At 38.4% G+C, this 57671-nt stretch carries 62 protein-coding genes and 1 riboswitch (2 of these 63 cut by a window edge); of the genes, 15 read left to right on the top strand and 47 right to left on the bottom strand.

The window, feature by feature from the left end:
• From EV282_RS06790 to gpr, 20 genes are all read right to left on the bottom strand, one after another.
• Positions 1-668, bottom strand: the 5' portion of a protein-coding gene (locus EV282_RS06790; protein WP_066291073.1) for a PhoH family protein. 295 nt of this gene lie to the left of the window's left edge; the window shows 668 of its 963 coding nt (coding positions 1-668); its start codon is at positions 666-668; its stop codon lies off the left edge, out of view.
• Positions 669-673: 5 nt separating this feature from the next.
• Positions 674-1867: a sporulation protein YqfD gene (gene yqfD, locus EV282_RS06785; RefSeq protein ID WP_130294857.1), complete on the bottom strand. Its 1194-nt coding sequence runs from the start codon at positions 1865-1867 to the stop codon at positions 674-676.
• Positions 1868-1893: 26 nt separating this feature from the next.
• Positions 1894-2175 (bottom strand): sporulation protein YqfC, encoded by a 282-nt coding sequence (gene yqfC / locus EV282_RS06780; protein WP_130294855.1) that lies wholly within the window; start codon positions 2173-2175, stop codon positions 1894-1896.
• Positions 2176-2245: 70 nt separating this feature from the next.
• A complete protein-coding gene (locus EV282_RS06775; RefSeq protein WP_130294853.1) occupies positions 2246-2668 on the bottom strand; it encodes a hypothetical protein in 423 nt (140 codons plus the stop codon).
• Positions 2669-2670: 2 nt separating this feature from the next.
• Complete coding sequence (gene floA, locus EV282_RS06770) at positions 2671-3678, bottom strand: flotillin-like protein FloA (RefSeq protein ID WP_130294851.1); 1008 nt, start codon at positions 3676-3678, stop codon at positions 2671-2673.
• 16 nt (positions 3679-3694) lie between these two features.
• On the bottom strand, positions 3695-5029 hold the full coding sequence (locus EV282_RS06765) for an NfeD family protein (RefSeq protein ID WP_425590202.1): 1335 nt from the start codon (positions 5027-5029) through the stop codon (positions 3695-3697).
• Between the two features lie 457 nt (positions 5030-5486).
• Positions 5487-5930 carry a GatB/YqeY domain-containing protein gene (locus tag EV282_RS06760; RefSeq protein ID WP_130294847.1) on the bottom strand — a complete coding sequence of 148 codons (444 nt, stop codon included), beginning with the start codon at positions 5928-5930 and terminating at the stop codon, positions 5487-5489.
• A gap of 14 nt (positions 5931-5944) precedes the next feature.
• Positions 5945-6118: a 30S ribosomal protein S21 gene (gene rpsU, locus EV282_RS06755; RefSeq protein WP_007202240.1), complete on the bottom strand. Its 174-nt coding sequence runs from the start codon at positions 6116-6118 to the stop codon at positions 5945-5947.
• A gap of 148 nt (positions 6119-6266) precedes the next feature.
• Entirely contained in the window at positions 6267-6941 is a 675-nt protein-coding gene (gene deoC / locus EV282_RS06750) for a deoxyribose-phosphate aldolase (protein WP_130294845.1), read from the bottom strand.
• A 121-nt stretch (positions 6942-7062) separates the two neighbouring features.
• Entirely contained in the window at positions 7063-8415 is a 1353-nt protein-coding gene (gene mtaB, locus EV282_RS06745) for a tRNA (N(6)-L-threonylcarbamoyladenosine(37)-C(2))-methylthiotransferase MtaB (protein WP_130294843.1), read from the bottom strand.
• Between the two features lie 5 nt (positions 8416-8420).
• On the bottom strand, positions 8421-9173 hold the full coding sequence (locus EV282_RS06740; RefSeq protein ID WP_130294841.1) for a 16S rRNA (uracil(1498)-N(3))-methyltransferase: 753 nt from the start codon (positions 9171-9173) through the stop codon (positions 8421-8423).
• Positions 9174-9191: 18 nt separating this feature from the next.
• Entirely contained in the window at positions 9192-10133 is a 942-nt protein-coding gene (prmA, locus tag EV282_RS06735; RefSeq protein ID WP_130294839.1) for a 50S ribosomal protein L11 methyltransferase, read from the bottom strand.
• Positions 10134-10170: 37 nt separating this feature from the next.
• Complete coding sequence (dnaJ, locus tag EV282_RS06730) at positions 10171-11283, bottom strand: molecular chaperone DnaJ (protein WP_077359107.1); 1113 nt, start codon at positions 11281-11283, stop codon at positions 10171-10173.
• A gap of 393 nt (positions 11284-11676) precedes the next feature.
• Positions 11677-13500, bottom strand: coding sequence for a molecular chaperone DnaK (gene dnaK, locus EV282_RS06725; protein ID WP_130294837.1), 1824 nt, complete (start codon positions 13498-13500; stop codon positions 11677-11679).
• Between the two features lie 29 nt (positions 13501-13529).
• Entirely contained in the window at positions 13530-14111 is a 582-nt protein-coding gene (gene grpE / locus EV282_RS06720; protein ID WP_130294835.1) for a nucleotide exchange factor GrpE, read from the bottom strand.
• Positions 14112-14133: 22 nt separating this feature from the next.
• Positions 14134-15159, bottom strand: a complete 1026-nt coding sequence (gene hrcA, locus EV282_RS06715) for a heat-inducible transcriptional repressor HrcA (RefSeq protein WP_130294833.1) — start codon at positions 15157-15159, stop codon at positions 14134-14136.
• An 80-nt stretch (positions 15160-15239) separates the two neighbouring features.
• On the bottom strand, positions 15240-16385 hold the full coding sequence (hemW, locus tag EV282_RS06710) for a radical SAM family heme chaperone HemW (RefSeq protein WP_130294831.1): 1146 nt from the start codon (positions 16383-16385) through the stop codon (positions 15240-15242).
• A gap of 68 nt (positions 16386-16453) precedes the next feature.
• On the bottom strand, positions 16454-18292 hold the full coding sequence (gene lepA / locus EV282_RS06705) for a translation elongation factor 4 (RefSeq protein WP_264191137.1): 1839 nt from the start codon (positions 18290-18292) through the stop codon (positions 16454-16456).
• Between the two features lie 138 nt (positions 18293-18430).
• A complete protein-coding gene (locus EV282_RS06700; protein WP_130294827.1) occupies positions 18431-18778 on the bottom strand; it encodes a DUF3679 domain-containing protein in 348 nt (115 codons plus the stop codon).
• A 156-nt stretch (positions 18779-18934) separates the two neighbouring features.
• Positions 18935-20044, bottom strand: coding sequence for a GPR endopeptidase (gene gpr, locus EV282_RS06695; protein ID WP_130294825.1), 1110 nt, complete (start codon positions 20042-20044; stop codon positions 18935-18937).
• Positions 20045-20203: 159 nt separating this feature from the next.
• On the opposite strand from gpr, the gene rpsT reads away from it, so the two are divergent.
• Positions 20204-20470 carry a 30S ribosomal protein S20 gene (gene rpsT, locus EV282_RS06690; protein ID WP_130294823.1) on the top strand — a complete coding sequence of 89 codons (267 nt, stop codon included), beginning with the start codon at positions 20204-20206 and terminating at the stop codon, positions 20468-20470.
• 299 nt (positions 20471-20769) lie between these two features.
• Here the strand turns inward: rpsT and holA are convergent, their stop codons facing one another.
• Positions 20770-21813 carry a DNA polymerase III subunit delta gene (gene holA, locus EV282_RS06685; protein WP_165389385.1) on the bottom strand — a complete coding sequence of 348 codons (1044 nt, stop codon included), beginning with the start codon at positions 21811-21813 and terminating at the stop codon, positions 20770-20772.
• Positions 21814-22096: 283 nt separating this feature from the next.
• Here holA and EV282_RS06680 point away from each other — a divergent pair, with 283 nt between their 5' ends.
• Entirely contained in the window at positions 22097-22228 is a 132-nt protein-coding gene (locus EV282_RS06680; RefSeq protein WP_077359116.1) for a YqzM family protein, read from the top strand.
• Positions 22229-22558: 330 nt separating this feature from the next.
• On the opposite strand, the gene EV282_RS06675 is transcribed toward EV282_RS06680, so the two are convergent.
• The 3 genes from EV282_RS06675 to EV282_RS06665 form a co-directional block, all read right to left on the bottom strand.
• Entirely contained in the window at positions 22559-24784 is a 2226-nt protein-coding gene (locus EV282_RS06675) for a DNA internalization-related competence protein ComEC/Rec2 (RefSeq protein WP_165389384.1), read from the bottom strand.
• 66 nt (positions 24785-24850) lie between these two features.
• The gene (locus EV282_RS06670; protein ID WP_066291133.1) at positions 24851-25306 is read right to left on the bottom strand and encodes a ComE operon protein 2; all 456 of its coding nucleotides are present in this window, start codon (positions 25304-25306) and stop codon (positions 24851-24853) included.
• A gap of 67 nt (positions 25307-25373) precedes the next feature.
• On the bottom strand, positions 25374-26000 hold the full coding sequence (locus EV282_RS06665; RefSeq protein ID WP_130294817.1) for a helix-hairpin-helix domain-containing protein: 627 nt from the start codon (positions 25998-26000) through the stop codon (positions 25374-25376).
• A gap of 97 nt (positions 26001-26097) precedes the next feature.
• Between EV282_RS06665 and comER the strand changes: the two genes are divergently transcribed.
• Positions 26098-26934: a late competence protein ComER gene (comER, locus tag EV282_RS06660; RefSeq protein WP_130294815.1), complete on the top strand. Its 837-nt coding sequence runs from the start codon at positions 26098-26100 to the stop codon at positions 26932-26934.
• Between the two features lie 62 nt (positions 26935-26996).
• Here the strand turns inward: comER and EV282_RS06655 are convergent, their stop codons facing one another.
• The 13 genes from EV282_RS06655 to EV282_RS06595 all read right to left on the bottom strand — a co-directional run bounded on the left by EV282_RS06655 (position 26997) and on the right by EV282_RS06595 (position 39829).
• Positions 26997-28049, bottom strand: coding sequence for a ribonucleotide-diphosphate reductase subunit beta (locus tag EV282_RS06655; RefSeq protein ID WP_242611840.1), 1053 nt, complete (start codon positions 28047-28049; stop codon positions 26997-26999).
• The gene (locus EV282_RS06650) at positions 28039-30261 is read right to left on the bottom strand and encodes a ribonucleoside-diphosphate reductase subunit alpha (RefSeq protein ID WP_130294813.1); all 2223 of its coding nucleotides are present in this window, start codon (positions 30259-30261) and stop codon (positions 28039-28041) included. The genes EV282_RS06655 and EV282_RS06650 overlap by 11 nt, the downstream gene beginning before the upstream one ends.
• A 290-nt stretch (positions 30262-30551) precedes the next feature.
• A riboswitch (cobalamin riboswitch) is annotated at positions 30552-30752 on the bottom strand.
• Between the two features lie 57 nt (positions 30753-30809).
• Positions 30810-31595, bottom strand: a complete 786-nt coding sequence (locus EV282_RS06645; RefSeq protein ID WP_130294811.1) for a 3-hydroxybutyrate dehydrogenase — start codon at positions 31593-31595, stop codon at positions 30810-30812.
• Between the two features lie 27 nt (positions 31596-31622).
• Complete coding sequence (locus EV282_RS06640) at positions 31623-33017, bottom strand: GntP family permease (protein ID WP_130294809.1); 1395 nt, start codon at positions 33015-33017, stop codon at positions 31623-31625.
• 308 nt (positions 33018-33325) lie between these two features.
• Entirely contained in the window at positions 33326-34690 is a 1365-nt protein-coding gene (locus tag EV282_RS06635; protein ID WP_130294807.1) for a sigma-54 interaction domain-containing protein, read from the bottom strand.
• Positions 34691-34795: 105 nt separating this feature from the next.
• Positions 34796-35539 (bottom strand): class I SAM-dependent DNA methyltransferase, encoded by a 744-nt coding sequence (locus EV282_RS06630; protein ID WP_130294806.1) that lies wholly within the window; start codon positions 35537-35539, stop codon positions 34796-34798.
• Positions 35539-35907, bottom strand: a complete 369-nt coding sequence (gene rsfS / locus EV282_RS06625) for a ribosome silencing factor (RefSeq protein WP_130294804.1) — start codon at positions 35905-35907, stop codon at positions 35539-35541. The genes EV282_RS06630 and rsfS overlap by 1 nt, the downstream gene beginning before the upstream one ends.
• A 14-nt stretch (positions 35908-35921) precedes the next feature.
• Positions 35922-36494: a bis(5'-nucleosyl)-tetraphosphatase (symmetrical) YqeK gene (yqeK, locus tag EV282_RS06620; protein WP_130294802.1), complete on the bottom strand. Its 573-nt coding sequence runs from the start codon at positions 36492-36494 to the stop codon at positions 35922-35924.
• Entirely contained in the window at positions 36487-37065 is a 579-nt protein-coding gene (locus EV282_RS06615) for a nicotinate-nucleotide adenylyltransferase (protein ID WP_130294800.1), read from the bottom strand. Before EV282_RS06615 ends, yqeK begins: the two co-directional genes overlap by 8 nt.
• Before the next feature lie 12 nt (positions 37066-37077).
• Positions 37078-37368, bottom strand: coding sequence for a ribosome assembly RNA-binding protein YhbY (gene yhbY, locus EV282_RS06610; protein ID WP_130294798.1), 291 nt, complete (start codon positions 37366-37368; stop codon positions 37078-37080).
• A gap of 2 nt (positions 37369-37370) precedes the next feature.
• Complete coding sequence (gene aroE / locus EV282_RS06605) at positions 37371-38198, bottom strand: shikimate dehydrogenase (RefSeq protein ID WP_130294796.1); 828 nt, start codon at positions 38196-38198, stop codon at positions 37371-37373.
• Positions 38199-38213: 15 nt separating this feature from the next.
• Positions 38214-39317, bottom strand: a complete 1104-nt coding sequence (gene yqeH, locus EV282_RS06600; RefSeq protein WP_130296919.1) for a ribosome biogenesis GTPase YqeH — start codon at positions 39315-39317, stop codon at positions 38214-38216.
• Complete coding sequence (locus EV282_RS06595) at positions 39314-39829, bottom strand: YqeG family HAD IIIA-type phosphatase (RefSeq protein WP_066291170.1); 516 nt, start codon at positions 39827-39829, stop codon at positions 39314-39316. Before EV282_RS06595 ends, yqeH begins: the two co-directional genes overlap by 4 nt.
• 406 nt (positions 39830-40235) lie before the next feature.
• Here EV282_RS06595 and EV282_RS06590 point away from each other — a divergent pair, with 406 nt between their 5' ends.
• Positions 40236-40379, top strand: a complete 144-nt coding sequence (locus EV282_RS06590; RefSeq protein WP_130294794.1) for a sporulation histidine kinase inhibitor Sda — start codon at positions 40236-40238, stop codon at positions 40377-40379.
• 19 nt (positions 40380-40398) lie between these two features.
• On the opposite strand, the gene EV282_RS06585 is transcribed toward EV282_RS06590, so the two are convergent.
• Positions 40399-40815: a hypothetical protein gene (locus EV282_RS06585; protein WP_130294792.1), complete on the bottom strand. Its 417-nt coding sequence runs from the start codon at positions 40813-40815 to the stop codon at positions 40399-40401.
• Between the two features lie 182 nt (positions 40816-40997).
• Between EV282_RS06585 and EV282_RS06580 the strand changes: the two genes are divergently transcribed.
• The 7 genes from EV282_RS06580 to pssA all read left to right on the top strand — a co-directional run bounded on the left by EV282_RS06580 (position 40998) and on the right by pssA (position 47151).
• Positions 40998-43340 (top strand): Na+/H+ antiporter subunit A, encoded by a 2343-nt coding sequence (locus EV282_RS06580; protein WP_425590190.1) that lies wholly within the window; start codon positions 40998-41000, stop codon positions 43338-43340.
• Complete coding sequence (locus EV282_RS06575; protein WP_066291178.1) at positions 43340-43678, top strand: Na(+)/H(+) antiporter subunit C; 339 nt, start codon at positions 43340-43342, stop codon at positions 43676-43678. The genes EV282_RS06580 and EV282_RS06575 overlap by 1 nt, the downstream gene beginning before the upstream one ends.
• Positions 43671-45146 (top strand): Na+/H+ antiporter subunit D, encoded by a 1476-nt coding sequence (locus tag EV282_RS06570; RefSeq protein WP_130294790.1) that lies wholly within the window; start codon positions 43671-43673, stop codon positions 45144-45146. Before EV282_RS06575 ends, EV282_RS06570 begins: the two co-directional genes overlap by 8 nt.
• 4 nt (positions 45147-45150) lie before the next feature.
• Complete coding sequence (locus EV282_RS06565) at positions 45151-45627, top strand: Na+/H+ antiporter subunit E (RefSeq protein WP_130294788.1); 477 nt, start codon at positions 45151-45153, stop codon at positions 45625-45627.
• Positions 45624-45914 (top strand): Na(+)/H(+) antiporter subunit F1, encoded by a 291-nt coding sequence (locus EV282_RS06560; RefSeq protein WP_066291186.1) that lies wholly within the window; start codon positions 45624-45626, stop codon positions 45912-45914. Before EV282_RS06565 ends, EV282_RS06560 begins: the two co-directional genes overlap by 4 nt.
• Positions 45886-46239 (top strand): monovalent cation/H(+) antiporter subunit G, encoded by a 354-nt coding sequence (mnhG, locus tag EV282_RS06555; RefSeq protein ID WP_347400182.1) that lies wholly within the window; start codon positions 45886-45888, stop codon positions 46237-46239. The genes EV282_RS06560 and mnhG overlap by 29 nt, the downstream gene beginning before the upstream one ends.
• Positions 46240-46605: 366 nt before the next feature.
• Entirely contained in the window at positions 46606-47151 is a 546-nt protein-coding gene (gene pssA, locus EV282_RS06550; protein ID WP_130294784.1) for a CDP-diacylglycerol--serine O-phosphatidyltransferase, read from the top strand.
• Positions 47152-47477: 326 nt separating this feature from the next.
• Here pssA and EV282_RS06545 read toward each other — a convergent pair whose 3' ends face one another.
• The 3 genes from EV282_RS06545 to sigK form a co-directional block, all read right to left on the bottom strand.
• Positions 47478-49259: a M3 family oligoendopeptidase gene (locus tag EV282_RS06545; protein WP_130294782.1), complete on the bottom strand. Its 1782-nt coding sequence runs from the start codon at positions 49257-49259 to the stop codon at positions 47478-47480.
• Between the two features lie 288 nt (positions 49260-49547).
• A complete protein-coding gene (locus EV282_RS06540; RefSeq protein WP_130294780.1) occupies positions 49548-49829 on the bottom strand; it encodes an alpha/beta-type small acid-soluble spore protein in 282 nt (93 codons plus the stop codon).
• Between the two features lie 84 nt (positions 49830-49913).
• Positions 49914-50621, bottom strand: a complete 708-nt coding sequence (gene sigK, locus EV282_RS06535; protein ID WP_130294778.1) for an RNA polymerase sporulation sigma factor SigK — start codon at positions 50619-50621, stop codon at positions 49914-49916.
• A 167-nt stretch (positions 50622-50788) separates the two neighbouring features.
• On the opposite strand from sigK, the gene EV282_RS06530 reads away from it, so the two are divergent.
• Both EV282_RS06530 and EV282_RS06525 read left to right on the top strand, forming a co-directional pair.
• Entirely contained in the window at positions 50789-51112 is a 324-nt protein-coding gene (locus EV282_RS06530) for an aminotransferase yhxA (protein ID WP_130294776.1), read from the top strand.
• 19 nt (positions 51113-51131) lie between these two features.
• Positions 51132-51527: a DUF350 domain-containing protein gene (locus tag EV282_RS06525; RefSeq protein WP_130294774.1), complete on the top strand. Its 396-nt coding sequence runs from the start codon at positions 51132-51134 to the stop codon at positions 51525-51527.
• 31 nt (positions 51528-51558) lie between these two features.
• Here EV282_RS06525 and EV282_RS06520 read toward each other — a convergent pair whose 3' ends face one another.
• Positions 51559-52005 carry an RNA helicase gene (locus EV282_RS06520; protein WP_226535243.1) on the bottom strand — a complete coding sequence of 149 codons (447 nt, stop codon included), beginning with the start codon at positions 52003-52005 and terminating at the stop codon, positions 51559-51561.
• Positions 52006-52082: 77 nt separating this feature from the next.
• On the opposite strand from EV282_RS06520, the gene EV282_RS06515 reads away from it, so the two are divergent.
• On the top strand, positions 52083-53321 hold the full coding sequence (locus EV282_RS06515; protein ID WP_130294772.1) for a glutathionylspermidine synthase family protein: 1239 nt from the start codon (positions 52083-52085) through the stop codon (positions 53319-53321).
• A 43-nt stretch (positions 53322-53364) separates the two neighbouring features.
• Here the strand turns inward: EV282_RS06515 and EV282_RS20675 are convergent, their stop codons facing one another.
• Positions 53365-53517, bottom strand: coding sequence for a YrzI family small protein (locus EV282_RS20675; protein ID WP_130294770.1), 153 nt, complete (start codon positions 53515-53517; stop codon positions 53365-53367).
• 508 nt (positions 53518-54025) lie between these two features.
• Between EV282_RS20675 and menA the strand changes: the two genes are divergently transcribed.
• Complete coding sequence (gene menA, locus EV282_RS06505) at positions 54026-54916, top strand: 1,4-dihydroxy-2-naphthoate octaprenyltransferase (RefSeq protein WP_165389383.1); 891 nt, start codon at positions 54026-54028, stop codon at positions 54914-54916.
• Positions 54917-55075: 159 nt separating this feature from the next.
• On the opposite strand, the gene EV282_RS06500 is transcribed toward menA, so the two are convergent.
• The 4 genes from EV282_RS06500 to EV282_RS06485 form a co-directional block, all read right to left on the bottom strand.
• On the bottom strand, positions 55076-55867 hold the full coding sequence (locus EV282_RS06500) for an SDR family oxidoreductase (RefSeq protein WP_130294766.1): 792 nt from the start codon (positions 55865-55867) through the stop codon (positions 55076-55078).
• Between the two features lie 17 nt (positions 55868-55884).
• On the bottom strand, positions 55885-56739 hold the full coding sequence (locus EV282_RS06495) for a GRP family sugar transporter (RefSeq protein ID WP_130294764.1): 855 nt from the start codon (positions 56737-56739) through the stop codon (positions 55885-55887).
• Positions 56740-56885: 146 nt separating this feature from the next.
• Positions 56886-57125 carry a YrhC family protein gene (locus EV282_RS06490; protein ID WP_130294762.1) on the bottom strand — a complete coding sequence of 80 codons (240 nt, stop codon included), beginning with the start codon at positions 57123-57125 and terminating at the stop codon, positions 56886-56888.
• A gap of 360 nt (positions 57126-57485) precedes the next feature.
• Positions 57486-57671: the 3' end of a bifunctional cystathionine gamma-lyase/homocysteine desulfhydrase gene (locus tag EV282_RS06485; RefSeq protein WP_130294760.1), read on the bottom strand. 951 nt of this gene lie beyond the right edge of the window; 186 of the gene's 1137 nt are visible here — the last part of the coding sequence; the start codon falls outside the window, past its right edge; its stop codon occupies positions 57486-57488.

The following is a 57671-nucleotide window of genomic DNA, read 5'->3' as shown; positions in this document are numbered from 1 at the left end:
TATGCTAAGGGTGCTATTTCAATCGTTCCCCGTTCGATGAGTCTCTCCGTATGTTCTGCCCCAAGAAGATCATGAAGCGCGTCATAGAGCGGGCGTAAGTAAGGATCGACTTTTTCTTTTAAATCTCCTGGTAAAAATCCTAAGCTTTCACCAGCTTCCACTGCAGGACGTGTAAGAACAATTTTTTTAATCCGGCCGTCTTTTAAGGCATTCACTGCCATGACGACTGCAAGATAGGTTTTACCCGTTCCGGCTGGTCCAATGCCAAATACCAGGTCACGTTTTCTCATGGATTGAACATAATGCCTCTGCCCAAGCGTTTTAACGCGAATCGGCTTACCTTTAGCCGTAACTGCTATATCTTCTTCATATAACTCACTTAATTCATCCAGCATGTTCTTTTCTGCGAGTTGAACGGCATAAACAATATCTCTCTCAGATATTTTTATGCCTTTGCGCACTAATTTCAATAACACAGAAAGCGTTTCCTCGACCATCTCAGCTTTCGCTAGCTCCCCTGTTACTAAAATTTCTTCTCCCCGGGTGACAATACCTACGTTGAGCTTATGTTCAATAACCTTTAAAAAGGCATCGTTCGGCCCAAAAAGTGATGCGGCTTCTGTTGTATTTTCAAGTTGTAATGAATTAAGTCTTTTCGTTTCTGACAAACTACTCATTCTCCTTGTTGGATAGGTATAGGTTGTTCAGATGCAATATTTTCAATTACTTGGTAGAGCATCGTTAATTTTACTTTACCATTCGAGACCTTTTGTTGCCAAACTTTTTCACCTTTAATTTTTGCATCTTCAGGCAGTTTTTTAAGTAATTCTTTTTTAGCCATCTCTTTTCCAACTTCTATCGCTTCTGCTTTCGTGTAAGATCGCTTTACCCCGTCGGTTTCTCGGATCTCTTTTTTTATATAAGAAACGGGCATCTTCCACTTAGCCAAATAAAGAGGGCTTTCGTTTAGTGTTTCCGTTTTATCCTGAAATTCTCCATCGGAAAATCCATAAATCGGAATATCTAAACCAAATAAAGAAACATAATGCCTATTTTCAAATTTGCCTGTGTATGTTTGAAACGAAGTATTTAAAGGGATCTCCACCTTGGTTTCATACCAGACTTCACCAAAAATCTCTCCTTTTGCACTTACTAATTCCGGTTTTTTTTCTTTTCCGATATATCCTGACACCAATAAAGTTCCCTTTTGAACATAATCATTTACAGTTACAACTGGTTGTCCTTTTTCAACGAATAAAGAATGGATAACGGCTTGCTTTGTAGCAACGAGATGTCTCGGACCTGTAATTTGTTTTTCCTTCGGTATCTCTTTTTCTACGACTTCAAATCGATAGGATGTTCCGTGTTGTGTCACACCGATCCAAGTGACGTTTCCCATTTTTTCCGTTAGCTGTCTTTGGATTTCTCTTACATTCGGCAGCAAAAAAATAAACTTACCTTTTTTAACACCTATTTCTAATGCAGCTTTTCTTAGTTCATATTCAGTTTTAGGATTTGCCCCGATGACATTAATATTCCAAATCATATTAGATAATAAAAACAGAATGAAAATAAATGAGACTATGCCCAGTATAAAACCATTTCTCTTCCACATTTTTTTAATCAGAAAAGGGGTCCCCTTTTTTTCCTTAATTCTAATTTTTAGCTTATTTTGTTTTAAAATAGCTTTTGCTCTCTGGACATCAGGAACGGATATTGAAACATGTACTCGATCACCATCGATAGGTTTGATGTCCCAAATTTGTATTCCTGACTGGATACAAGTGTTGATGAAAGAGCTGGACTCTTGTCCAATAATTTCAATTCGCACATATCCTTTTAAATTGTTGTTCCATTTGCTTTTCATTTTCTCCCTCCATATCCTTTATACTTTTAATCGTTTTCAAAATCCACTGAAGAGATCGTTCCTTCTAAAAGAATCTCTTCTGGAAGAATGGTTTTAATGACAAATTCTCTTCCGGAAATGACGAGAGTGCCCTGTTTCAATTTGAGCTTAAGCTGTTCATTAGAAAAAGCTTTTACGCCCCTATGATTTTCTATATAAATGTGTAGTTGTCCAATCATCGTGATCCGGGGTAAATCCATTACTACGTCTGCTGGTAACTCAAGATTCTGCATCATCCATTTGCTTACTTGCTGCCGCAATTTTCCCATAAAAAAACCCCCTCTCTCCATTTTTATGAGAGAAGGGGGTAAACTATCACTTTTCTTTGTATGCTTTTAGTTACAATCGTTTTTGCAATGCTTTTGGTTTTGAAAGAATTTCTGACCAGATTACTGCTTTTTGAAGTTCTTTTTGGTCTGCTTTAAAGCTGCCTAGAATAGCTTCTTCTTTATCCTGATAACGATTTGAGTTGTTTTTATGCTTTAAATCCTCATATCTCTTACTGATCGCTTCTTTTCTGTCGGGTTTCTTTTCCGGTGAGATCGCAACCTCTCTTTCAGGCTGACTAACAGATGCACTCGGAACTCCAAATGGAGAAGCCTGTTGTTTGGGCTGCTCATTCGTTCTCTTTACAGGAGCAGGTCTATTTGTATTCTTAGTATCATTCAATCTTTTAAAGAAGCTGTATAATCCGCCAGCGATAATAATGACAAAAGCGATATTTGCTATCAGAATATCAATAATCGCTTCAACGATATTCATGATTATAATTTCCGTCCTTTATCATCATTATCTTTTTCAGGATTTGATGATTTGCTGATGGATTCACGCATCGTTGTATCTGCCATGATATTTTTCATATTCATATAATCCATAAAGCCCATGTTACCCGAACGGAGTGCTTCTGCTAAAGCCATTGGTACTTCGGCTTCCGCTTCCACAACTTTGGCTCTCATCTCCTGAACTCTCGCCTTCATTTCTTGTTCGTTCGCTACTGCCATCGCGCGTCTTTCTTCTGCTTTTGCCTGCGCAATATTCTTATCTGCCATCGCTTGATCTGTTTGAAGTTCTGCACCAATATTCTTTCCGATATCAATATCCGCAATATCTATGGATAGAATCTCGAAAGCTGTTCCTGCATCTAAACCTTTAGAAAGAACCGTTTGTGAGATCAAATCTGGATTTTCAAGTACTTTCTTATGTGTTTCTGAAGAACCGATCGTACTAACAATACCTTCACCGACACGTGCGATGATTGTTTCTTCACCAGCACCACCTACAAGACGATCAATATTTGCTCTTACTGTGATTCTTGCTTTAGCTTTCACTTCAATACCATCCAAAGCTACACCCGCGATAAAAGGTGTTTCAATCACTTTTGGATTAACACTCATCTGTACGGCTTCAAGCACATCACGTCCAGCCAAATCGATCGCTGCTGCTCTTTCAAAGCTAAGTTCGATGTTAGCACGGTGTGCAGCAATCAACGCATTAACTACACGGTCAACGTTTCCTCCTGCAAGATAGTGGCTCTCAAGCTGATTCGTACTTAATCCCAATCCCGCTTTAACAGCTTTGATCAGGGGATTTACAACACGATTGGGAATAACTCTTCTTAATCTCATCCCCACCAAGGTAAAGATACCGACTCTTACTCCTGCAGCCAACGCAGATATCCAAAGCATAACAGGAACAAAAGTAAACAATACTGCTAGTGCAATAACAATTAGACCAATAATCACAATACTTGCAATCGAACTAAATTCTAGCATCAACAACACACTCCATTCATTCTTCATTTTCAGCCAGTCTCACTACAACACGGCCGCCGCTCACTTTTACAATCTTAACTTTTTCATCTTTTCCAATAAAAGACCCTTCAGATACAACATCAATATACTCGTCATCAATTCTTACACTGCCAGCTGGCCGTAACGGTGTAGCAGTTATTCCCGTTTTCCCGGTAAGATCAATACGCTCACTGTGTGAAAGGTACCCTTTTTCAGAACTTGTTGAATCAAAGAGCACTAAACGTTTTAGCGGACCATTATAGCCAAATGAGCGAATAAAGAAATACGAGCCAATGATGGTTACAATAATGGCTATAGCAATCGCGAACAGGATTCCTGATAAAGAACCTCCTGCAAGTATCAAACCAGTTAACATGGCGATCACCCCAATTATGCCCATAATACCTCCGGGCAAAAATATCTCCATTATGATTAATATAAATCCTATCACGAATAATATGATTGCTTCCCAGCCTGCTAAACCAGCTATCATATGACCATAGAAAAATAAAAATAATGACAGCGCTCCTATAGATCCTGCAATACCAAACCCAGGTGTGTATAATTCAAGTACAAGTCCTAAACTGCCTAAAGAAAGCAGTATCGGCACGATAACTGGATTTGTTACAAAACGGGCTATCTTATCAGCAAAAGTAGGTTCCGATTCTAAAACCTTGGCATCTTCCAGGTCTAAATGGGCTAAAAGTTCTTGCCGATCCTCTACAATCTTTTCAGCATACCCCACTTTTAATGCTTCGCTTGCAGTTAATGTCAGAAGATCACCTTTTTTTAAGTCAAGCTCTGGAATTTCAACATCAGGATCGACCATTGCCTCTGCATATAGTGGATCACGCTCGTTTAGTTCTGCGGCTGCCAGCATCTCTGCCTTCCATGCTGATTCTGCCTTTTGACCCGCTGTATTTCCCTGACTGTCTATAACAGCGGCTGAACCAATCGTAGTAGAAGGTTTCATAACGATTTCATCTGCATTAAGTGCTATATAAGCACCTGCAGAAAAGGCATTTTTCACAACGTACGCAGTAATAGGTATATCGGTTTCTCTCATCAATTTTGCTATATGTATAGCTGCGTCTACACGTCCGCCTGGAGTATAAATTTCGAGTACGATATGGTCAGTACCATCGTCTTCAGCTTTTTTTATATTTCTTTCTAAAAAAGCCTCAAGACCTCTCTCAACTTCATGCTCAACAGGAATAAATGTTACGGTTTTTCCTTGGCCAGCTGAAAAAACATGCTGAGTGGATAATAAACCGTAAAAACCCCATATAAAACATAAGGTATAGATCAGCAATCGGGTCCTTTTCACGAAAATCCCCCCTTCTTCTTCTATTTTACGTTAATTTGAGGAAAAAGTTTCAATAAAAGTGGTTTGACAGTACTTTATTGTTGTTTATCAAATGAAGTGGCTGATTTCCGCTTCAGATATTCGCACATTTTGTTGCGGTGGAGGTAATTTGAGCGAAAAGAGAAGTTTTTGAGCAAAACTAATGGCAGTTTGAGCGAAACAAGATGATCTTGAGCGTAAATCGGCGTTTTTGAGCGAAACTCAAATGAGTCTGAGCGAACGTGTAATAAATATAAAAACACGTACCGTGAAATTGTATCCAACTTACGAAGATATGCCGCACGTATTCCAGCCGCAGTCTCGCACCATTGGCTTTAATCAACTCGTTCACGAAGGTTTTTCAAATAAGGGCCATGAACAACAGGAACAAAGCCATACAATAAGAAAACGCCCTGTATAAATACAGAGCGTTTGTCAATTTCAATTATGATAATTGTTGCTGCACTATACGGTTAACGAGACCGCCATCGGCTTTCCCTTTAACTTTAGGCATAAGTGCACCCATAACTTTACCCATGTCAGCTTTAGAAGCAGCTCCAGTTTCTGAAATTGTTTGAGCAACAATTTCATGAAGTTCTTCTTCTGACAACTGTTTAGGAAGATATGGCGTAAGAACAGCAATTTCATCTTGAAGACCAGCGACTAAATCTTCGCGGCCAGCTTTTTCGAATTCTTGGAGGGAGTCTTTTCTTTGTTTCATCTCGCGTGCAAGCACAGTGAGCTCTTCTTCCTCATTTAATTCGCGTCCATGTTTGATGGCCTCATTTTGAAGAGATGCCTTCAACATACGAATTACAGAAAGCTTTTGCTTATCTTTGTTCTTCATCGCTTGCTTCATGTCTTGATTTAATGTATCAAGAAGACTCATATCTTACACCTCTCTTAGAACTTACGCTTTCTTGCTGCCTCAGCCTTCTTCTTTCGCTTTACGCTTGGCTTTTCATAATGCTTGCGCTTTTTAACTTCAGCCAATGTTCCATCTTTGGAAACGGATCTTTTAAAACGACGAAGAGCATCATCAATGGATTCGTTCTTGCGAACACGTGTTTCTGCCATTTGTATTTCCCTCCCTCCAGACCACCCTTACAAAAATCGTAAGAATGCGTCACATATCTTTTGCCATTATAATATATCCGCGTCATGCGGTCAACTTAATTTGAACAGGCTGTTTAGGAGAGTAAAAATAATTATTTTTAGTCTCGGCTTAATAATCAGAAGTAGATGTTCCGCCTTCAACAATCGCAATTCCTGCACTCGCTCCAATACGTGTAGCGCCTGCTTCAATCATTGCCAAGGCTGTTTCACGATCACGTACAGCACCTGAAGCTTTTACACCGATGTTAGGGCCAACAGTTTCACGCATTAATTTAATATCTTCTGCTGTAGCTCCTCCAGTTGAGAATCCAGTAGATGTTTTAACAAAATCAATCCCTGCTTTTACAGCGATCTCACACGCTTTAACTTTTTCTTCATCCGTTAAAAGAGCAGTTTCAATAATTGCCTTTGTTAACGCCTTGCCTTTTGCAGCTTCAACGACAGCACGAACGTCTTGTTCAACAAGCTCGTAGTTGCCATCTTTTAAAGCACCGATGTTAATTACCATATCAACTTCAGTTGCACCATTTTCGATAGCATTTTTCGTTTCGAATGCTTTTACTTCAGGAGTGTTTGCACCAAGAGGGAATCCGATTACTGTACAAACTGCTACTTCAGAATCTTTTAATTGTTCGAAAGCTGTATAAACCCAAGTAGGGTTAACACATACAGAAAAGAAATTATATTTTTTAGCTTCTTCACAAAGAGTCAAAATTTCTTTCTTTGTAGTTTCTGCTTTTAAAGCTGTGTGATCAATCATTCTTGCAACGTCTAAATTGCTCATAAAAACAATCCTTTCTGAACTTAAAAATTAAATACCGTAGTATCATACCAAAATATTTGAGATAAATCGAGCAGCTTTTATATGGCCCGATAAAAAACATCCTGAAATGAATTCCAGGATGTTAGCTTGATACAGCTTGCTTTAAGACTTCTTCCATTTCTTGTTTAACAAATATACCTTTATTATAAGGATACCCAGCTTGTGTGATTTTCACTTTCACTAATTTGCCAATCATGTCTTCATTACCTTCGAAGACTACCTTGAGGTAGTTTGGCGTGTATCCTACAAATAAATGCTTACCTGGTTCATCCTTAAACTCTTCTTCAGGAATGACTTCGACCACCGTATCTTCATAAGCAGATGCATACTCTTTAGCTAATTGATCAGATAGAGCAATCAATTTATGAACACGTTCGTTCTTTATGTCTTCAGGAACCTGATTTTCCATCTTAGCAGCAGGTGTACCCGTCCGTTTTGAATATGGGAACACATGAAGCTCCATAAATTTATGATTTTCAATGAAATGATATGTTTCCATAAATTCTTCTTCTGTTTCTCCAGGAAAACCTACAATGACATCAGAAGTAATGGCAAGTCCTGGCAAAGCTTCTTTTAGCCTGTCAAGACGTTCACCGAACATTTCCATAGAATATTTTCTTCTCATTCGCTGTAGAACCGTATTCGAACCTGATTGTAAAGGAATATGCAGGTGAGGAACAATTTTTTCAGAATTCCCCATCACTTCAATCACTTCGTCTGAGATCTGGCTCGCCTCAATTGATGAAATACGAATACGTTTGAGTCCTGCAATATTTTCATCGAGATCACGGAGCAATTTCGCAAAAGAATAATCTTTCATATCTTCGCCGTACCCTGCAGTGTGAATTCCCGTTAGAACGATCTCTTTATAGCCTGAATCCACTAATTGCTGGGCTTGAGACAGAACATCTTCTGGTTTTCTTGAACGCAGTAATCCTCTTGCCCACGGAATGATGCAGAAAGTACAGAAATTATTGCAGCCTTCCTGAATTTTTAAAGATGCTCTAGTTCTGTCCGTAAATGCTGGTACGTCTAATTCTTCATATACTCTGGCCTTCATGATGTTGGATACACCATTGATAGGCATTCTTTCCTCTTGATACTGCTGAATATACGAAAGCATCTTGGACCGATCTTGTGTACCGACAACAACATCTACTCCAGGTATAGCCATGATTTCAGCAGGTGAGGTTTGAGCATAGCATCCTGTAACACAAATGACTGCATCCGGATTTTTTCGTATAGCACGTCTAATTACCTGCCGGCTCTTTTTGTCTCCTGTATTCGTAACCGTACACGTATTTATCACATAAACATCCGCAGAACTGTCAAAGTCAGTTCGTTCATAGCCTTCTGACTGAAACAGCTGCCAGATTGCTTCTGTTTCGTAATGATTGACTTTACAGCCTAAAGTATGAAAAGCAACAGATGGCATTTTCGTCACCCCTTTAATTCAAAATGATAAGAAATAGCAGATAAAATATATAATGGGGCTGTTTCGGTCCTTAAAATTCTTGGACCCAGTCCGCATAATTCGAATCCATGTTCTTGAAGGACCATCGCTTCTTTTTCGCTTATCCCGCCTTCTGGACCTATAACACAAAGAAGATTATCACCTTTCTCAATCTTCTTTAAAGCGGAAGAAAAACGGCTGTATTCATACTGTTTAGCTTCCTCTTCATATGCAACGATTTTTATATTATACTGTTCAGCCAATTTTAGCAAATCAGAAAAAGACCCAGGGTTCAATATCTCTGGAATTTTGCTCCTGTGGGATTGTTCAGCTGCTTCTTTAGCGATTTTTTCTAGACGTTCCTTCTTTTTAACCGCTTTTTTTTCGTCCCATTTCACAACTGAACGGTCAGCAGAAAAAGGAAAGAAAGTTGATGCCCCAAGCTCTGTCCCTTTTTGAACGATGTATTCAAGCTTATCTGCTTTCGGAAGCCCTTGTGCAATGGTAACGGAAACCGGCATCTCAGAATCTGATTCCAGTTCATTTAAAACATGCGCTTCTACAACGTTTCCGCCAAGGTCAATTATTTCACAGACTGCTGACCTGCCATTGTTGTCACAGCATATAATGTTGTCTCCCGGCTGCATTCTCATAACCTTAGAAATATGTTTCGCATCTTCATCCTTTACGAAAATACGGTCACTTTCCCAGCTTGCAGCGGGAACAAAATACCTTTGCATTTCGAGCACTTCCTATTCTTATTTCTGATTTTGAGCGACGATCGCCACCCAATCTTCCATCTCTAAGATTTCAACAATTCGGAACCCTTGCTGTTCTAGCTTCGCTTTAACATCACGCTTCTTGCCTTGAATGATGCCTGAAGTAATGAAATAGCCACCTGGTTTTAAAACTTTGGCAGCATCATCAACGAATAAGAGAATAATTTCTGCAAGAAGATTGCCGACAATAAGATCAACAGGACCTGATATACCTTTCAGTAGATCATTTTGATCAACATGAACTTTATTATGCACTTTATTCAGCTTTACATTTAATCGGGCACTGTTTACTGCCACTTCATCCAGATCGTAAGCATCAACCTTGTCTGCACCGAGCATTGCAGATGCAATACTTAATACTCCAGATCCGGTTCCTACGTCGATTACCGAATCGTCTTCTTGTATATATTTTTCGATTGCTTGCAGACTCATGACAGTAGTGGGATGAGTCCCCGTTCCAAACGCCATTCCTGGATCCAATTCAATAATTAACTCGTCAGAATGGACAGGTACGTACTCCTCCCAAGTCGGAGTAATCGTAATCCTCTTAGATATCTTGACTGGCTTATAATATTTTTTCCAAGCAGTCGCCCATTCTTCTTCGTTCACTTCAGATATTGAAATGGTATTCGCACCAATATCGATATCGTATTTCACTAGGTTTGTAATGGCCTGCTTAATCTCTTCAACGGTTTCTCCTAAAAAACTATTTACAGGAAGGTATGCTTTTAAAATGACACCTTCAGAAGGATAGTCAGAAGGATTAAGCTGATAGATTTCACCAAATACGGATTGGCGCTCTTTTGAGAGGTCATCCACATCCTCGATCACAACTCCGCTTGCTCCTGCTTCATGCAAAATATTTGATACTGGTTCAACAGCTTCCTGAGTAGTGTGGATGCTAATCTCTGACCATTTCATCATATCAACTCCGTTTTTAAGATTAAGAAGGTTTCTTTTACTCACCTTTAAAAGCACGTTTTACTTTATCAAAAAATCCATCTTGCTGTTCATCTGGCAGACTGCCGCTTATTTCAGAGAAATCTCGAAGCAGCTGCTTTTGTTTTTCTGTTAAATTTTTAGGCGTAACAACTTTCACTTGAATATGCTGATCTCCCTGACCGCGTCCATGAACATTCTTCACGCCTTTTCCTCTCAGCCTAAAGTGTGTTCCAGTTTGAGTACCTGCAGGAATCTTCAGCTTAACTTTCCCGTACAGAGTAGGCACTTCTATTTCATCACCTAGTGCAGCCTGAACAAATGTTAAAGGCATCTCACAATAGATATCGTCTCCATCGCGCTCGAAAAATTCGTGATCAGCCACTTGGAAAACAACATAAAGGTCACCAGCTGGACCGCCGTTCACTCCTGGTTCACCATGTCCTGACATACGGATCTGCTGACCATTATCTACACCTGCAGGAACTTTTACGGAAAGTTTTTTATTCTTGCGTACTTTACCAGCTCCGTGGCATGTATTACATTTTTCCTTAATAATTTTCCCTTTACCACTGCAATGATTACATACTCTTCTATTAACGATGCGTCCAAATGGAGTGTTTTGCTCAACATTCAGCTGGCCGCTGCCATTACAATGTGAACATGTTTCTGGTTTAGTGCCTGCTTTAGCTCCTGAACCATGACATGTACCGCATGTTTCTTCAGTTGGAATCTGAATCTCAGTTTCCTTGCCAAACACAGCTTCTTCAAATGAAAGACGAAGACCATATTGCAGGTCGTTTCCTTGCCGCGGTGCGTTTGGATTACGTCTTCCGCCGCCACCGCCAAAGAACATATCAAAAATATCGCCAAATCCTTCAAAGCCAGCTCCCGCTCCGCCGAAACCTTGATTAGGGTCAGTATGCCCAAATTGGTCGTAGTGTGCTTTTTTCTGTGGATCACTTAGCGTTTCATATGCTTCTTTTACTTCTTTAAATTTTGTTTCCGCATCTGCCTCTTTGTTCACATCAGGGTGATACTGTCTAGCAAGCTTACGGTATGCTTTTTTCACCTCGTCATTGGAGGCGTTCTTATCTAATCCAAGTACTTCGTAATAATCTCTTTTACTCATAATAGGACACTCCCGAATTCTCACATAAAAATTATCTTACCATTGAATACCACCTGACTCAAGACGAAACTGCAAACAACAGCGAGTCGTGAGCCTGTAAAAACCTTTGCTTTTAAAAAGGATCTTCGCTAAAAGGTTGTTGCTTTTAACTCTTTTCTCTTCAGTGACTAGTTGATTGGAGTGCAAGGTGCGAGACTCCTGCGGGATCAGCGGGACAGGTGAGACTCCTAATGGTGCAAAGCGCCAAGGAGGCTCACCGCACGCCCCGCGGAAAGCGAGCATCCTGGAACGGAAATCAACCACTTCCAAAAGCATCAAAGCTTTGCAAAAAAACCTTTTATGAAAAAAAGTCAAAGTCAAGATATCCTGACTTTGACTTTTTATTGCTAGTTCTTATTTTTTATCGTCGTTTACTTCTTCATAATCAGCATCTACGATATTATCATCAGCTTTGCCTTCTGCATCGCCTTGTTGAGCTTGTGCTTGTTGTGCCGCTTGCTCATAAAGTTTAACAGATAGCTGCTGTACAATTTCGCTTAATGCTTCTTTTTCTTTCTTGATCTCTTCGATGTCATTGCCTTCAAGTGCTTTCTTCAAGCTCTCTTTTGCTTCTTCTGCTTTTTTAACTTCAGCTTCATCTACTTTGCCTTCAAGGTCTTTCAATGTTTTATCAACTGTGAATACAAGCTGATCTGCTTCGTTTCTTGTGTCAATCTCTTCACGTTTCTTCTTGTCAGCTTCAGCATTTTCCTCAGCGTCTTTCACCATGCGTTCGATCTCATCATCAGAAAGTCCAGTAGAAGACTTAATCGTGATGGATTGCTCTTTGTTCGTACCAAGATCTTTCGCACGAACATTGACGATACCATTCGCATCGATATCGAAGCTAACTTCGATTTGAGGAACTCCACGTGGTGCTGGAGGAATCTCAGATAATTGGAATCTTCCAAGAGTCTTGTTGTGTGCTGCCATCTCACGCTCACCTTGCAGAACATGGATGTCTACAGATGTCTGGTTATCAGCAGCTGTTGAAAACACTTGTGATTTTGACGTTGGAATCGTTGTGTTTCTGTCGATCAATCTTGTGAATACGCCACCCATCGTTTCGATACCAAGTGAAAGAGGTGTAACGTCAAGAAGAACAACATCTTTTACATCTCCAGCTAGAACCCCACCTTGAATCGCAGCTCCAAGCGCTACTACTTCATCAGGGTTAACTCCTTTATGAGGCTCTTTACCCGTAAACTTCTTGATGGCTTCTTGAACTGCAGGGATACGAGTTGATCCACCAACAAGAATAACCTTATCGATGTCAGATGGTGACATTCCAGCATCGTTTAATGCTTGGCGTGTAGGTCCCATCGTACGTTCAACTAGATCAGAAGATAAGTCTTCAAATTTAGCACGGGATAAGTTTAACTCTAAGTGCTTCGGTCCTGATGCATCCGCTGTAATAAACGGTAAAGAAATTTGTGTAGAAGTTACTCCAGAAAGATCTTTCTTCGCTTTTTCAGCTGCATCTTTTAAACGCTGAAGAGCCATTTTATCTTTAGAAAGGTCAATGCCGTTCTCTTTCTTAAATTCACTTACTAAGTAATCGATAATTACTTGGTCAAAATCATCTCCACCAAGTTTATTATCACCAGAAGTTGCCTTAACTTCGAAGAAACCGTCTCCTAGTTCAAGGATTGATACGTCGAACGTACCTCCCCCAAGGTCGAATACTAGAATCGTTTGATCTTCATCTTTTTCAAGACCATAAGCCAGAGCTGCTGCCGTAGGCTCGTTAACAATACGCTCAACTTGTAGACCAGCAATCTGTCCAGCATCTTTAGTAGCTTGGCGCTGTGCATCGTTGAAATAAGCTGGTACAGTAATTACAGCTCTTTCAACTTTTTCTCCAAGATAATCTTCAGCATGAGATTTTAGCTTCTGTAAGATAATCGCTGAAATCTCTTGAGGAGTATAGTCTTTTCCTTCTACTGTTTCTTTATGGTCAGTACCCATATAACGCTTGATGGACATGATTGTGTTTGGGTTTGTAACAGCTTGACGCTTCGCTACTTCTCCAACTGAACGGTCTCCATCTTTAAAAGCTACAACAGATGGCGTTGTACGGTTACCTTCCGGGTTAGGAATTACTACCGCTTCTCCACCTTCCATAACAGCCACACAAGAGTTTGTTGTACCTAAGTCAATACCGATGATTTTACTCATGTTTTTCCCTCCATAATAATATGTAGTTTTTATGCGTTTACTTTTACCATAGCAGGACGTATGACACGATCCTTTAACATATAGCCTTTTTGTAATTCTTCGATAACAGTGTTTGAATCGTACTCTGCATCTTCCACTTGCATTACAGCCTGGTGCATATTTGGATCAAACTTTTCGCCAACTGATGGTACTTCTGTAAGACCTTCTTGCTTTAATGCATCAGCTAACTGGCGATACACCATTTCCATTCCTTGGATCAAGGTCTTGGCTTGTTCGTTCGTAGCTTCAGTCTTCAAAGCACGCTCAAAGTTATCTAGAGCAGGTAATAATTGTTCGAGGAGACTTTGAGATTTATATTTTAGGCTTGCTGCCTGTTCTTCTCTTGTACGGCGGCGGAAATTATCATAATCCGCTTGCAGGCGAAGGTTCTTTTGGCTTACTTCTTCGAGCTTCGATTCAAGCTCCTGAATTCGCTGCTGCTCTTCTGTTAGTGTTTCTTCAACAGATTCTTCAGAATCGTTATCTTCTTGAACCTCTTCAACTGCAGGATCAACCGTTTCTTCATTCAAATCAGTCTCTGTTTGATTCTGTGTTGTTTCTTCTTTGTTCATGCTTTCACCTCCCTAAAATACATTACTTAGAAAAATCATTTAATCGATTCGTCATTTCTCTTGACAAGGAATCAAGTAAAGATATTACTTTCCTGTATTCCATTCTTGTCGGTCCGATTAAAGAAATCGTACCGATATGTTTGCCATGCATCGTGTAAGAAGCATTAATGACACTGCAATTCTTCATCGCTTCATGTTCGTTCTCAGTTCCTATTTTTACCGTTACACCTTTTTCAGTGGAAGAAACAAGTTTTTCCATCAAGTCTCGTGTTTCCAAAAAGTCTAACAGCGGTCGTACCTTATCCAGATCTCTGAATTCTGGCTGTGAGAGCATATTTGTTTTCCCGCCGTAAAACAGCTTTTCCTTTTTGCTCCATAGGAGAAGCTGATCCAGGAAAACGCCCATATTTTGATAATCCTTCATATGCTTCTTAAATACAGCGGACAGTTCCATCTGAATTCTGCTGTTCAGCTCTATTAATCGTGCACCTGCAAGTCTTTCGTTCAGGATATTAACGAGCTTCTCCAAATCAGACGGCTCGATAGAATTCGGCAACACAATCTGTCTGTTTTCAACATGACCCGTGTTCGTTACAAATATCGCAACTGCCATCTGTGATGACAAAGGAATGATCTGCATGTGCCGAAGCTTCATATCAAGCGCGTTCGGACCAAGAACAACAGAAGTATAGTTTGTTAGATCTGATAAGATTTTGGCTGATTGATCAAATAAAACTTCAGCTTCTTGGACTTTTTCAGTAGATAAAAGTTCCGTTCTGTCCATTTCGTTCGGTGAAACAGACAGGGAAGGCAGCAGATGATCGACATAGAATCGATAGCCTTTTTCAGAAGGAATTCTTCCAGAAGAAGTATGGGTTTTCTCTAAGAATCCAAGATCCTCAAGGTCTGCCAGTTCATTGCGAATCGTGGCAGGACTGTAGGTAATGTCTTCTCTTTTAGAGATTGTACGGGAACCTACAGGCTCAACATGCTTAATGTAATCATCTATTAAAACACGTAAGATATAGAGTTGGCGTTCCGATAACATCCCATCACCCCGTTTGTTAGCACTCATTAGAAGCGAGTGCTAAATCTATAATATAAGTTACCAAAAGGTAGTCTTCGTTGTCAATCTAAAACTACACCAATAAATTCTTGGAATACTTCGTTTCCGAGAGGTCTTCCATCTTTTGTGAGGAACAGTCTTCCATCATGAGTTTTAAGCCAGCCTTTTTGTATCAATCTTTGAATGGGTTCTCCATATACATCAAACATCGAGCGGCCGTACCGATTAATAAAATCTTGATCTGAAACACCTTCTTGTTTACGAAGGCCCATAAACATTTCTTCTTCCATCTTTTCTGTAACCGGAACCGGATGCTCTTCTATATAAGGAAAGCCATGCTCCTCTATTAAGTTCATATATTGTTTTAGAGGACCTGCGTTTCTTCTTCTAGTACCTTCAACATAACTGTGAGCACCTGCTCCAATCCCAAAATATTCGTTATTGTTCCAGTATTGGAGATTATGCTTGCTTTCAAACCCTGGAATAGCAAAGTTACTGATCTCATATTGACGGTAACCCTTTTTATCCAAAGCTTCGATTAAATAATCATACATCGCCGCTTCAAGCTCATGTTCAGGAAGGATCAATTCCCCTTTTTGAGCAAGGTTATAAAATACAGTCTTCTTTTCAATCTGCAATGAATAGGACGAAATGTGAGGAACATCCAGAGCAAGAGCCTGTTCTACAGATTCCTTAAACATCTCCATCGTCTGGCCGGGTAAACCAAACATTAAATCGATGGACATGTTATCAATGCCTGCTTTTTTAGCTTCTGAAACGGTCCGATAAACATCCTCTTTATCATGTGTTCTTCCAAGTTTTTTTAATAAGGATGATTGAAAAGCCTGCACACCGATACTCAGTCTGTTAACGCCATTCTTTTTTAACACTTCTATTTTTTCATTTGTTGTTTGTTCAGGATTTGCTTCTACGGTGAACTCTTGAAGATTTTCACTTGAAAAAGCCGAACTAACATTCTGTAAAAAAGTATCCAGCTGGCTTTCACTCAAAGATGTAGGAGTGCCTCCTCCAACAAAAATGGTTTCCATGCTATAGTTCGGAAAACGAGCCGTCGTGTTGAGCATTTCTTTTTTCATCGAAAGGATATATTCATCAACAGGCTGCTGGTGAATGAAAATTTTATTAAAATCACAATAGTTACAGATCTGAACACAAAACGGAATGTGAAGATAAACAGCTTTAAGCATCCTATCACCGCCTTTTCTCAAAAAATGAGGAAAGACCGCAGAATTGCCTTTGCGGTCTTTTACTGCTTTTATTTGTTGTTATTATTCGTGTCATCCATACGAAGCACGGCCATGAAAGCTTCTTGAGGAACATCTACACGGCCGATCGTCTTCATACGCTTCTTACCTTCTTTTTGCTTATCAAGCAACTTACGTTTACGGGAGATATCTCCGCCATAACATTTTGCCAGTACGTTTTTACGTAACGCTTTAATGTTAGATCGGGCCACGATCTTTTGACCGATAGCTGCCTGAATCGGCACCTCGAACTGCTGTCTGGGAATAAGCTCTTTTAGCTTTTCAACGACTACTTTACCACGCTCGTATGCAAAGTCTTTATGAACGATTACAGATAAAGCATCAATTTTCTCGGCATTCAGGAGTATTTCCATCTTAACCAGTTTTGAAGGTTTATAACCAATCAGTTCATAGTCAAGTGATGCATATCCTTTTGTACTGGATTTTAGCTGATCAAAGAAATCGTAAACGATCTCAGATAGCGGAATCTCATACAGCACGTTAACACGATTGTTCTCTAAATAATCCATTGTCAGGAAAATACCGCGCTTCTTTTGACAGATTTCCATAATCGCGCCCACGTAATCATTCGGTGTCATAATAGAAGCTTTTACATAAGGTTCTTCAACAACACTGATCTTCTGCGCTTCTGGCATGTTAGCCGGATTATCCACAATGATCTTCTCACCGTCAGTCATCGTAACATTATAGATAACACTCGGTGCAGTAGCGATAAGGTCAATGTTAAATTCACGTTCAATACGTTCTTGGATAATCTCCATGTGGAGCAATCCAAGGAATCCGCAGCGGAAACCAAACCCAAGTGCCTGAGATGTTTCCGGCTCATACTGAAGTGCCGAATCGTTCAGAACAAGTCGTTCTAACGCTTCGCGCAGATCATTGTACTTTGCGGTATCTACTGGGTAAAGACCGCAGTACACCATCGGATTCATCTTTCTGTATCCTGGCAGCGGTTCTGATGCTCCTTTAACAGCGCTAGTAATGGTATCACCGACTTGTGTATCACCAACATTTTTAATCGATGCAGTCAAATAACCTACATCACCGACTGTTAAAAAGTCTTTTTGAACGGCTTTTGGTGTAAATACTCCGAGTTCAAGAACCTCAAACTCTTTGCCAGTAGCCATCATCTTAATTTTATCACCGATTTTCACCGTTCCTTCGGCTACACGGATATACGTTACTACGCCTCGGTAAGGATCATATAAAGAGTCAAAAATCAACGCTTTAAGAGGTCCTTCAGGATCTCCTTGTGGAGCCGGTACCTTTTCAACAATCTGCTCTAAGATATCTTGAATACCTATCCCTGCTTTTGCAGAAGCAAGCACAGCTTCTGAAGCATCAAGGCCGATCACATCTTCAATTTCCTGACGAACTCGCTCTGGTTCTGCACTTGGCAAATCGATTTTATTGATGACTGGCAGAATCTCAAGGTCGTTTTCAAGAGCTAAATAAACGTTTGCCAGCGTTTGGGCTTCGATTCCCTGAGCTGCATCAACAATCAATAGAGCTCCTTCACAAGCAGCTAAGCTTCTAGATACCTCATATGTAAAATCTACATGTCCAGGCGTATCAATAAGGTGGAAGATATATACTTCTCCATCTTTTGCTTTATATTGAAGCTGTACAGCATTTAATTTGATCGTAATTCCACGTTCACGTTCCAGATCCATAGAATCCAGCAGCTGTTCTTTCATCTCTCGCTGAGTCAATGCACTTGTTTCTTCTAAAATACGGTCAGCTAAAGTGGATTTCCCATGATCGATATGTGCGATAATGGAAAAATTCCGTATTCTAGATTGTCTTTTTAATTTTTCTTCTCTATTCATTATACGTTCACTCCTACAATTTTAGGAAAAGTCACTAGCTTTGATTATAGCAATACAAGATACCTCTTTCAATCACAACCTGTAAAAATAGGGATCTGAACAAAAAAGAACCTTTAAAGATCTGCCCTTTAAAGGTTCTTATGGAGAAAATACATCAAGCATCTCTTGAATGATAATTCCCAGCACTGAAATCATGACACTGAAAGCAGATGAGATCCAAGAAGTGAGCTTTTGTCCAAAAGCAGAAAAAACATTAAACGAATCAATCTTATTTAACGTCTCCTGTTTCGCTTTTATATCATGACTGGATGTTTTTTCAAGACCGTTATCATCTAAATTTAAGCTGTCGTTCATTGATTCTATGCTCTCTTTATTAGAAGCACCTTTTAGTTCATTCATCTCAAAATGTGCCTTTTGAATACCAAATAGAACACCGAATAAAAGTAGAGCTGTAATTCCAAAACACTTTAACATAAATTTCGTCATTGGTTTTCCTCCTTGTTTACGAGGATGTACGATTCAAATTTATGCAGTAGCTTGTCCAAACATGACTGGTTATTTTAACTTTGTTGTTATTAGCAGTGGTTGATTCCCACTGCAATCATCTTTTTGATGAAGGTCTCAGAAAATAACTAGCTATTTTTAATGTGTGTACGAAGAAGTGTTTCCTTGGTCTATCTGGCCATGAAGTGCAGTATTTAGACCATTGGCCAAAACGTTCGCCATATCTTCAATAAAGACATCAACTTCTTTTGGGGTTACCATCAGATTATGCCCGATCGGCGCCAATACCTCGCGTATTAATCTAAGCTTTTCATCATCCTCCAAAACTCCCACAATACCTAAAAATGATTTTCTGTGTTCATCTAACGGCATATCATCATCTGTTAATACCTTTTTTTCTCCAAATGTCATTCCAGCTGGAAGAAGGGACTTAGAGGGCTTGTCTTTTTCATTCATTTCCCGGCCGAAGTGCTTTAAAATAAAATCGATTGTGTCACTTGTAATAGTGGCCGCATCAACAACAGTAGGAATTCCAATTGAAATAACAGGGATACCGAGTGTTTCTTTACTTAATTCCTTACGCTTGTTTCCGACTCCGGAACCTGGGTGTATACCAGTATTCGATACTTGAATCGTTGCATTCACTCTTTCGATCGACCGGGAAGCTAATGCGTCAATTGCAATTACAAAGTCTGGATTCACCCTTTTTACTATCCCGTCAATGATATCGCTAGTTTCAATTCCCGTGATTCCCATAACACCTGGGGAGATTGCACAGACTGGTCTGAAACCTTCTTCAACATTTTCAGGTGCCAGCTCGAAAAGGTGCTTAGTAATCGTTAAGTTTTCTACAACGAGAGGTCCAAGTGAATCAGGCGTCACATTCCAGTTTCCTAACCCCACAACTAAACACGTATCGTCCTGTTTCACGCCTTCTTCTTTTAAAAATTTATTAAAATCCCTCGCGAATACTTCTTGTACTCTTTCTTGGAGCTTTGAATCTTTTTCACGTATCCCCTGAACTTCAAAGGTTACATACAGTCCTGCTTTTTTACCGGTAACCTCAGCACCCTTTTCGTCGATCTCTACCCTTACGCATTTAATGCCATCTTCATCTCTTTCATTTATAATGACACCTTCAATAGTGCTTTTATTTATAACTTCATCTTCTTTTAACAGCATATCGTGAGCTTCAATGGCTAAATCAGTTCGAACCGAATATGCTTGAAGATCTAAATCTTTACCCATAATCTGCCACCATCCTTTAAGAAGTATTTTTGCCGCAACTGTTCCTTTTCATTCTTGTATTGCATTTAAATCACGATTTTGATAGAATACTTTGTGTCCTATTTTTTGCAACGGATAGCAATTTTGTTGCATCATGGTTCATTTAGGGAGGTGAATGGATTGGCTAATATTAAATCAGCGATTAAACGTGTAAAAACAAACGAAAAGCGTCGTGCTCACAACGCTTCACTAAAGTCTGGCATGCGTACTGCGATCAAAAACTTTGAAACTCTTGCAGCTTCAAACAATGCAGAAGGTGCTCAAGCGGCATTTGTTACTGCTTCTAAGAAGATTGACAAAGCAGCAAACAAAGGACTTATCCACAAAAATGCAGCTTCTCGCCAAAAGTCTCGTCTAGCGAAGGCTTTAAACGGTGTTAACGCATAAATTTAAGGATGAAACCTGAAAAACGGCCTTACACCAATAGGTCGTTTTTTTATTTTCTTTTAATCATTAAAAATAGAATCAAACCAGCTCGATAAAGAGCTGGTTTGATTCTTTTTTTGCATACACACATGTAAGAATTGGAGCTGAAGGGTACTTACTCCAGCGGAACGAGTGGACAGATAAGATCCCTTAAGGCGCGTAGCGGCAGAGGACTCACCGCCCGCCCCGGGAAAAGGAAGTACCCTGTAGCGGATATTCCACATTCAACATTATTATTGATGGACTTTTTCAGTGTTCTTTTAAACGAGGGAGCTGTTTTTTTGAGCTTGTGAGAGTTTGATAATCTCCATTTCTAACAGCAATGTCTTATCCATTTGACCTGTTTTCATCTTATAATCGGTTTCCGCAAAATCATCCAGGCAATTCCTTAAAAAGCTTTCATCAAATTGACCGGCATGCTTAGCTGCTAATTTTACTGCGTATGGATGCAATTTGAGCGCAGAAGCAATCTGCTTCTCTCCATATCCCTTTTTTTGAAGTTCTTTCACTCCATTTATGATGCGGAACTGACGTGTAATGAGAGCATGTATTTGAATTGGTTCCTGATTTTGTTTCATCAGATCATAAAAACTTCTTAACGCTTGCTCTGTACGTTTATGTACAACGTGATCCACGAGTCCAAAAACATCGTCTTCTAAAGTTCTGGCAACTAGCTCATCCACAGTATCTTTTGAAATCGTTCCGTTCTCCCCGACAAACAATGCCATTTTTTCGATTTCTTTTGCTAATACAGACATTTTTGTGCCTAATCTAGAGAGAAGAAGTTCAATTGCATCCGTTTCAATAGATACTTTCAAGGATTGCGCTTCCTTAAAGAGCCACTTTTCTGCCGTCTCATTGCTTAACTGGGAGACTTGAATGATTTCAGCCTGTGATTTTAATTGTTTGACTATCTTTTTTCGTTCATCAAGTTTCTCAAAAGGAACAACGATTACAAGCGTTGTGTATTCTGCTGGATTTTGTATGTATTGTTCAAACACTTTGATATCATGTTCGATCTTGGCTTTATCTTTAGCCGCTGTAAGAAAAGCAGCATTTTTCATGACAACAATCCGGCGGTCACCTATAAAAGGCATCGTTTCGGCATCTTCCATAACTTCCTGAACCGAAATTTCATCCAGGTTATGTATACTTAGATTGAAGTCTCTTTCATCAGGAGCTAACAAGGAAGAAATCGTTTTTATGGCTTCCTCCGCTAAGTAAAGTTCAGTTCCCCATATTAAGTAAATTGGAGATGTGTTTTTATTCTTTATGTTTTTTTTCAATGCGTCGACTGTAAGCACCTTTTTCACCCCCCTTTAATCCTATGGTGAATAGAAGCGTTTTGCAAGCAAAAGAAGGAACAGAGCAAGAGCCCGTTCCTTCATTTATGATAAACACTAACACATGAACTGTAACAGCTCTCGTGTCAGCTTTAATTAGGATATCCTATGCTGAAAATTTTTATGGGTGACAACGAATAGCAACTCTGGTAAGTTTTTGATAAAAGCGTGAAAGAAAGCATTTTCAGTATGGATTTTTTGAAAATGATAACGTATACTAAGGATGGATTAGGAGGGTTGTCACATGAACCATTTCGAAAAAGATGTACAGAGCAAGCGTAACGACCTAATTGATTCCGGAGTTGGCTTTGTTGTATCATTTGGATTCTTTACAGTTATATTTGCCATCGGGGTCATTCTTAAAGCTATTGCATAATACATAAAAAAGAGCCGGATACTCGTATTCGGCTCTTTTTTATTGGTCCATTTCTATAACATTGTTGCTGTGCTTCTGAACATTTATAGTTGAGTACGCTTCTTTGACAAGTTGATTGGAGAGCAAGGTGCGAGACTCCTCGAAAATGAAAATCACATTTTCTTCGTGCGATGCAACGCTGTCGAAGCCTTTCCTTGTCCTGCGGGATCAGCGGGACAGGTAAGACTCCTAATGGTGCAAAGCGCCGAGGAGGCTCACCGCACGCCCCGGGGAAAGCGAGCACCTGGATCAACAACACCTAATAGCCACATTATTTACGAAAATAGCCTTTTATTTAACTGATTTTATCTTTAAATCTCCTTTGGTCGCTTCGAAAATAATATCTCCATTTTCATCTGTCCTGTAAATAGTCACTTTTTGCTCTTTTAATCTATTCATTACTTCTTTTGCAGGATGTCCATAAATGTTATTTTTCCCAGAGCTTATAATTGCAAATCGAGGCTCTGTAAGCTCCAAAAACTGGTTTGTTGTAGAAGTAGCGCTTCCATGATGTGCAATTTTCAATACATCTGCCTTTAGCCGCGAAAAATGATTAATGATTTCGTGTTCTGCTTCCTTTTCTATGTCACCTGTTAATAAAAATGAGGTCTTGTAAAGCTTTACCCAGAGAACAACAGATCTATTATTCGCAGAAGAGTTTTTTTCGCTAGGATGAAGAACTACAAATTGAGAATTACCAATACCCCACTGCATCCCCTTTCTCAAATAGCTCATCTGAATCCTATTTTGTTTCGCCGATTCAATAATTTCTATTTCGAGTTCGCCAAGATTTTTATTCTCAGGAAGATATAGGTTTCCAACCGGAAAATTTTTTAATATGAATTCCGTTCCGCCAGCATGATCCATATCAGCATGACTTAAAATTAAACCATCTAACCTTCTGATTCCTCTTCCTTTTAAAAAGGGGAGAACGATTTTTTTTGTCACATCATATTCTTCATCAGCTACTTCCCATTCTTCTTTGTCAAAAGCGATTGTTCCTCCAGTATCAATTAGATACACCGCCTTCCGAAAAGGAAGTTCTATTAGAATACTGTCACCTTGACCTACATTTATAAAAGAAACCTTAGCAGAAGGATTCAAATATGGAAAACAGGCTTGGAGCATTATGACAATAATTAAGGGTATGCAGAAGCGAAGTTGAAAGCGATCTTTTCTTTCCCATTCATAAAATACGTAGAGTATGGCTAAAAAATAAAATAAAAAAAGCCATGAAGACGGACGTCCTAAAAGAAGGGTTCCGTTGATTCCCTGCACCATTTCTAAAATGGAAACAGACCCTTCAAAAAGAAATTGAACAGGAATTTTCAGTACATACAGAAAACTAGGAATGAAATGAGCGACAGCTGCTACAACAATAGCAACAGGAAATAAAACAAGTGATACAAAAGGAATATACACGATGTTTATCGGAAGTGACCAAATTGAGAATTCAAAAAAATGATACAAAATGATAGGGAATGAAAATAAAGAACATATAAAAGAAGTGATTAAGAGCAGTTGAGTGTTTGATGTGGTTTTATACAAAGAAATTGACGTTATCAGAACGAAGGTCATTAAGAAGGAAAGCTGAAAACCAAGATCAAAAGCATACAGAGGGTTCCACAGGAGCATCGTGATACAAACAATTGACAAAAGTACTACCGGACTAATCTTTTTTTGAAAAACTATGAAACATAACGCAATCATCCCCATAATTCCTGCCCGGACTATTGAGCTTTCTCCACCAGTTAATATAATGTAAACAGGCAGAAAAATCGCTATTAATACATAAGCGAGTTCTTTTACCATTCCTAGTCTAACGAACAATAAATATAAGAAATAAGAAACGATACCGACGTTAAAGCCTGAAACAGCTAAAAGGTGTGTCAATCCTAATTTCTGATAGGATTCCAGTGTCTCCGTTTCAATCTTCTCACGGTATCCAAAAACAAGAGCATTCATCAATCCTGCAGTATTTTTAGTAAAATGAGCTTCTAATTGTTTTATACTTTTACTTCTCCATATTTTTATACTGGAAATTAAACTTTTCTTATTGTCTTTGACACAACTGCCGGTATCAACTTGAGAAGGTTCAAGAATCCAATGAATGTTTTTGTTATGCAGAAATTCACGGTAGTTCATACCATAATAATGAGATCGTGGTTCAGGTTCTTTAAGTGTTCCATTAAGAAAGCAATATGTGCCGATTTCAAGGTTTTTCAAAGACCGTTTTTCAGCGGCTGAGTTCATTTTATATCGGACAACAAGAATTTCTCGTGAGGTTTTATATTGAAAAGAGATCACTTTGCCATTTATCTTTGGGATTGTTTCAATTGCACCTTGAAAATCGGTCATATGCGGAGGAAATATGGAGGTGTTTTTTTGTTCATACCATTGAGTATAAAGAAAGAAAAGCGGAAGAATCATGAGAACAACAATGGTTTTTCTTTTAAACTGAAAGATGATTACGATAACCAGGAAAGTAATTAGAACGATCCCAGTTACCGATATCATTTTTGAAGTCCATACACCTATCAAAGCAAAGAGCGCACTAAGAACAGCTAGCCTATGATTCATTAATCAGCTTGGTATAAAAGCTGATGGAGGGATAGTCATTTCAACTTTCTCAACAGTCACTCCTGCTTCCTTAAATTGTTCAATACTATATGGATGATTTTTGTAATCTTCACCATAATAAATTTTCTTTATGCCGCTTTGAATAATTGATCTGCAGCAATGCAGACAAGGAAAATGTGTTACATACATTTCAGCGCCATCCGTCGGAACACCGAACTTGGCACATTGGAGAAGAGCATTCATTTCAGCATGAATGGTTCTTACACAATGGCCATCAATGACATAACATCCTTCATCTATACAATGAACGCCGCCAGATATTGAACCGTTATAACCTCCTGCGATAATCCGTTTATCTCTTACAATCGTCGCACCTACAGCTAAGCGGGTACACGTACTGCGCAACGCAAGCAGCTGGCTTTGCGCCATAAAATATTCATTCCAGGAAATACGTTTCAATTCCTATCCCTCCTTATCCTATAATGTATAGTGTAGACTCAGCAAAAAAGCGGGTCAATAAAAACCCTTATTGGAATTTAATTTTATCTTTCCATTCTTCAATCGTTTTCTCACCAATTCCCCGAACTTCTAAAAGCTGATCAATGGTTTTGAACGGTCCAAATTCCTCACGGTAGGAAATGATACTTTGAGCTTTAGAGGGACCGACACCACTAAGGGTCTGCAGTTCAGATAGATCAGCAGAATTAATATTTATCAAATCATCTTTATCATTTCCCTTATCAGATGATAAAGGATGAACTTCTTCCCCTTTAGCTGCAACATATATAATCATTTCATCCACAATTTTCTCAGCCTGATTTACTGATCGCGCTTCTGCTTCTTCTAAAAAACCACCAGCTTTTCTAATAACGTCAATCACGCGATTACCATTATTCATTTCATACACTCCAGGTCTATGAACACTTCCCTGAACATCGACCATGATTTGACTTGAGAGAACAGATTCCTCCTCATTTTTTTCAGTTTTTGAGTCAATCGTTTCAGTTTCATTTTTTATCACAGGCATTTGTCCGGGTGAAATCACAGTATCAGGCTGACTGTTAATATTTTTGTAAATGAACAAACCTAAAAAAATGAAAAGTAAAAAAACCGCACCGAGCACCAAGTTAATATGTTTTTTCAGCTGAATCACAATTGTTCACCCCTTTTTATATGAATGCGGAATGTTACAAAATCATAAACAAAACATTGAGCGCATAGATTTTAAGGTAGAGGAAGGAGGTTAAGGTATGAAGATCGGAATTATCGGAACCGGGAATATGGGAAGCGTCCTCGTTGCTTCTTTCATAGAATCTTCAGCCATTTCCCCATCACGGTTAATGGTTACTAACCGCACCCTGTCCAAAGCGGAAAGGCTGCAGCACGCCTATCCAAAGATTAAGATAGGGAATACACCAGAAGAAGTATTTCGGTTCGCTGATATCGTATTTATTTGTGTTAAGCCTCATGAATTTTATTCTTTGCTTTCAACTAATAAAAACTATATTTCTAAACATCAGCTGCTCGTATCTATTACAAGTCCTATTTCATGTGAACAGCTTGAAGACCTTCTTGACTGCAATATAGCGAGAGCCATTCCCAGCATTAATAATCGAGCATTATCTGGATCTTCACTTATTTCGTTTGGAAGCCGCTGCCACCCTGACTACAAAGAAAAGTTGATTGCTCTAATGTCTTTCATTTCAACCCCTTTATTGATCGATGAGAACATCACAAGGGTCTCTTCTGATATTGCAAGCTGCGGTCCTGCCTTTATCGGCTACGTGCTGCAATGTTTTGTTAACAGCGCGGTTGATCAAACCGACATAACGAAGGCACAAGCAACTCAGCTAGCCAGTGACATGATTATCGGGATGGGTAAATTACTTGAAAAAGAAGTCTATACGCTGCCTGCGCTTATACAAAAAGTTTGTGTTAAAGGTGGTATTACTGGAGAAGGAATTAAGATCTTAAGCAGTGAAATGGATGAAGTCTTTGATAAAGTCATACAGCGGACACATGAAAAATATCACGAAGAATGTGAAAAAGTTAATCAGCAATTTGAGGTGAAGGAAGAATTAAAGTAATTTCTTTTGCAGTTCATTATAAAAGAGTTTAAAGAAAAAAGCCGGAATGAATATCCGGCTTTTTATAATTCGTCAAATCCATTATCGTCAGAAACCTTAGTGTATTGTCTCGATTTCTGTTCAAAAAAATCACTTTTTCCTGAATTAACATCTGAATATGCTTTTATCCAAGGAAGGGGGTTTTTCTTGTATTCAGGATATAATTTTTCAAATCCCAATTCGTTTAATCTTTTATTTGCCATAAACTTGATATAGTCTTCCAAGTCTGTGTTATTAATCCCTTCAAATGAATCTCCTATAATGTATTTACTCCATTTGATTTCCAGGTCTGCGGCCATTTTGAACGTTTTCTTTACAAATTGATGCAGTTCGTCATTATTAAGTTCTGGAAAATCTTGCAGAACAGCTTTGAATATTTTACAAAACAAGTAAACGTGCAGTTGTTCATCTCTGTTTATATAATTGATCATCGTTGAAGTGGATACCATCTTTTGATTTCTTGCTAAGTTATAAAAGAAACTGAACCCTGAATAAAAATTTAATCCTTCTAAGATCACATCATAAATAATAGACCTGATGAAAGTTTCTGGGTTAGGGTTCTTTATAAATTCTTCATAGCCCATTGCAATAAAATCATTTCTTTCACGTAATACTTCATCTGTTTTCCAATATTCAAAGATTTCATCCTGTTTCCACTTGGGTACAAGTGATGATAAAACGTAAGAATACGATTGATTATGTACAACCTCTTGAAAGGAGAGGGTTGCCATAAGCGCTGAAAGGCTCGAGTCTGTTAAATATGCTGAAACTCTGCTTGAATAGTCAGTTTGTACACTGTCCAAAAAAGCAAGAAGCCCGATTATTTTATTGAATGTATCCTTCTCTTTCTCAGAAAGATTAACATATTGCTTACTATCACTGGACATATTGATCTCGAATGGCGTCCAAAAATTTGACAGCATGTTTTTATATAAAGGATACGCCCACGGAAAACGGACGTCATCCCAATTCAAGATGTTGGAGCTAAGTCCATTAATAACACTTGTAGAAGCATTTGGCGCACTTGTATCATATATTTTTCTTTCTTGTAATTCTATGTTCGCTTTAACTTTCACAGCTTTCACACCCTTCAAGTTCGATTGACGTCGATCTTGTGTAATACGTTGTTTTAAGTCCTTTTTCAAAACTAAGCAGATGAAGGTCCAGCAGTTCTTTCGCTTTTATGTTGTGAGTTACATAAAGGTTAAATGATATAGACTGATCCACATGTCTCTGTCTAGCTGCATTCTGTACAATACTCCATCTTTGATCAATATGAAAAGCTGATTTATAAAACCATGCAGTCTCTACGTTCAAGTCTGGAGCAGTTACAGGTATTTTATAATTTTTCTTTTCTTCCGAATAAAACTTTTTAAAGATCGGATCTACACTTGGCGTTGAATTAGCGATGATTGAGGTTGATGAATTAGGTGCAACCGCAATAAGGTAGCCATTCCGTACCCCTTGGCTTCTTACTTTTTCTCTTAAATCACACCATTCTTCAGCTTCGTAATTTCTTTTTGCAAAATAATCTCCAGAATGCCAATCCGAGCCTGCAAAAGCAGGATATTTACCTTTTTCTTTTGCCAGATCGCTGCTCGCACTAATAACGTAATAATTAATCTTTTCATAGAGTTTGTCTGCAAAGGAGACGGCTTCTTCACTTTCCCATTTGATCCCCTCTTTTGCGAGAAGATGATGCCAGCCAAACGTTCCAACTCCTATAGCTCTATATTTTTTATTTGTAAGAACTGCCTGTGGAACATCTATAGAATTAAGGTCAATAACGTTATCAAGCATTCTGACTTGTATATCTACCACTCTTTTCAAAACATTATCTCCAACTACTTTTGCTAGAGAAAGAGATGATAGATTACAGACAACATAGTCTCCCGGAGTTTTTCGAATGAGGATCTCTCCATCTTTCGTTTCTTCTGAGTGGACTATAGTTGCTGACATGTTCTGCATAATTTCCGTACATAGATTAGATGCATAAACCATGCCTTTATGCGGATTGGGATTAAGTCTGTTAACAGTATCCCGATAGAACATAAATGGTGTGCCTGTTTCAAGCTGAGACTTCATTATTCTTTTCATTACTTCTATTGCGGGAACACACTTTTTTGATATTCTTTCATCGTTTATGCACTCCGTATATCTTTCTCTAAAACTGCCATTTCCTTTTTGCTCATCATAAGAATCTTCAAGTGAATAGCCTTTAAAACGTCTTACTTCATGCGGGTCGAATAAATACCAGTCAGCACGCTTTTCCACTTTTTCCATAAATAAATCCGGAATACAGACTCCTGTAAAAAGATCGTGCGTTCTCATTCTTTCATCGCCATTGTTTAATTTTGCATCTAAAAACTCTAAAATATCTTTATGCCACACGTCCAGATAAACTGCAATTGCCCCTTGCCTTTGTCCAAGCTGATCTACAGACACTGCTGTATTGTTCAGTTGTTTCATCCATGGAATCACTCCGGAAGAGTTGCCTTTAAACCCTCTGATATCAGAACCTCTTGACCGGATTTTACCAAGATAAATCCCAAGTCCTCCTCCTCCTTTTGATACAGTTGCCGCATCTGTATTTGAATCAAAAATACCTCGAAGACTATCGTCGATTGTATCAATGAAACAAGAACTAAGCTGACCATAACTTTTACCTGCATTCGCTAGAGTTGGAGTAGCAACTGTCATGTACTGATTTGAAAGTGCCCAATATGCTTCTTTTACAAGCTCCATCCGATGTTTGCGATCTTCATCTTTCATTAAGAATAGAGCTATCACCATCCAGCGTTCTTGCGGCAGTTCATATAACTCATGGTTGAATCCTTTAGCGAGATACCTGTCAGCAAGTGTCTTTAACCCGATATATGTAAAAAGTTCGTCTTTTTCAGGAACAATACAACTTTCGGCTTCTTTAATTTCTTGAGCACTATAAGAAGAGAGCAGTTCTGTATTATATATTTTTAGTTTAACTAAATGCTCAATAAGTCCATATAAATTAGAATATGGCTTCTCGCCAAATCCCTTATTTGATTGCACTTCTTCATATAGCTGTTTCAAATAGAGGCGTGCGGCTACAAAAGTCCACTGCGGCTCTTCCATACTTAAACAATTTAAAGCCTCCATGATCAACTGCCTGAATAGCGCAGAACGATCGTTATTTTTCAATTCTAATTCTTCAGCTCTTGTTAAAAAGAGTCCTCCCTGAAGTTCAGGAAATGATGCAACACAATCTTGAAGCCATTCCCCGAGAGAAGATTTTGCTGCTGTATTTTCCATGTTAAATCCACTCCTTAGTATAATAATTAGACTATTTTCGTAAACTTTGTTGCTCTTGTAAGTAGTTGATTTCCGTTCCAGGAAGCTCGGGCTTGCAGTGAGTCCCCTCGCCGCTTTTCGCTCCAAACAACTTTTCAGTGAAGGAAAATTACTTAAAAGCAACAATCTTTTAGAAAAGAGCCAATAATAAAAACCCCTCTTCTTCAGGAAGAGGGGTATAGAACGTATAGAAAACTTACAAGACCATTGCTTGAGTCAAATACCGTTCTTTCTCCCAATCCCCGAGGAAAAGAAAACAAGAGATCCAGGCAGGTCTACTGGCTTATGCTTCATCCTACTTTGGGCCTTCCCATACAGCAGCCATTTTCATAGCTAATCTGTACAGTGGCAGTTCCATTTCGTCCACAATTACAGTTGCGGGGACAGCTTCGGTCTTCCACCGAATTCCCTTTTAAGCCGGAAAAATCCGGCACCTGAAATCTCCATATATAGGTTTGTGATATTAACTTTGACACCAAATATAGTATTTGTCAATGAAAAAGTATTTTTTATTGAGCTACATAGCCTCCATCAATTACAACCGCTTGCCCAGTAACGCCTTTCGCTTTTTCACTTGAGAGAAAAAGCGTATAATCAGCAATTTCCTGAACATCTAATAAGCGTTTCTGAGGAACTAAAGGATAGATAACTTCTTCTAAAACTTTTTCAAGTTCTACTTTACGTGTTTTTGCAAGATCTTCAAGCTGGCCTCTTACAAGTGGAGTATCTACATATCCAGGACAAACAGCATTTACCGTTATGCCGTATTCAGCCCCTTCTAAAGCAGCTACTTTCGTTAAACCGATCACACCGTGTTTAGCACTATTGTATGCGGCTTTGCCTGCGAAGCCAACGAGTCCATTTATCGATGCCATATTAATAATACGCCCGAACCCTTGTTTTTTCATGATTGGAAATACATGCTTCGTTGCCATAAAAGGAGCTGTAAGCATCACACTTAACAGCTGCTGAAATTTTTCAGTAGGAAACTCCTCTAGCGGTGATACATATTGCAGTCCAGCATTATTGATCAATACATCAATCCGTTTATAGTGCTGAAGAGCTTCATCGAGTGCACCCTTCAAATTATCTTCTTCTGTTACATTGCAGCCCAAGCCTAAAGAATCAAACCCCTTATTTTTCAGTTCATCTGCAGAAGCCATTGCTTTTTCAGCATTCAGATCACTAATTACTACCTTTGCTCCGTTCATTGCAAATGATTTAGCTAACTCAAGTCCGATTCCGCTTGCTGCACCAGTAATAAAAACAACTTTATCCTGTACGAACGATTCCACAGATATCCGCCCCTTAACTAAAATGACTTATACAATCCCGAACATATAGTACAGTCCGATGATAACAAATACAGCTGCTGTTTTAATAAGAGTCATTGCAAAGATGTCGATATAAGCCTGCTTATGAGTTAAACCAGTTACCGCTAAAAGTGTAATTACTGCTCCATTGTGAGGCAATGTGTCCATGCCCCCACTCGCCATGGAAGCAACACGGTGAAGAACTTCTGTATCAATTCCAAGTTTATTTGCTTGTTCGATATAGGTTTCACTCATCGTGGCAAGCGCAATACTCATACCGCCTGAAGCTGAACCTGTAATACCTGCTAACGTAGTGGTTGTAACAGCTTCGTTAACTAATGGATCTTTGATCGTATTTGACATCGCATTATTTACACCCGCAAAACCTGGAAGTGCTGCAATTACACCACCAAATCCATATTCCGATGCTGTGTTAAGAGTAGCGAGCAATGCACCGCCTATGGATAAATTGATTCCTTTATTAATGTTGCTTTTGATTCTTTTAAAAGAGAATAGCAATACAGTAATAATCCCAATGACTAGAGCTCCTTCAACAGCCCATACCGCTGCAAGTGCTGGAATTTGGATCTCCGGAACATTTTTCATCCCAATTGCTGAGAAATCAAATGTCTTGCCATAATATTTGGGAATAAGAACCGTAAACCACTTATTAAAAACACCTACTAATATAAGCGGTAAGATCGCGATAAAAGCATTTGGAAGCTTCTCAGATTCGAGTTTTTCAGGTTCATTGCTATGGCCAGTACCATAACCTTCACCTTTAGCTGCTGCTTGCCTTCTTCTCCATTCTAAGTAAATCATCCCAAGGGCAAAAACGAACAAACCGCCGATAAAACCTAACCAAGGTGCAGCCCACGTCGTTGTTCCAAAGAATGATGTCGGAATAATATTTTGAATCTGCGGGCTTCCAGGAAAAGCATCCATCGTAAATGTAAAGGCACCAAGGGCGATTGTTCCAGGAATAAGCCTCTTTGGTATATCTGCAAGCTTAAATAGTTCGGCTGCAAATGGATAAAGTGCAAATGCCACAACGAAAAGTGATACACCGCCGTAAGTAAGAATAGCTCCGACAAGTACAATTGCCAGCATGGCACGAGATGGTCCGATTAGTTTGATTACAAACTGAGTAATTGATTTGGCAAACCCAGACATCTCAACAACTTTACCAAATATTGCTCCCAGCAAGAAGACCGGAAAGTATAACTTAATAAAACCGACCATTTTCTCCATAAATACACCCGAGAAAAACGGCAGTACATGGGCCGGCTCTGTAAGTAAAACAGCAAACAAGGCAGCAATCGGAGCGAATAAGATGACACTAAAACCACGATAAGCTACAAACATCAAGAAAAATAATGATAATAAAATTATAATAATGTCCAATTTTCTTCCCCCATTTCTAAAATAAAAGTTCTTAAATTTTAAAAGCGCTTACATTTTAAACAAGTAATCTCCTTTCTACTTATATACTCCCATTAGTTCTATTGCAAGTTCTGTGCCAATTATAAACCGGCAGTTTGAAGGGATTCGCCTCCTATTTTTTCCGGGAAATCGGAAAAAATAAATAGGAATATGATTCTTTACTATTTTTTTTAACTTTTTTTCCATACAAGGAGTCAAAAGTTAACAAAATGAACAATTCCGAAAAAACGGAATGGTTTTCCGGATTTTCGGAATAAAGAAATTTCGAATCATATTTTATATTTTTTTATTTTATCGTACAAATTTGTTTTTCCGATACCAAGAGCATTAGCTACTGCCTTAATGTCCCCGTCCATCTTTTTTAAATAAGATGAAATTACTTTTTTCTCTGTTTCATGAACATAATCTTTTAATGATTTTTTAGTTCCCTGAACTCCTAATTTATCTCGAAGAAAGTCTGGAAAAGCGTTAAGAGAAATTTGGTCACTTTGTGTAAGCTGAATGGCAGCCTCAACAAAATTTTTCAGCTCTCTCGTATTTCCTGGCCAAGTGTATTGAAGAAAAGCTTCTTTAACATCATCATCAATTTTTATAATCCTTTTCCCCGTTTCCTTGCAGATTGACTGAATGAAACTTTCGGCTAAGGGCCATATATCTTCTTTTCTCTCACGAAGCGGCGGAATTTGAATTTGTAAAACATTGATCCGGTAAAACAGATCTTCTCGAAATTTGTTATTATCTATAAGCTGCTCTAGGGGCCGGTTAGTTGCAGCGATTACCCTGACATTTACTTTTTGGGAGTTTAATGAACCAACAGGCTCTACCTCTTTTTCTTGTAGTACACGAAGAAGTTTAATTTGCATATTTTGAGGAAGATCCCCGATTTCATCTAAAAATAATGTGCCTCCGTCAGCCATCTGAAACTTTCCTGGTTTCCCGCCTCTTTTTGCCCCGGTAAATGCACCTTCAGAATAACCGAAAAGCTCAGATTCAAATAAGTGTTCTGGTACCGCCCCGCAATTTATTTTTATAAATGGCTTAGCGCTTCTTTCACTCAACTGATGGATGCTATGGGCCAACAATTCTTTTCCTGTGCCGCTTTCACCGCGGATTAAGACTGACAGATCACCACTTGCTATCGTTTTTACACGCTCTTTAATACTGTCAACCTCATTAGAAATCCCTATAAAATCATTGAGGGTATAAGTTGCTCCATTTATTTCATGCCATTCTTTTTTGTAAAAATCAAGTTCATGCAAAAGGGCTTTTATATGGGAATTCATTTTCTTCCATTGTTCTGTATCTCTGAAGATGACAGTACCTACTGCACCGATTACTTTTCCTTCATGAAATATAGGAACTCGGTTGGCAATCATGTAATTACCCCTGATGAACTGCAAATCAGCAATTTCAACTTTCCCTTGAAGCACCGCTTTATGCATCCTTGTATTCTCGATCACATTTGTTACATGCTTACCGATAACTTCTTCCGGATTTTCACCTAAAAACTCACAATAGGTCTTGTTCATGTATTGAACGATACCTTCATGATCTACAACAACAATCCATTCGTAAGCACTGTCAATAATCGTCTCTAAAATATTATGTTTTAATAATGGGTCATTATTCAACATGATCTTGTACCTCGTTCCTTGAAAACCTAAGTGCTTTTAGTTGTATATTATTGTACCGTACAATGAATATTTTCTCATATGGAAAAAGACAGCATATAGCTGTCTTTAAGATTTCTTAGCAATAAACAATATTCTCTCACTTTGTTCTAATGGTTTATGATTTTCAAAATCTGCTGTTATACTTAAAACTTCAAATTGACATTCATTAAGCCATTTAGAATAGTCTTCTGCTGAAAACGTTCTTTGAATGTGTAATTCATCGTATCGTTCATAATTATCATTATTAGTTAATATAAAAAAAGATAGATCGTGCTCGACACTGTTCTCGTATTCACCTTGATAACATTGCCAGATGTATGAGAGTGCTTCATCATTACTGCCGAAAGTACTGCCAATAAATATATCATTGATCTTATGTAAGGAATGAACATCAAAAATAAATAGACCATTTGGTTCTAAATGATTCCATGCTGAAAGAAAGGTTCGTTTTACGTCTTCTTCCGTTAAAATATAGTTAAGGGAATCGCATAAAATTGTCACGCAATCATATGCTCCCAATCCTTCTAGTTCCCTCATGTCCTGCTGAAAAAGTGAAAGTGCAACATTACCTTTATCCGCTTTTTCTTTTGCGACCATAAGCATATCAGAAGAGAGATCAACACCAGTCACTTCAAATCCTTCTTTGGCAAGCAATATTGGCATTGAACCGGTTCCGCAGCCTACATCTAATAACCGGATGGTATTCGGGTGATAAGCAAATACAGCACTTTTAATAAATGACAGCCATTTTGAATATGGTGCATCTGCCATTAATTCATCATAAAGATAAGCGAACTGCTGATAACTCATTACATGTTTTCTTGGGGTGCAAGAATAGCATCAACATCCACAGAATTTGCATCTCCCCATAATTTCTCTAGATTATAATAGCTGCGGTCATCGCGGTGAAAAACATGTACGACTACATTTCCAAGATCAATCAATACCCAGCGTGCATGGTCATACCCTTCCATCCTTCGCAGTTGAATATTGTTTTCTAGAGCTACATCTTTTAGTTCTTTTGATATTGCCTGTACTTGTTTTTCCGAATTACCATGGCAGATTACGAAATAATCCGCAACTAAAGAAATTCCTTCCATGTCTAAAACAGCAATGTTTTCCGCTCTTTTATCATCTGCTGTTTTAACAACTAATTCCATAAGATCTTTAACATTCATCAAATGCACTCCTCCTATTTTTTAACTTGAGTTTCGTCCATTAGCCCATTATAAGTTTCAAGGGTTAACGGATAGATTTTTTGGTTTTGCCTCATCAAAAAATTTATGGTGTTTTTTACCGCCATTAAACAGGCTGAATCTAGATTTTTTCCAGCTTCTTCTCTTACTTCTTCCACACCTGGAAATTGTCTGTTAGGTTCAATGTAATCGGCCAAAAAAATAACTTTTTCTAAGGTGTTCATATTACCTTTACCCGTTGTATGATAATAAATGGCACTTAAAACTTCTTCATCGTATATTCCGATTTCCTTTTTTACTAAGAAAGCACCTACTGGAGCATGTAGTACTTCACTTCCATAAAGCAAAAGATCTTGCGGAAGATTTTCTTTTTTTACGATCTCTCGCATCTCATCTTTAGAACGAAATTTTGCATAATCATGAAAGATCGCTGCGGTTTCGGTTTTTTTAAAATCTGCGCCATACAGCTGAGCTAGTTTCAAACTCGTTTCTAACACACCTAACGTGTGTACATACCGATGTTCAGTCAAGTGTTTCTTTACTGTTTCCAGCGCCAAATTTCTATCCATAAAGCTGGTGCTCCTTAATGTATTTCCAGACGTCATCTGAAACAAAATAACGAATATTGCTATTTTCTTTTGCTCTTAAACGAATAAATGTAGAAGAGATCCCGATATTAGGTATTTCTACAAGTTTTACGTTAAACCTTTCCCAATGTTCATCAACCGGAAAACCTTCACGGCCGACTCCTGCAAATCGGACAAGGTCCTTCAGCTGGTCGATTTGATGCCAGCTGCTTAGAGAGTGAACCATATCCCCGCCCATAATAAATGTAAAATCCGCACTTGGAAATTTCTCTATCAACAGTCGGATTGTATCAATAGTATATGATGGACCGCTTCTCTCAAACTCAAGTAAAGAAAGGGAGAATTGATTATTGTTTCCAATCGTTTTCTTAACCATCTCGATACGATGTTCATCTAAAACATCTTCAACTTTCTTCTTATGTGGAGGATTTGAAGCTGGCATCCACCACACTTCATCTAATTTCAGCTGTTTTAATGCTTCCTGGGCAATAATTAAATGACCGATGTGTGGCGGATTAAACGTTCCTCCAAAAAGCCCGATATGTTTATACAAGTTACTCACTCCTTAAGGGAGTTCAATACGTTTCTGATTAACGGATTCTTTATAAAGCACGATCGTGCTTCCAATAACCTGTACCAGTTCAGCTTTTGATCCAGTTGAAAGTTCTTCTGCGACCGTTTCTTTATCATCTTCACAGTTTTGAAGGACACTTACTTTAATTAATTCTCGAGCTTCGAGCGCTTCCTCAACTTGCTTAACTAAGTTCGAGTTCACTCCGCCTTTTCCTACTTGAAAGATAGGCTGAATATGATGTGCTTTTGATCGTAAAAATCTCTTTTGTTTTCCTGTTAACATAATTACCTCCTGAGTTGTTCAATGACTGCTTTTTTCATTTTATGCGTATCCGGAAAAGTACCTGTCCATTTTTCAAATGCCATAGCGCCTTGCATGACAAGCATTGAAACACCGTTATCTATTATGGCACCTTTATTTTCTGCCGTTTGCAGCCACTTCGTCTGAAGCGGATTATAGACAATATCAGATACAACCGCATTATTTTTTAATTGTGCTAATTGTATAGGCTCTGTATCGATGTTTGGGTACATGCCTGCATTCGTAGTATTAATCAAAACATCAAAGCGGGAAACCTCACTCTCCGCTTTCTTTAAGGATAATGATTCTATACAAGGATTGTTTAAATCTTTTACTAAAAGGTCTAACCTTTCTGCTGAACGATTTGCAATAGACAGCTTTTCAGGATTTTCTTTTAGCAGGGCATAAGCAATCGACCTCGCTGCTCCACCTGCTCCGATTATTAGAATATTCATCTGACTTATAGGACGGCTGATTTTTTCTTTGAGCCCCAATAAAAAGCCTGTTCCGTCAGTGTTATATCCAATTAGTTTTCCATTTTTATTTACAACGGTATTTACCGCTCCTATTTTTTCAGCTTCTGGGTCGATCTCATCTAAAAAAGGAATAACTGCGACTTTATGCGGAATGGTAACATTGAAGCCCGCGTAATCACTCTCTTTTAAATATTGTAAAAAAGAGGGTAGGTCACTTAAAGTCACCCTCTTTTTTTCATAGGAACCTTGTATTCCTGATTGTTGAAAAGCTTCGTTATGCATCACGGGTGATAACGAATGTTCTATAGGGTCTCCGATAACCAGTGCTTTTACCATCTAAAAAAATCCTCCTTAAATTAAGGATTTTCGAATCGTTACTGATACACCTTCTGGAGCATAGAAAGCAACCTTGGCCCCTGCTTCAGGGAATGTAACCCATCCTAATCCTGAAATAACCACATCGGTTTTGCTTTCCTTGATCATCCATTCGTAACGTTTCAGTTTTGGAAAATTAACTGTATCTTCTGGGGGAGCCAGCATTTCACCAAGATGCTTTTCATAAAGATCATCTGCTTTTTCGGTCTTCGTGCGATGGATGCTTAAATGGTTAGAAAAATGACAAACAAAGGATTGTTTACCACCCTTCAAATAATCCATCCTTGCAAGTCCTCCAAAGAATAAAGTCTGCATTTCATTTAACTGGAACACTATTGGTTTGATTTCCTTTTTGGGCATTATGATACCCAGTTCCTTTTTAGATACATAATGAGCCATCTGGTGATGATTAATGATTCCAGGGGTATCATACATGTGACTTTGTGCATCTAGGGGAATATCAATTAAGTCCAGAGTTGTACCAGGGAAGTGAGAGGTTGTGATAAAGTCGGAAGTTTCTTCTCCAAACTGCTTTATCAATCTGTTAATGAATGTAGATTTACCTGTGTTTGTACAGCCTACTACATAAACATCTCTACCCTGTCTGTAATGGTCAATGCTATCCGCTAATTCCTCGATTCCATATCCTTTTTCAGCAGAAATAAGCTGCACATCGATCGGCTTCAGTCCGAGCTCTTTGGCTTCCTTCTTCATCCAATGAATCACTTTGTTAGGGTTTACTGATTTAGGAAGGAGATCCAGCTTATTACCTACCAGTAAGATAGGATTCTTACCTGCGTAGCGGTGAAGTCCAGGCAGCCAGCTTCCATTAAAATCAAAAATGTCTACAATCTTTACAACAAGTGCATCTTCCTCTCCAATACTGGAGACAATTTTGCGATAATCGTCATCTGATAAACTCACATCGTGAATTTCATTATAGTGTTTTAAACGAAAACAGCGCTGGCAAATAGGCAGCTCTTTCGTTAATGCCGAAAGTGGTGCGTATCCAAGCGCTTCTTTATCCTCGGTTTGTATGGAAATACCGCAACCCACACACTTTACTTGTTCCAAACCTATTCCTCCCAATGGATCATGCCTTTTCGTTTCATCCAAGACAATATAATACGTTCAATTTTACGGTTAAACCTTGTCCAGAATCCGTCACTGCTCGCTACTGGAACAACAAGAATCGTATGTAATCCTATTCTGTTTCCACCAAGAACATCTGTCAGCAGCTGATCTCCTATGACAACAACCTCTTGATTTTTTAATTTCATATCTTTTAGCGCTCTTTTAAAAGCCTTAGTCATCGGTTTTCTTGCACTGTAGATAAATGGAATCCCTACAGGATCAGAAAAGCTTTTTACTCTATGCTGAGTATTATTTGAAACAATTGTTATCAAAATGCCTTTTTCTTTAATAGAAGTAAACCATTTAATCAATTCAGGAGTTGCCTCAGGTCGATCCCATTCCACAAGCGTATTATCTAAATCTGTGATAATCCCTTTCACTCCACGTTCTACTAACATTTCCGGTGTAATATCCAATATATTTTGAACATGCTGATCCGGCAAAAAATGTTTTAACATTCTAGCACCTCTTCACATTTCCTAATGAACGTTTCTATTTTACCAGTAATGTGAGGAAGAACAAACGGTTTTTCAACTTAATTAGACAAAAGAACTCCTTTTTCGCCCTCGCTAAAAAAGTTTTCGACAAATTGTTCCCCTGCTCTACAATGTGGATAAGCTTATTCACATTGTCCACCTAGTATTTAGTTACCTTTTCTAAAGATGTTAACATTTTACCCACAACTTATCCACCAAACACTGTGGATAAACGAACGATTGTTCTATTTTACAATACATGGTAAGCTTCAAATACATAAAACATTAACTTATCATTTTATGAATTCCATAGCATTTTAGAATACTTAAAATTGAAGATTAACCATGAAAACAGGAGGTGACCAAGCCGCTTAAAAACGGCTCTATTATGGAAAAACTCTCGGACGACCTGTTAATTGAATCTTACCTGAAAGCTAGAGAACTTAAACTTAGCAATGACTTTATTCTACTTATAAAAAAAGAAATTGATAGAAGATCACTGCATGTTAGGTTGCAGCAGATTCTAATGTAGGTTTAATGAAGAGCGTAATTTACGCTCTTTTTTTTGTTCTCAGCATTAATTCCGCTTTTCGATAATCATTTGGACTAAATGTTACCTCAACAGGTATCTTCCATTTTTCTTCCCAGTACTCTTTGTATTGTTTGCTTATTGCCTCTGCCTTTTTTCGATGATACGCTTTAATTTTTATCGCTACTAAATATTTGTTATCTTGCTTAATTACTATTGCATGTTTTACAAACGTGTCTTTTGTAATTTCATCTTTCATTTCTTCAGCAAGAGAGGAAGCAGTAAACACGCCTGTTTCAGAGAAACTTATATGTTTTCTGTAATACTCTCTCGGCTGAAAAACAGGGCTGTCTTTGTCTTTTTTGTAGACAGAATCATTAAAACATCCTGTTAATTGAAACAAAATGATTAGTAATCCGTATGTAATGAGACGTCTCATTTATAATCACCTCTCAAATAGGTTAGGTATTTTTTGGGAAGGATATTCAAGAGTTTAATTAAAACCGTATTTTGAGAGTGTTTTTTTCCAGTAAATGATTTGCTAAACCGGAAAGGTTTTGCTTACAATGTAATGGACAAATGACGATTATTTTTAGGTTTTAAGGAGGTTTACCGGTTTTTATGCTGCATTTTTACATACTGCTTCCTTTTTTAGCAGCTCTCCTAATAGGATTGTCTGCAAAAAAAGTGAACCGGATACATACTGGATGGCTAGTATTGCCTGTTCCAGCTGTTCTATTTATTATTTTTTGTTCTAAATTACCTGTTTTAGCGAAAGGAAAAATTGTACAAAGCACTGCGGATTGGATCCCGTCATTAGATATCCAGTTAAGCTTTTATTTGGACGGACTAAGCATGTTGTTCTCGCTATTAATCACCGGAATCGGTTCACTCGTTGTACTCTATTCCATCTTTTATTTATCGCGAAAAGAACAGCTCGTTCATTTTTATGTGTATTTGCTTTTATTCATGGGTTCAATGCTCGGGGTTGTATTGTCGGATAATGTATTTGTTTTATATACGTTTTGGGAATTTACGAGTATATCATCTTTCTTATTAATCGGTTTTTGGTTCTACCGTGAACGGTCAACATACGGTGCACAAAAATCCATGCTAGTAACAGTGTTTGGCGGATTATCGATGCTTGGTGCTCTTATTCTCCTTTCGATCACAGCAGAAACTAACAGCATTCGGATGATGATCGCTAACCGGTCAGACATTTTAGAAAGTGACCTTTTTATACCTATTCTACTATTACTTTTGCTTGGAGCATTTACTAAATCAGCACAATTCCCTTTCCACAGCTGGCTTCCTGATGCAATGGAAGCTCCAACACCTGTCAGTGCTTATTTGCATTCTGCGACAATGGTTAAAGCGGGGTTATATTTAGTAGCACGTTTCTCGTTAATCTTCAGTGGAACAGACGAGTTCTTTATTATCGTCTCAGGAATTGGGCTGATTACACTTTGCATAGGTTCATTTCTAGCTTCAAGACAAACCGATTTAAAGGGTATATTGGCGTACTCCACAATCAGTCAGCTGGGTATGATCATGGCGATGCTCGGTTTTGGAACCGGTGTGGCTATTCTTGCTGCGATCTTTCATATTTTTAATCATGCTACATTCAAAGGCAGTCTTTTTATGATTGCAGGTATTGTAGATCATGAAACAGGAACGAGAGATATAAGAAGACTAGGCGGATTATATACCTTTATGCCGATTTCAGCTACGCTTGCGTTTATCGGAGCATTTTCAATGGCTGGTGTACCCCTGCCGGTCTTCAATGGATTCTTAAGTAAAGAAATGTTCTTTGATTCTTCATTGAAATTGGAACAATCCGGTGGACTTGCCGGGACGTTTGCTGAATGGATCCCTATTTTCGCCGTTTTAGGGAGCATCTTTACCTTTGTTTATTCCATGTATTTGGTATTTGGAACATTCCTCGGTAAACAAAAAACAGATCAATTAGAGAAAAAGCCCCATGAAGCACCGATTGGTATGCTATTATCACCAATCATTCTAATTATCTTTGTTATCGCTGTGGGTCTGCTTCCAAATCTTATAAATGAGCCGTTACTTGCTCCAGCAGTTGCTGCAGTAACAGGAGATCTGCCACATACACACCTGGCTTTCTGGCATGGTCTGAACACACCGTTCTATATGTCGTTAATAGTGATAGGTGTTGGTGCTTTACTTGCCTATACGTTAAAGAGATGGCAGCCTGTCTATAATAAGATTCCAGGGAAATTTTCATCTGATCATTGGTATCAGACAATGGTTAATGGATTATTAAAATCTTCTAAATCTATTACTGAGTTTTATATGACAGGTTCATTGCGTCTGTATCTCTCTATCATTTTAGTATTTTTGGTTGTATCAACTTCAATCTTCATGTACTACACAGATGGTTTTACAATTTCGTTTGATGATCTGGCACCTGTTACATGGCCAGAAGTACTTGTAGGCTTCGTAATGGCCGTAGCTGCAATTGCAACCATATGGATGAATCAGCGCATTGCTGCAATAATTGTCATTGGAGTCGTAGGTTACGGTCTTTCCCTGTTATTTGTTTTCTTCAGAGCACCTGATCTCGCATTAACACAGCTTATCGTTGAAACAATAACTGTCGCCTTATTCTTATTATGTTTTGCACATTTGCCCAAACTTAAAAAATCAGATAAAAGTAAATCTGAAAAACTAATCGACCTAACGATTGCTGTTTCAACAGGAGCACTACTTACAATAGTAGCGATTGCTTCGCACAGCTCAAAGTCGTTCAAGAGCATCTCAAAGTATTTTGTTGATAATTCATATAAGCTTGGCGGCGGAGATAACATCGTTAACGTAATTCTAGTTGACTTCCGTGGCTTGGATACTCTGTTTGAAATAGCAGTTCTTGGACTAGCTGCGCTTGGCATTTTTGCCATGATAAAATACCGGGATAAAGGAGACATGAATCAATAATGGAAATTGTAATGTCTATACTTGCCGGAACTTTATTTGCAGCCGGCGTATATCTATTGCTTCAAAAACAACTTTTAAAAATTGTTCTGGGAACAGCGCTGCTTTCTCACGGCGCTCACCTCTTTATATTGACTATGGGGAAATTAAACCGCGGTGCTCCGCCAATTTTGGAAAAGGGAATCACCGAGTATACGGATCCTCTTCCTCAAGCGCTTATATTGACTTCAATCGTAATCAGTTTCGGTGTAACCAGCTTTTTGCTGGTGCTTGCGTACCGGACATACCAGAGCAATAAAACCGATATGATGGATCAGCTAAGGGGAACGGATGATGAGTAATTTAGTATTTTTGCCAATCTTTATTCCATTGTTCGTTGGTGCTCTTCTCGTTTTCTTTAATAAAAAGCATCAGCTGACAATGAAAATTTCATATTTAACTGTAATTCTAAATTTAGGAGTATCGATCTACTTAAGTTATTATGTGTTTAAAAATAATCCACTGATTCTTGAAACAGGAGGATGGAAAGCACCTTATGGAATTATCCTTGTAGCAGATAAGCTCTCAGTTATTATGATACTTTCCGTAAATGTTATTGCTCTAGCTGCAGTAATTTTTGCATCATCTTCTGTTACAAGCAAGATGGTGCAGCATTATTTTTATCCCCTTTTCTTTCTATTGATCGCTGGGGTGAGCGGTGCTTTCTTGACAGGTGACCTATTCAACCTGTTTGTATTTTTTGAAGTTCTATTGATGGCTTCATATGGACTGATCATTATTGGGGGATCCAAACAGCAATTTCGCGAATCAGTAAAATATATTTTGTTAAACTTATTTTCTTCTATCCTATTTGTAACTACAGTTGCTTTCCTCTATTCCGTAACAGGTACTGTCAACATGGCACAGCTAGGTGAACGTGTTGCAGAGGTTGAGCAGCAAGGGGTACTAACTGGAATCGCTATATTGTTATTTGTAGTATTTGCCACCAAAGGAGCTTTGTTTCCACTGTACTTTTGGCTGCCGAAGTCATATATCGTTCCATCTCCTGTTGTTTCAGCTTTATTTGGAGCGCTCCTGACTAAGGTTGGCGTATATTCAATGCTTAGAGTTTATACACTTATTTTCTCTCACAAACTTGAGCTGACGCATAGCTTCTTCATATGGGTCGCATCGATTACAATGCTGATCGGTGTAATAGGTGCTTTATCGACTTCAAATGTAAAGCTGATTATCGCCTACAATATTATGCCCGCGATTGGTTTCATGCTTCTTGGGATCGGTACTTTTTCTGCTGAATCCCTAGCTGGAACGATTTATTATCTTGTGCATGATATGGCAATCAAAGCTGCATTGTTTTTCCTTGCAGGTTTACTTGTATGGCATGCAGGAACTTCTAATCTGAATAAGATGGGCGGATATATTAAAACATCCCCCCTTTTGGGCTGGATGTTCTTCATCGCTGCCCTCGTACTTGCGGGAATCCCTCCATTTAGCGGCTTTATCGGAAAGTATCTTCTATTAAGAGGAGCTTTTGACGAAGAACATTATTTTGCAGCGGGAATCGGTCTTTTATCCAGTCTGTTAATCTTGTTTTCAGTAATCAGAATTTTCATCGGAGCATTCTGGGGTGAGGTTAAAGAAGAGCCTAAGGAAAAAGTCAGACGTTCCGGCCTTGCCGCTTCTGGTTTTTTAATCGCTATCTCAATTGTGCTTGGAGTTGGAGCTGAATGGTTCTATCCATATATCCAATCCGCAGCTGATAGCCTTATCGATCCTCAAATCTATATTGATTTTGTCTTAAAGGAGTAGTTCAATGACATTTCAACTTATCTTAAATTTGCTGATCGGCGTCATTTGGATGTTTTTATCTGAGAGCTACTCATTCGCAAGTTTTTTGGTAGGATTTGTGATTGGGGCGGCGCTGCTGTTTCTGCTTAATCGTTTCATACCTGATTCCTATTACTTTAAACACGTGAAAGCGATCGGGTATTTAATCTTTCTCTTTTTAAAAGAATTAATCTTAGCTAATTTAGAGGTATTAAAGTGGGTATACAAGCCACGACTTGATTTCCAGCCAGGTATTATTGCATTGCCGATCGACGTTAAAAAGAATTGGGAAATCACTTTGCTCGCTAACTTGATTACACTCACTCCAGGAACACTTTCTGTAGATGTTTCAAGAGACCAGCGATATATTTATATTCATGCTATAGACCTGCCTGACGTGAATCAAACGATTGTTGGAATTAAAGATACTTTCGAAAAAGCGATAAGGGAGGTAACACGATGACTGATTGGTTCTCTATGGTTGTCTATATATGTTTATTCGTGATAACCATCTCTATACTTCTACTTCTATACAGAGCTGTTGTCGGCCCTTCGAATCCTGACCGTGTTGTTGCACTTGATACAATTGGTATTAATCTAATTGCGATTACCGGGTTAATGGCGATTCTTTTGGATACGGTCCAATTAAACGATATTATACTGCTTATCGGAATATTGACTTTTATTGCAACTGTCGCTGTTGCAAAATTCTTGGAAAAGGGTGTTATTATTGATCAAGATCGTGATTAGTTTTTTCCTCATCATTGGCACCTTTTTTGTTATATCGGGAACCTTAGGTGTTTTACGATTTCCAGATGTTTATTCAAGACTCCACGCAGCAACTAAAAGTTCAACCTTAGGTGTCTCAGGTGTCCTAATCGGCTCTGCTATCTATGTCTATTCCAATATGAATGTATTCAGCGGGAAACTGATCTTAGGCATTCTCTTTGTTCTTCTGACAGCACCAGTTGCAGGACATATGATCTCTAGAGCTGCCTACCGGACAGGAGTACCGTTATCTGAAAAGACCGTTTATAATCACCTGGAAGAAAAGCACAACATCAAAGAATCATAAATATTGGCTTATTTCTAATATTGTTACTTATGGTGTTTTTTTCATTGCTAAGTTGATTGGAGTGCAAGAGACTTCTCGAAAAATGAAAATCACATTTTCTTCGTGCGATGTAATGCTGACGAAGCCTTCCTTGTCCTGCGGGTCGAGTGGTGCAGGTGAGTCTCCTAATGACACGTAGTTTCAAGGAGGCTCACCGCCCGCCCCGCAGAAAGCGAGCACCTGGAACGGAAATCAACTACTTTCAAAAACAACGAGCTTTTCTAATTGGAATATAATGAATAAAATAGTTATATACTTTTAAGCAACTAAACGTAGCAGGATATATATTTATATCCTGCTTTGTTGTTCTATTTGAGGAGTGATCGGATGTTTATGATTGAAAGAGAGCGCATTGATTCAACTGTTAAGAAAGTGAAGGGACAAACTGCAAACTTCTTAACTTTGATCAACTTATCACTTGGCGCCTTAGCCTTGTTATTTATGATGAATGGTGATTTAAAAATCGGATTTATCTTAATATTTTTAGCTGGTTTGTTTGATCGTTTTGACGGAATGGTTGCGAGGAAAATGAATATTGAGTCTGAGTTCGGTAAACAGCTGGATTCACTTTGTGATTTAATTTCATTTGGGATCGCACCTGCATTTTTGATTTATCAAGCTGAACTTCATCAGTTCGGCGTGCCTGGCATCATATTTACAATCATATTCATCGTGTGCGGAGCAATTCGTCTAGCACGATTTAACATTACAGAATTTACAGGATCGTTTGTGGGAGTACCGATTACGGTAGCTGGTTGTTTAATGGCTGCCGCTTATCTGGCAATTAACTTTTTACCGGGATTCTTCTATATGTTCCTGACGATCGGTTTAGCCATATTAATGATCAGTACCATATCCATTGAAAAAAGATAAAAATAAACCGCAGAAGTTAATCTGCGGTTTATTTTTTAGGCTTATTTCTAAAACATTGTAGCTATTGAAGGATTTTCTAAAGTTCTTCATTGAACAGTTAATTGGATCGGAAGGGCGAGACTCCTCGAAAATGGAAAGTCACATTTTCTTCGTGCGATGTAAAGCTGCCGAAGCCTTCCTTGTCCTGCAGGACGACCCGGGACAGGTGAGCCCACTCTATGTACGAAGTACGGAGTGGGCTCACCGCACGCCCTGCGGAAAGCGAGCCCGAAGAGCGGAAATTAATCACATTCAAAAACAACAAAGTTTACGAAAACAGGCTTTTATTATTTTTGAGTTAGTTCAAGGAATTCCTCTACATCTGCTGCTGCTAATTCAATTCCTTTTAACCAGAAATCTTGTTTCGTAATATCAATTCCTAAATGTTTTTGTGCTAATTCTTCTACTTCCATCTTGCCAGTGTCTTGTAAAAGTGCGATATATTTCTCTTCGAATGAAGGTCCTTCTTCTTTTGCTTTTGCGTAGATCCCAGCTGAGAACAAGTATCCAAATGTATATGGGAAGTTATAGAACGGTACATCTGTAATGTAGAAATGAAGTTTAGATGCCCAGAAATATGGATGGTACTCAGCTAGAGCCCCATTAAATGCTTCTTTTTGAGCTTCTTCCATCAACTCACACAGACGCTCAACAGATAATTGACCGTTCTTTCTTTCTTCATACATTCTAGTTTCAAACAAGAATCGTGCATGGATGTTCATGAAGAATGCTACAGAACGCTGTGCTTTATCTTCTAAAAGAGCAATCTTTTCTTCTTTTGTTTTTGCATTTGTAACTGCAGCATCTGCTACGATCATTTCAGCAAAAGTAGATGCCGTTTCAGCAACGTTCATCGCATAATTCGTTGCATAATAAGGTAATTCTTTTAGTACATCTGAATGGAATGCGTGGCCAAGCTCATGTGCTAATGTAGATACATTACTTGGTGTCCCAGAGAACGTCATGAAAATACGCGTTTCTTTCTTAGTCGGGAAACCTGTACAGAAACCTCCTGGTCTTTTTCCAGCACGGTCTTCTGCTTCAATCCATCCTTTCAGAAAAGCTTTCTCAGAGAAATCAGCCATCTTAGGAGCAAGAGAACGGAAATGTTCAACAATAAACTGCGCTGATTCATCATAGCTCATTTTGCTGTTTGCAGAAGAAAGCGGTGCATCTACGTCGTACCAGCTTAGTTTTTCTAAACCAAGTAATTCTGCTTTACGATCTAGATATTTCACAAAAATATCTTTTTGTGATGAAATAGCATCCCACATGGCCGTAAGTGTTTCTTCTTTCATACGGTTGATCGCAAGAGGTTCTTTCAGTGTTTCTTTCCATCCTCTATGTTTATAGATCTCATTTCTGAACCCTGCAATATGATTAAGTGATGCTGCACAAAATTCTCCTTCGTTATCCCATGCCTCAACGAACTTTTCAAATGTATCTTTTCGTATTTTACGATCAGGATTAGAAAATTTGTTTTCTGCTTGACCGACGGATAATTCTTCTTCTTTGCCGTCAATTTCGACTTTAATATTAATTCTTCCTACCACTAAATCGTAAAGCGTGGACCATGCATGGTATCCATCTACAGCAAGATCATTGATTAAAGATTCCTCGGAAATGCCCAATTTTTCTTTGGCTTGTGTTCTTCTCTCGTTAAGTGTGAATGCAATATCTTTAAACTCTGGCATACTGACTACGTCTTTCCATGTATCTTCGGAGATTTCCATCAACTGCTTATCAAGTGCTGATCCCACATTGGAAAACGCGGCATATACAGATTCTAATCGTCCACGCAGTCCCATCGCTTTTTTATCCTTAACATCTTGCGCGATCAAACAGCCAACAAATGCACCTGTAGTTGACAGTCTTTCGGAGAAACTTTGCATTTCTGAGATTAACTTTAAGAAGCTTTCGTTAGTAAAAGTAAATTCTTCCGATTTTTTTGCGAGGACTTTAACTTCCTCTTCCGCCCATTTTATTTCTGCAAGAAGCTCTTTTGAATCGCTGCCGCCAGGAAAAACAGAATCAAGTTCCCATGTTTGCCTTAAATCTTGTAATAACATATTCTTCCCCCTATTATGTACGTATTTACACTCTTTTCTTATTATAAAAAATATTCAAACAAAAATCGACTATGAAGTTTATTTTTTATCAATTTTATTTTTTTGCATAAAAAAACTCCCCTTTTTGGAGAGATTTTTTATTATTCTGCGATTGCCGCATAAATAAAATAGGCTAACATCACCACGAAAGATCCATATAAAACAGCTTCCTGCATATCAACGCCTCCTGTTTTTACCTATTCTATTCCCTGTTTATATGATTTAAACACAGTAATTCTTTTTTATTTGTTAACGAACTTCTTTATTTAGATTTGCTTTTGCTTGCTGGATAAGTTCTTTAACCATCCTGCCACCAATTTGCCCACCTACACGCCCTGCATCTTTTGAAGTAATCGTACCGTTATAACCTTTGCCAAGTTGTACCCCCATATCTTTAGCGACTTCATACTTCACATCATCTGGAGATTTTTCAGAAACGTTGTATCCTGCTTCTTTCATCACTTTTGCTTTTAATTTATCAAGTGCTTCACGTGCTTCTGGCACGACAGGCTGTCTTTTTCTTCTAGCCATTTAAAAAACTCCTTTTTTTCTTTAGTTTGCCCGAAGCAAAAAATAAAAAGGCTGTAAATGTTACCAGCCTCTTGTTTTGATCTATCACCGTTCTGATTGCTGACGGCTTCTATAGAATTCATGAAAAAGCTTCATCAGCGCTCTTTTTTCAATCCGCGAAACATAGCTTCTTGATATACCAAGTTGCTTGGCGATTTCTCTTTGTGTTTTTTCTTTTTGCAGATCCAAGCCAAAACGTCCAACGATTACTTCTTTTTCACGGTCATCCAACACATGAATATAATCATAAATTTTCTTTTTCTGCATTTTTAGCTGAATGGCGTCCACAACATCTTCAGTCTCAGCTTTTAAAACATCAATAAGCGTAATCTCATTTCCTTCTTTGTCCGTTCCAATCGGGTCGTGCAGGGATACGTCTTTTTTGGTTTTCTTTAACGCACGGAGGTGCATTAATATTTCATTCTCAATGCAACGGGCTGCATAAGTCGCCAGCTTCGTTCCTTTTCCTCTTGAATAGCTCTCGATGGCTTTAATCAATCCGATGGTACCAATGGAAATAAGGTCTTCCGTATCCTCCCCTGTATTTTCAAATTTTTTTACAATATGCGCGACAAGTCTAAGATTGTGCTCGATCAGCAATCCTCTAGCTGTTTCATCACCGTTCGCCATATCTTTTAAGTACTGCTTTTCTTCATTCTCAGACAGTGGCTGGGGAAAAGCATTGTTTTTAACATATGACACAAAGAGCATGACTTCTTTAAAAAAATAGGCCAACACACCTACTAATGACATAACAGCACCTCCAAGACAATTCTTACTCCTTTATCTTTATGCGAAGCTGGGCTTGGGTGTGTCTGTACATCTAAAATGGAACCTTTTTATTTCATTGACGTAATAGAAATAAATGGTTTTCAAGAATTGGGATTACATCTATAATTAGGCTTGAATGGGGTGAAAACATGAATAAAACAAAGAAACTTATTGCAGGTGTTTCATCTGCTTCTGTAGCAGTTATGCTTTCAGGTTGTAACGATCAAGCACAGGAGCTTCCACCAGAACCTACTGATGCTGAATGCCAGGATTGGGAATGGGATGAAGATGACGGCGTCTATGAATGTGATGATACGAATTCCCGCTATTTCGGTTATTACTTCTTTGGAGGCAGATATTTCAGCGGAACAAGCAGTTTATTGAAAAACTCAAAGTATAAGTCATACAAAAAGAGCTCCAGCTTTAAAGGCGGAAGTACTGGGTTCGGAAGCAGCAAAGGCTTCGGAGGATAAAATTTAAGGAGTTGTAATGATGAATTTATTTATTAATTTTGCTTTATATGCGGCTACAGGCCTCGGCCTTTTATTTGCAGGATTTATTATCTTTGAATTATCAACTAAGACGAAGGAACTTCAGTTGATCAGCAAAGGTAATACAGCAGCTGCACTGTCTTTAGGTGGAAGACTTTTTGGTCTTGCTTTTGTAATCGGCTCCTCCATCGCTAACTCATTAAGCATTATCGATCTGCTTATATGGGGAGCGGTAGGGATCGTTGCTCAAATTGCAGCACTTTTCGTTGCAGAACACCTCGCTATTCGTTCAAGTATTTCAAAAGCTATAGATGCTGATAACAAAGCGGTGGGATTGCTCGTTATGTTTCTTAGCCTTTCTGTAGGCTGGGTAATCGCACAATGTCTTACATATTAAATATAAAAAGCATGCAGCTTTTGCCGCATGCTTATATTTTTTCCCCTACATACATCACGTAAACTGCTCGGTCTTCATCAAGCTCTGCTGAATCTCGTAAAAATTGACCTTGTCTTGGTATCTCAACTACGTCTTTTAAAAGATACCTCATAACATCCCAATGGCTGTTTAATGCTTGTACATGCAAAAGGGGCATATCACCTGTACTCTGGTATCGCCTGAACTCTAAAAAGATTCCTCTTCCTTTGTAGCTTGTCTCATCTGAGAAACGTTTAGCAGGACCTTTTTCTTTAACGATTAAAATCTCTTCGCTCCCTTTCATTTCATTGGATTGCAGTTCATACTCTTTTTGTCCTGTAACGAAAAACTCACATAACTGTCTCGCATATTTTTCATCATTGTGCATATTTTCAGGTATTTTATAAGTTAAGAAAGGTTCATATCCATCTGATTTTTCTATGTAATAAGTTAATTCCATTATTCTCATCCCTTTTATAATTTGTTATGTTTATGATATCAGTTTTCATGAATGTATGTAGCGCCGGAGGTTTAATCATGAGCTATATTGAACAAAGAAAAAAATTCTATGAGAAGATTCCAGAGTTTTGGGCAGATATGTATGGACAAGAGTATGCGTTGTATTCACCTTTCTTTATTGAAAAAGAAGTAGCCGATTCAGTTAAGGAATTCGGTTCCAGAGTGAGTCACATTCTTTTTAAAACAGCAGAGCTTCTTCAATCACAAAGCTTGGAAAATGATATTTTAAGACTTTTAGGGTTTCCGGATTCATTGTTTTCGTTTCTCCGCTTTCATACAGAACTCCCAAAAACAGTGATCGGCAGAATCGATTCTATTGAAACTCTTGATGGACACAAAGTGATGGAGTTTAACAGTGATACACCTACATTTATCTATGAATGCTTTAAAATAAACGGTCTTATTTCTGAACATTTCGGGGGTAATGATCCCAATACAGGTTCGGAAGAGGAACTAAAACGTGCTGTTCGATCAGCGATTCTTACCTCCTATCGAGGATTAAAATCTTCGCATTCACCAAACATTGTATTTACATCTCATGATGACAATACAGAAGATAAAGAGACCGTACTTTTTTTGAAAAATCTTTGTGGTTTCCCTTCTCAATACATTCCTTTAGATCAGCTTATTATCAGGAAGAATGAAGGGCTTTATGATACAAAAGGAAAAAAGATTGATGTCTTGTACCGTCAGACATTTCCGATCGAATTGCTAATTCAGGATAAAGACATAACAACAGATGAGGAGATCGGTCTGCAGCTGACTGATCTTGTAATACAAAAGAAGCTTGCAATTGTGAATCCTCCTTCTGCATTTTTATTACAGAGTAAAGCTGTACTTGCAGTCATATGGGGTATGCACGAAGAACGCGCTGCTTTTTTTACAGAAGAGGAACACGAATGGATCGGTCAATATTTTTTACCTACCTATTTAGAACCTGATCTTTTCCTGAAAAATAAAGAGATGTTTGTACAAAAGCCTGTATTTGGCCGCGAAGGGGATACGGTTCGAATATTTGATGGAGAAGGTAAGCTTCTCGATCAAGACAAACATAAAACGTATGAACATTATGTGAGTGTTTATCAGAAGTACGTTCCTCTTCCAAAAATGAACTTCGATTCACAAAAAGGAACGATTGAAGGGCACCGTATGACAGGTACATTTATCATTAACGGCAGACCAAGTGCTTTCGGATACCGTGTTGGAAACCGTATTACCGATAACCTTTCTTACTATCTACCCTCTTGTATAAAATAAAAAGCGCCTATCCACTTTTCATCGTGGAGGGCGCTGATTTTTTTTAAAGCATTGAAGATATATTATATGCTGCCTTTTCTTTAGCCCGATCATATAGAGATTTTACTCTCCTATCAGCCATGTACTGTTCTTCTGATCTATGAGTTCTTTTAATTGAAAAGGTAATCGTTACAAAAAACAAATGTAATGTAAACATATTGTTATTCACTCCTAATTCGTTATTATATTTTTTAGTTTAGGTCGAGTTTTTCTCCGTTAACAGCCAAGTAAGCAGTGTAATTCCTACCATTATCATTGCAATCTCCTCCTTTAAATTTTTATATAAAAAACACCGCAGAAAATCCCTGCGGTGCAAAAATGGTCATATAAAAACCGCAGGCATTCGACCTGCGGTGTCTTTTAAACAGATTAAATAGACATACTGCTCCAGTTGGCGGTCGAACGTAAATTTTTATTCAGTTTAATTGTTGTACGCAACTTTAAAATCATTTTGTTCAACCTCCTTTTTTAATTTTACTTTACTTAGCAAATCATACACAATTTACCAAGTGTTGTAAAGATTTTTTTTGCCTCTAAAAGGATATTCATTCTGCTCAGAAAAGTTTCCTTCTTTTTTAAAAATTGGGTAATATTTATGAAAGTTATTTATGTGTACACTTTCACAAACTTTTATTATAATAATAAGCGTAAAGGGGGAAACACAAATGATACATCCAAAGGTCATTTTCGCTTCTACAAGACCTTTTTCATTAACAGCATCAGTCATACCTGTTATTTTCGGAACGATTTTATCTTTGCAATGGACAAGCATCAACTGGACTACATTCTTACTCACGCTTTTTGGAGCTGTATTTTTACAATGCGGCACAAACCTTGTAAATGATTATTTTGATCATGTTAAAGGTGCAGATATTCCTGGTTCCTTAAGCCCGTCTGGTGTTATCGACCGAAAGGAAATGACACCTCGTCAAGTGTACATCACAGGATTAATCTTCTTCAGCTTAAGTATTATTATTGGCTTGATTTTGACAGCACTAACCGGACCAGTTGTTCTTTATATCGGTATTCCTTCCTTATTGGTAGGTTACTTTTACACGGCTACACGTTATGCATTAGCTTATAACGGATTAGGTGAGATAGCTTCTGGCAGTACTCTCGGAATTCTAGCTGTCGTTGGATCCTTTTATACACAAACACTCAATCTGAACATGGAAGTCTTTTTGGCAGCCATACCAAATGCTCTTCTTGTAATGGCCATTCTGCATGCCAATAATTTAAGGGATTTCGATACAGATAAACAGATTGGGAAAACGACTATTGCAGGCTTGATCGGCAGGAAAGCCTCTCGTATCGAGTACTATATTCTAATGCTTGGTACGTACGTTAGTTTAATTGCTTTAGTGCTTTTAAATATTTTACCTGCTTGGAGTCTGATTGCTGCTATAACACTTCCTATCGCATTAAAAGGGCTGCAGATTGCAGTATCCACTTGGGAAGCCAAGCAGCTTAATAAGGCTCTAGGATTAACTGCCATGCTTCACATGGCTTTTGGAATTCTTTTATGTATTGGAACATTAACAGGTATTCTGTTATAAAAACGGCTGTTTTCGTATTCATTGTTGCTCTCCGATAGTCTCGCACCTTACGCTTCAATCAACTTGCATAGGAAGAAAAAAAGAAAATATCCAAAAAGCAACAATCTTTTTGAAAAGAGCCTAAAAAACACGTCCTCCTGAATCGGAGGACGTGTTTTTTTAGCCTTTTCCTGCTTGAAATCCCGGGTACAGCGTCATTCCGCCGTCAGCAATCAAAGTTAATCCTGTTACATAGCTCGCCTGTTTTGATGCGAGCCAGACGGCAGTGGCTGCAATCTCTTCAGGTTCTCCTATGTATCCCATGGGAATCAGTTTCAATACTCCTTCTTTGAGCTTTGGGTCTGAAAATTTTTCTGCATTGATCGGTGTATTGATTGCACCTGGGGCTATGCTGTTAATTCTAATCTTTTTTGGCGCATATTCTAAAGCAAGGGTTTGCGTCATCAATTTAATACCGCCCTTACTTGCTGCATAGTGAACGAAATGCGGCCATGGGATAATTTCATGAACACTCGACATATTTACGATGGATCCCTGAATATCATTTTCCAGAAAATAATCAATCGCTTCCCGGCATCCTAAAAATTGACCGGTTAAGTTGGTTGAGATCACTTTGTTCCAATCCTCTAAAGTAAGTTCATGAGAAGGAACTTCGTTTTCAATTCCGGCATTATTAATCATCACATCAAGCGAACCGAATTCTTCTACCGCCTTTTTTATTAAGTTCTTGATATCCTCTTCTTTTGTTACGTCCCCTTGAACGGCAATTGCATTTCCGCCGTTTTGCTTTATTTCATCAATAATTGCATCCGTTTCTTTTACTTGCTTATCAGAATGATAGTTAATGACTACATTCGCTTGCTCTTGTCCAAAGCGTATGGCACAAGCTTTCCCAATTCCCGTAGCCGCTCCTGTGATGATCACCGTTTTTCTTTCTAGATCTGGATACATCCAATCCACTCCTCTTTCTACGTTTTTGTAAATCCTAACATCACACCGCCAAGAATGATCAGTACACATCCTGAAATAACCCAAATGATTTCTTTTTTACTGCGTTTTTCACCTAGTATAAAAACTCCGCCTAGAGTGGAAATAATAATACCTGTTTGTGATAAAGAAAAACTTGTCGCTATTCCAATCAGTGGCAATGCAAGAAGCAGTGTCAAGTTCCCCGTGCTCCAGATCAAACCTGTCAAAATGTTTCTCATTGAATATTTATTAAAGGGTTTATGTTTCATTGACATCACAAGTGCTCCCAAAAACATACCTATAGCCTGAGGGAGAATTGCCTGCCACCCGTTTACTTCAAACCATCTAATTATTACGACATATGTAACATATCCAACAGTTGAAATTAAGAGGATCGTAATGCCTTTTTTGAAATTTTGGTTATCTTTCTCGTTTCCTTTCTTGCTTCGGCGGGAAGTCAGCAATGCCCCGGCCACAATCGAGCAGATCGCAGCAAGTCCGATCATTATCTCCGTCGTAGTTTTCCATTCATGAAAAACCAGTACTCCGAAGAGGGTGGTTCCAAACAATTGCATTCCTGTAGATAATGGAACAATTTTTGAAACCCCTAAATAATCAACACTCGCAAATTGATTTCGCTGTCCAATTACCCAGAAGATTCCCGAGACCACACCGATGGCAAAGACAGCCAAGCTAAGGTCAGGCTGAACAATAAAGAAAGCTACAAGCGAAAACAGCAGGGCTCCAAGTGTCATTCCAAAGGTTTGGCTATGAAAGTCACCTCCGAGTTTTTCACTGACTAATACAATACTTCCCCAGCAAACCGCTGTGATAAGTGCCCATATAATACCCAAAAAACCACTTCTCTCTTTTCTTGAAATTGTTAAAACTTAGTATGACCTTTTACAGTTATTCAGTATTCATACCCCTATTTTTAATCTATATAAACAAAAATACCGCCCCTTTTTAAGGGACGGTACGTGAAATTAATAATTAGTTTTTATTTTGTGATTTCCTGTAATTGCACTTTGCACTTTCTAACCACATTGTACATAAGTGCGGTAAAGCCTAAACATGTTAATGAAGCGATACCTAGAGTAATCGATTGGATAAAGTTTTTGTCTTCCACTGGAAGTACTAATCCTAAATAGAAGAATGTGCTTACTGCCAACAAAATAAAGCCAAAGCGCTGGTAGTCAGCCATCTTTTTTTGTAATTCTTTCTCAATTTTGTTTGTCATGCAGCTTCTACCTCCTAACCTCTATTAACAGAATAACATAGGTAAGTCAGCTACCTGCCAAGCACTTTTTGACAATCTAGTGAAAAAACTATGGCTAAATAGTGATAAAATCCGCTGTTGCTTCCGCACTTCATTAGTAGCTTTCGGTGCTAGCACAGTCTTTCCTTAAGATTTTGCACTTGATTCTAGATGTTCTCTCTGGAATAAGCAAATAAAATAGGACTGAACAAAAATAGCGGTTAACCGAACAAATTTTCTACTTAACCGTACAAAAAAATTTCACCACAGAAAAATGTTCGCCTGAAAAAGACGCCACCTCCAAAAAAAAAAAGCAAACGCATCAGCGCTTGCTCTTTATAATTAGTTGTTTAATGCATTCTTTAAATCTTCGATCAGGTCCTCTGCATCTTCAATTCCTACAGAGATACGAACTAATCCGTCTGTGATTCCAAGCTCTGCTCTCCGATCTGCTGGAATTGAAGCATGTGTCATTCTTGCAGGAACTGAGATCAAGCTTTCCACCGCGCCTAGACTTTCAGCCAATGT

It is taken from the genome of Fictibacillus sp. BK138, assembly GCF_004216955.1.
Classification (GTDB): Bacteria; Bacillota; Bacilli; order Bacillales; family Fictibacillaceae; genus Fictibacillus.
The sequence above is the reverse complement of the archived record's forward strand: the minus strand, read 5'-3'. Positions and strand labels throughout refer to the sequence as shown.

Excerpts from the sequence above, each read along its gene's own strand:
- deoC (WP_130294845.1), bottom strand. The coding sequence starts at position 6,941 with ATGAGCAATTTAGACGTTGCAAGAATGATTGATCACACAGCTTTAAAA.
- yqfC (WP_130294855.1), bottom strand. The coding sequence starts at position 2,175 with ATGGGAAAATTGCGGCAGCAAGTAAGCAAATGGATGATGCAGAATCTT.
- EV282_RS06570 (WP_130294790.1), top strand. The coding sequence starts at position 43,671 with ATGAGTAATTTAGTATTTTTGCCAATCTTTATTCCATTGTTCGTTGGT.
- EV282_RS06740 (WP_130294841.1), bottom strand. The coding sequence starts at position 9,173 with ATGCAAAGGTATTTTGTTCCCGCTGCAAGCTGGGAAAGTGACCGTATT.
- comER (WP_130294815.1), top strand. The coding sequence starts at position 26,098 with ATGAAGATCGGAATTATCGGAACCGGGAATATGGGAAGCGTCCTCGTT.
- EV282_RS06680 (WP_077359116.1), top strand. The coding sequence starts at position 22,097 with ATGAACCATTTCGAAAAAGATGTACAGAGCAAGCGTAACGACCTAATT.
- yqfD (WP_130294857.1), bottom strand. The coding sequence starts at position 1,867 with ATGAAAAGCAAATGGAACAACAATTTAAAAGGATATGTGCGAATTGAA.
- EV282_RS06775 (WP_130294853.1), bottom strand. The coding sequence starts at position 2,668 with ATGAATATCGTTGAAGCGATTATTGATATTCTGATAGCAAATATCGCT.
- EV282_RS06520 (WP_226535243.1), bottom strand. The coding sequence starts at position 52,005 with ATGGAATTAACTTATTACATAGAAAAATCAGATGGATATGAACCTTTC.
- EV282_RS06630 (WP_130294806.1), bottom strand. The coding sequence starts at position 35,539 with ATGAGTTATCAGCAGTTCGCTTATCTTTATGATGAATTAATGGCAGAT.
- aroE (WP_130294796.1), bottom strand. The coding sequence starts at position 38,198 with ATGGTAAAAGCACTGGTTATCGGAGACCCTATAGAACATTCGTTATCA.
- EV282_RS06595 (WP_066291170.1), bottom strand. The coding sequence starts at position 39,829 with ATGTTAAAACATTTTTTGCCGGATCAGCATGTTCAAAATATATTGGAT.
- EV282_RS06585 (WP_130294792.1), bottom strand. The coding sequence starts at position 40,815 with ATGAGACGTCTCATTACATACGGATTACTAATCATTTTGTTTCAATTA.
- EV282_RS06525 (WP_130294774.1), top strand. The coding sequence starts at position 51,132 with ATGAATTTATTTATTAATTTTGCTTTATATGCGGCTACAGGCCTCGGC.
- dnaK (WP_130294837.1), bottom strand. The coding sequence starts at position 13,500 with ATGAGTAAAATCATCGGTATTGACTTAGGTACAACAAACTCTTGTGTG.
- EV282_RS06565 (WP_130294788.1), top strand. The coding sequence starts at position 45,151 with ATGACATTTCAACTTATCTTAAATTTGCTGATCGGCGTCATTTGGATG.
- EV282_RS06675 (WP_165389384.1), bottom strand. The coding sequence starts at position 24,784 with ATGATATCGGTAACTGGGATCGTTCTAATTACTTTCCTGGTTATCGTA.
- EV282_RS06650 (WP_130294813.1), bottom strand. The coding sequence starts at position 30,261 with ATGGAAAATACAGCAGCAAAATCTTCTCTCGGGGAATGGCTTCAAGAT.
- EV282_RS06530 (WP_130294776.1), top strand. The coding sequence starts at position 50,789 with ATGAATAAAACAAAGAAACTTATTGCAGGTGTTTCATCTGCTTCTGTA.
- pssA (WP_130294784.1), top strand. The coding sequence starts at position 46,606 with ATGTTTATGATTGAAAGAGAGCGCATTGATTCAACTGTTAAGAAAGTG.
- yqeK (WP_130294802.1), bottom strand. The coding sequence starts at position 36,494 with ATGGATAGAAATTTGGCGCTGGAAACAGTAAAGAAACACTTGACTGAA.
- floA (WP_130294851.1), bottom strand. The coding sequence starts at position 3,678 with ATGCTAGAATTTAGTTCGATTGCAAGTATTGTGATTATTGGTCTAATT.
- EV282_RS06575 (WP_066291178.1), top strand. The coding sequence starts at position 43,340 with ATGGAAATTGTAATGTCTATACTTGCCGGAACTTTATTTGCAGCCGGC.
- grpE (WP_130294835.1), bottom strand. The coding sequence starts at position 14,111 with ATGAACAAAGAAGAAACAACACAGAATCAAACAGAGACTGATTTGAAT.
- lepA (WP_264191137.1), bottom strand. The coding sequence starts at position 18,292 with ATGAATAGAGAAGAAAAATTAAAAAGACAATCTAGAATACGGAATTTT.
- EV282_RS06590 (WP_130294794.1), top strand. The coding sequence starts at position 40,236 with ATGGAAAAACTCTCGGACGACCTGTTAATTGAATCTTACCTGAAAGCT.
- EV282_RS06500 (WP_130294766.1), bottom strand. The coding sequence starts at position 55,867 with ATGTATCCAGATCTAGAAAGAAAAACGGTGATCATCACAGGAGCGGCT.
- gpr (WP_130294825.1), bottom strand. The coding sequence starts at position 20,044 with ATGGGTAAAGATTTAGATCTTCAAGCATATTCGGTTCGAACTGATTTA.
- prmA (WP_130294839.1), bottom strand. The coding sequence starts at position 10,133 with ATGAAATGGTCAGAGATTAGCATCCACACTACTCAGGAAGCTGTTGAA.
- rpsU (WP_007202240.1), bottom strand. The coding sequence starts at position 6,118 with ATGGCAGAAACACGTGTTCGCAAGAACGAATCCATTGATGATGCTCTT.
- dnaJ (WP_077359107.1), bottom strand. The coding sequence starts at position 11,283 with ATGAGTAAAAGAGATTATTACGAAGTACTTGGATTAGATAAGAACGCC.
- menA (WP_165389383.1), top strand. The coding sequence starts at position 54,026 with ATGATACATCCAAAGGTCATTTTCGCTTCTACAAGACCTTTTTCATTA.
- EV282_RS06540 (WP_130294780.1), bottom strand. The coding sequence starts at position 49,829 with ATGGCTAGAAGAAAAAGACAGCCTGTCGTGCCAGAAGCACGTGAAGCA.
- EV282_RS06580 (WP_425590190.1), top strand. The coding sequence starts at position 40,998 with ATGCTGCATTTTTACATACTGCTTCCTTTTTTAGCAGCTCTCCTAATA.
- EV282_RS06490 (WP_130294762.1), bottom strand. The coding sequence starts at position 57,125 with ATGACAAACAAAATTGAGAAAGAATTACAAAAAAAGATGGCTGACTAC.
- rsfS (WP_130294804.1), bottom strand. The coding sequence starts at position 35,907 with ATGAATGTTAAAGATCTTATGGAATTAGTTGTTAAAACAGCAGATGAT.
- mtaB (WP_130294843.1), bottom strand. The coding sequence starts at position 8,415 with ATGCCATCTGTTGCTTTTCATACTTTAGGCTGTAAAGTCAATCATTAC.
- hemW (WP_130294831.1), bottom strand. The coding sequence starts at position 16,385 with ATGCTTAAAGCTGTTTATCTTCACATTCCGTTTTGTGTTCAGATCTGT.
- EV282_RS06560 (WP_066291186.1), top strand. The coding sequence starts at position 45,624 with ATGACTGATTGGTTCTCTATGGTTGTCTATATATGTTTATTCGTGATA.
- yhbY (WP_130294798.1), bottom strand. The coding sequence starts at position 37,368 with ATGTTAACAGGAAAACAAAAGAGATTTTTACGATCAAAAGCACATCAT.
- EV282_RS06515 (WP_130294772.1), top strand. The coding sequence starts at position 52,083 with ATGAGCTATATTGAACAAAGAAAAAAATTCTATGAGAAGATTCCAGAG.
- EV282_RS20675 (WP_130294770.1), bottom strand. The coding sequence starts at position 53,517 with ATGTTTACATTACATTTGTTTTTTGTAACGATTACCTTTTCAATTAAA.
- EV282_RS06700 (WP_130294827.1), bottom strand. The coding sequence starts at position 18,778 with ATGACGAAATTTATGTTAAAGTGTTTTGGAATTACAGCTCTACTTTTA.
- EV282_RS06635 (WP_130294807.1), bottom strand. The coding sequence starts at position 34,690 with ATGTTGAATAATGACCCATTATTAAAACATAATATTTTAGAGACGATT.
- EV282_RS06760 (WP_130294847.1), bottom strand. The coding sequence starts at position 5,930 with ATGAGTCTTCTTGATACATTAAATCAAGACATGAAGCAAGCGATGAAG.
- sigK (WP_130294778.1), bottom strand. The coding sequence starts at position 50,621 with ATGTCATTAGTAGGTGTGTTGGCCTATTTTTTTAAAGAAGTCATGCTC.
- hrcA (WP_130294833.1), bottom strand. The coding sequence starts at position 15,159 with ATGTTATCGGAACGCCAACTCTATATCTTACGTGTTTTAATAGATGAT.
- EV282_RS06545 (WP_130294782.1), bottom strand. The coding sequence starts at position 49,259 with ATGTTATTACAAGATTTAAGGCAAACATGGGAACTTGATTCTGTTTTT.